Annotated in this window: 37 protein-coding genes (2 of these 37 cut by a window edge); 15 read left to right on the top strand and 22 right to left on the bottom strand. The window is 73.3% G+C overall.

The genetic code is table 11. From position 1 onward, the window contains the following. From KIK05_RS22765 to KIK05_RS22790, 6 genes are all read left to right on the top strand, one after another. On the top strand, positions 1–64 hold the end of the coding sequence (locus tag KIK05_RS22765) for a PadR family transcriptional regulator (RefSeq protein WP_250563268.1). It extends 545 nt beyond the left edge of the window; 64 of the gene's 609 nt are visible here — the last part of the coding sequence; its start codon lies beyond the left edge, outside the window; its stop codon occupies positions 62–64. Then, positions 61–1044, top strand: coding sequence for an ATP-binding cassette domain-containing protein (locus tag KIK05_RS22770; protein WP_214412822.1), 984 nt, complete (start codon positions 61–63; stop codon positions 1042–1044). Before KIK05_RS22765 ends, KIK05_RS22770 begins: the two co-directional genes overlap by 4 nt. 3 nt (positions 1045–1047) lie before the next feature. Further along, a complete protein-coding gene (locus KIK05_RS22775; RefSeq protein ID WP_214412823.1) occupies positions 1048–1920 on the top strand; it encodes an ABC transporter permease in 873 nt (290 codons plus the stop codon). Between the two features lie 68 nt (positions 1921–1988). Next, positions 1989–2393, top strand: a complete 405-nt coding sequence (locus KIK05_RS22780; RefSeq protein WP_214412824.1) for a YbaB/EbfC family nucleoid-associated protein — start codon at positions 1989–1991, stop codon at positions 2391–2393. 63 nt (positions 2394–2456) lie between these two features. Next, positions 2457–2795, top strand: coding sequence for a hypothetical protein (locus KIK05_RS22785; RefSeq protein ID WP_214412825.1), 339 nt, complete (start codon positions 2457–2459; stop codon positions 2793–2795). A 190-nt stretch (positions 2796–2985) separates the two neighbouring features. Then, positions 2986–7017 carry a T3SS effector HopA1 family protein gene (locus tag KIK05_RS22790; RefSeq protein ID WP_214412826.1) on the top strand — a complete coding sequence of 1344 codons (4032 nt, stop codon included), beginning with the start codon at positions 2986–2988 and terminating at the stop codon, positions 7015–7017. A 149-nt stretch (positions 7018–7166) separates the two neighbouring features. Here the strand turns inward: KIK05_RS22790 and KIK05_RS22795 are convergent, their stop codons facing one another. Beyond that, complete coding sequence (locus KIK05_RS22795; protein ID WP_214412827.1) at positions 7167–7757, bottom strand: hypothetical protein; 591 nt, start codon at positions 7755–7757, stop codon at positions 7167–7169. A 249-nt stretch (positions 7758–8006) separates the two neighbouring features. Continuing rightward, positions 8007–9386, bottom strand: a complete 1380-nt coding sequence (locus KIK05_RS22800; protein WP_214412828.1) for a hypothetical protein — start codon at positions 9384–9386, stop codon at positions 8007–8009. 204 nt (positions 9387–9590) lie between these two features. Between KIK05_RS22800 and KIK05_RS22805 the strand changes: the two genes are divergently transcribed. After that, complete coding sequence (locus tag KIK05_RS22805) at positions 9591–11801, top strand: thiamine pyrophosphate-dependent enzyme (RefSeq protein WP_214412829.1); 2211 nt, start codon at positions 9591–9593, stop codon at positions 11799–11801. 3 nt (positions 11802–11804) lie between these two features. Here KIK05_RS22805 and KIK05_RS22810 read toward each other — a convergent pair whose 3' ends face one another. The 4 genes from KIK05_RS22810 to KIK05_RS22825 form a co-directional block, all read right to left on the bottom strand. Then, complete coding sequence (locus KIK05_RS22810) at positions 11805–13223, bottom strand: glycosyltransferase family 39 protein (protein ID WP_214412830.1); 1419 nt, start codon at positions 13221–13223, stop codon at positions 11805–11807. A 198-nt stretch (positions 13224–13421) separates the two neighbouring features. After that, on the bottom strand, positions 13422–13991 hold the full coding sequence (locus KIK05_RS22815; RefSeq protein WP_214412831.1) for a TIGR03086 family metal-binding protein: 570 nt from the start codon (positions 13989–13991) through the stop codon (positions 13422–13424). A 44-nt stretch (positions 13992–14035) separates the two neighbouring features. Further along, complete coding sequence (locus tag KIK05_RS22820) at positions 14036–15184, bottom strand: magnesium and cobalt transport protein CorA (RefSeq protein WP_372455606.1); 1149 nt, start codon at positions 15182–15184, stop codon at positions 14036–14038. Between the two features lie 73 nt (positions 15185–15257). After that, positions 15258–15758 (bottom strand): nuclear transport factor 2 family protein, encoded by a 501-nt coding sequence (locus KIK05_RS22825; protein WP_308250065.1) that lies wholly within the window; start codon positions 15756–15758, stop codon positions 15258–15260. A 300-nt stretch (positions 15759–16058) separates the two neighbouring features. Between KIK05_RS22825 and KIK05_RS22830 the strand changes: the two genes are divergently transcribed. Both KIK05_RS22830 and KIK05_RS48240 read left to right on the top strand, forming a co-directional pair. Then, positions 16059–16748, top strand: coding sequence for a M50 family metallopeptidase (locus KIK05_RS22830; protein WP_214412833.1), 690 nt, complete (start codon positions 16059–16061; stop codon positions 16746–16748). Positions 16749–16819: 71 nt separating this feature from the next. Beyond that, positions 16820–18856, top strand: a complete 2037-nt coding sequence (locus KIK05_RS48240; RefSeq protein ID WP_214412834.1) for a serine/threonine-protein kinase — start codon at positions 16820–16822, stop codon at positions 18854–18856. 287 nt (positions 18857–19143) lie between these two features. On the opposite strand, the gene KIK05_RS22840 is transcribed toward KIK05_RS48240, so the two are convergent. The 6 genes from KIK05_RS22840 to KIK05_RS22865 form a co-directional block, all read right to left on the bottom strand. Beyond that, positions 19144–21417 (bottom strand): transglutaminase TgpA family protein, encoded by a 2274-nt coding sequence (locus tag KIK05_RS22840; protein ID WP_214412835.1) that lies wholly within the window; start codon positions 21415–21417, stop codon positions 19144–19146. Next, a complete protein-coding gene (locus KIK05_RS22845; protein WP_214412836.1) occupies positions 21414–22532 on the bottom strand; it encodes a DUF58 domain-containing protein in 1119 nt (372 codons plus the stop codon). Before KIK05_RS22845 ends, KIK05_RS22840 begins: the two co-directional genes overlap by 4 nt. A gap of 75 nt (positions 22533–22607) precedes the next feature. Then, entirely contained in the window at positions 22608–25178 is a 2571-nt protein-coding gene (locus tag KIK05_RS48955) for an AAA family ATPase (RefSeq protein WP_308250066.1), read from the bottom strand. A gap of 15 nt (positions 25179–25193) precedes the next feature. Next, positions 25194–27374, bottom strand: a complete 2181-nt coding sequence (locus KIK05_RS22855; RefSeq protein WP_214412837.1) for a fibronectin type III domain-containing protein — start codon at positions 27372–27374, stop codon at positions 25194–25196. Between the two features lie 130 nt (positions 27375–27504). After that, a complete protein-coding gene (locus KIK05_RS22860; RefSeq protein ID WP_214412838.1) occupies positions 27505–32148 on the bottom strand; it encodes an AAA family ATPase in 4644 nt (1547 codons plus the stop codon). 343 nt (positions 32149–32491) lie between these two features. Beyond that, positions 32492–33619 carry an exonuclease SbcCD subunit D gene (locus KIK05_RS22865; protein ID WP_214412839.1) on the bottom strand — a complete coding sequence of 376 codons (1128 nt, stop codon included), beginning with the start codon at positions 33617–33619 and terminating at the stop codon, positions 32492–32494. Between the two features lie 288 nt (positions 33620–33907). Between KIK05_RS22865 and KIK05_RS22870 the strand changes: the two genes are divergently transcribed. The 3 genes from KIK05_RS22870 to KIK05_RS22880 all read left to right on the top strand — a co-directional run bounded on the left by KIK05_RS22870 (position 33908) and on the right by KIK05_RS22880 (position 38866). Continuing rightward, on the top strand, positions 33908–35404 hold the full coding sequence (locus KIK05_RS22870) for an alpha/beta hydrolase family protein (RefSeq protein ID WP_308250067.1): 1497 nt from the start codon (positions 33908–33910) through the stop codon (positions 35402–35404). Between the two features lie 116 nt (positions 35405–35520). After that, positions 35521–36954 (top strand): LCP family protein, encoded by a 1434-nt coding sequence (locus KIK05_RS22875; protein ID WP_250563270.1) that lies wholly within the window; start codon positions 35521–35523, stop codon positions 36952–36954. 319 nt (positions 36955–37273) lie between these two features. Next, the gene (locus KIK05_RS22880) at positions 37274–38866 is read left to right on the top strand and encodes an FAD-binding oxidoreductase (protein WP_308250068.1); all 1593 of its coding nucleotides are present in this window, start codon (positions 37274–37276) and stop codon (positions 38864–38866) included. A gap of 7 nt (positions 38867–38873) precedes the next feature. Here the strand turns inward: KIK05_RS22880 and KIK05_RS22885 are convergent, their stop codons facing one another. The 8 genes from KIK05_RS22885 to KIK05_RS22920 form a co-directional block, all read right to left on the bottom strand. Next, complete coding sequence (locus KIK05_RS22885) at positions 38874–40655, bottom strand: serine/threonine-protein kinase (RefSeq protein ID WP_214412840.1); 1782 nt, start codon at positions 40653–40655, stop codon at positions 38874–38876. Positions 40656–40835: 180 nt separating this feature from the next. Then, the gene (locus tag KIK05_RS22890) at positions 40836–41927 is read right to left on the bottom strand and encodes an enolase C-terminal domain-like protein (protein ID WP_214412841.1); all 1092 of its coding nucleotides are present in this window, start codon (positions 41925–41927) and stop codon (positions 40836–40838) included. 114 nt (positions 41928–42041) lie between these two features. Then, a complete protein-coding gene (locus KIK05_RS22895; RefSeq protein ID WP_308250069.1) occupies positions 42042–43409 on the bottom strand; it encodes an MFS transporter in 1368 nt (455 codons plus the stop codon). A 119-nt stretch (positions 43410–43528) separates the two neighbouring features. Next, positions 43529–44707 (bottom strand): VWA domain-containing protein, encoded by a 1179-nt coding sequence (locus KIK05_RS22900; RefSeq protein ID WP_308250070.1) that lies wholly within the window; start codon positions 44705–44707, stop codon positions 43529–43531. Between the two features lie 153 nt (positions 44708–44860). After that, complete coding sequence (locus KIK05_RS22905; protein WP_214412843.1) at positions 44861–47224, bottom strand: DUF5682 family protein; 2364 nt, start codon at positions 47222–47224, stop codon at positions 44861–44863. Further along, on the bottom strand, positions 47214–48278 hold the full coding sequence (locus KIK05_RS22910) for an ATP-binding protein (RefSeq protein WP_214412844.1): 1065 nt from the start codon (positions 48276–48278) through the stop codon (positions 47214–47216). The genes KIK05_RS22905 and KIK05_RS22910 overlap by 11 nt, the downstream gene beginning before the upstream one ends. A gap of 140 nt (positions 48279–48418) precedes the next feature. After that, complete coding sequence (locus KIK05_RS22915) at positions 48419–49999, bottom strand: DUF5691 domain-containing protein (RefSeq protein ID WP_214412845.1); 1581 nt, start codon at positions 49997–49999, stop codon at positions 48419–48421. Between the two features lie 231 nt (positions 50000–50230). Then, positions 50231–51667, bottom strand: coding sequence for an SWIM zinc finger family protein (locus KIK05_RS22920; protein WP_214412846.1), 1437 nt, complete (start codon positions 51665–51667; stop codon positions 50231–50233). Positions 51668–51784: 117 nt separating this feature from the next. On the opposite strand from KIK05_RS22920, the gene KIK05_RS22925 reads away from it, so the two are divergent. Then, positions 51785–52144 carry a VOC family protein gene (locus KIK05_RS22925; protein WP_214412847.1) on the top strand — a complete coding sequence of 120 codons (360 nt, stop codon included), beginning with the start codon at positions 51785–51787 and terminating at the stop codon, positions 52142–52144. A 6-nt stretch (positions 52145–52150) separates the two neighbouring features. Here KIK05_RS22925 and uvrA read toward each other — a convergent pair whose 3' ends face one another. Together uvrA and KIK05_RS22935 are read right to left on the bottom strand one after the other, a co-directional pair. Beyond that, positions 52151–54718 carry an excinuclease ABC subunit UvrA gene (gene uvrA, locus KIK05_RS22930; protein ID WP_214412848.1) on the bottom strand — a complete coding sequence of 856 codons (2568 nt, stop codon included), beginning with the start codon at positions 54716–54718 and terminating at the stop codon, positions 52151–52153. Between the two features lie 85 nt (positions 54719–54803). Continuing rightward, complete coding sequence (locus KIK05_RS22935; RefSeq protein ID WP_214412849.1) at positions 54804–55634, bottom strand: site-specific integrase; 831 nt, start codon at positions 55632–55634, stop codon at positions 54804–54806. Between the two features lie 209 nt (positions 55635–55843). On the opposite strand from KIK05_RS22935, the gene KIK05_RS22940 reads away from it, so the two are divergent. Both KIK05_RS22940 and KIK05_RS22945 read left to right on the top strand, forming a co-directional pair. Then, the gene (locus KIK05_RS22940; RefSeq protein WP_214412850.1) at positions 55844–57190 is read left to right on the top strand and encodes an MFS transporter; all 1347 of its coding nucleotides are present in this window, start codon (positions 55844–55846) and stop codon (positions 57188–57190) included. Positions 57191–57209: 19 nt separating this feature from the next. Beyond that, positions 57210–57671: the 5' portion of a cupin domain-containing protein gene (locus tag KIK05_RS22945; RefSeq protein ID WP_214412947.1), read on the top strand. It continues 135 nt past the right edge of the window; 462 of the gene's 597 nt are visible here — the first part of the coding sequence; its start codon is at positions 57210–57212; its stop codon lies off the right edge, out of view.

The following is a 57671-nucleotide window of genomic DNA, read 5'->3' on the forward strand; positions in this document are numbered from 1 at the left end:
CACCAGAAGGTCGATCTTCGCGATCCTCGCCGACGACGCAGACGAGGAGGAAGAGGAACAGTGACGACAAGCGAGACGCCCGCCGTCTCCGTACGAGGGCTCAAGAAGAGCTACGGCGACGTCGAGGCCGTCAAGGGCATCGACTTCGAGGTGAGGCCCGGGGAGGTCTTCGGCTTCCTCGGCCCCAACGGCGCGGGCAAGACCACGACCATCAGCATGCTGTGCACCCTGGTCAACCCCACCGGGGGCAGCGCGACGGTCGCCGGCCACGACGTGGTGAGGCAGCGCGACCAGGTACGGCGCAACATCGGGCTGGTCTTCCAGGACCCCACCCTCGACGGCTACCTGTCCGCCGAGCAGAACCTCCGCTTCCACGCCGAGCTGTACGGCGTGCCGAAGGACGTCGTCGGCGAGCGCCTGCGGCAGGTCATGGAGATGGTGGCCCTCTGGGACCGCAAGGACGCCAAGGTCATGACGTTCTCCGGAGGCATGAAGCGCCGCCTGGAGATCGCCCGCGGCCTGCTGCACTCCCCCCGCGTGCTGTTCCTGGACGAGCCCACGGTGGGCCTGGACCCGCAGACCCGCTCCGCCATCTGGGGGTACATCAACAAGCTCCGTCACTCCGAGGACATCACGATCTTCATGACGACGCACTACATGGACGAGGCGGAGTACTGCGACCGGATCGCGATCATCGACCACGGTGAGATCGTGGTCATCGACTCCCCCGAGGCCCTGAAGGCCAGCGTCGGCAAGGACCGCGTGCAGATCCAGACGGCCGACGACGAGAAGGCCATCGCCGCGCTCAGGGAGCGCTTCGGCCTGGAGGCGGCCGTCCGGGAGGGCGTGGTGACCTTCGCCGTCGCCTCGGGCGAGGAGTTCGTACCGCTGCTGTTCGCCGACCTCGGGGTGCCGATCCGGTCGGTCAGCGTGTCCCGCCCGTCGCTCGACGACGTTTTCATGAACTACACCGGCTCCACCATCCGCGACGCCGAGGCCGAGAGCGGCGCGGCGGCGTGGATGCGGGCCAGGGCGAGGAGGTAGGCGATGGCGACAGAGCTGGGCTCGCCCGGGATCGTCGAGGTACGCGTGCCGGGGCGGAGCGTGCGCCACGACCTGCGGGCGATCAAGATCGTGCTGCACCGCGAGCTGCTGAGGTTCGTCAACGACCGCACCCGCATGGTCTCCACGCTGGTCCAGCCGGTGCTGTGGCTGTTCGTGATGGGCACCGGCCTCGGCACGCTGATCTCGCGGGGACCGGTGCAGGGCGTCGACTTCCGCACGTTCATGTACCCCGGCGTGATCGCCATGACCGTGATCACGACGGCGATGTTCTCGGCGGGTTCGATCGTGTGGGACCGGGAGTTCGGCTTCCTGCGCGAGATGCTCGTGGCCCCGGTCGGCCGGGCGTCGATCGTACTGGGCAAGTGCCTGGGCGGCGGCGTCGTGGCGACGGTGCAGGGCGTCATCATCCTGGCCCTGGCCGGGCTGGTCCACGTGCCCTACTCCCCGGCGCTGATCCTCACGCTGCTCGGCGAGATGTTCCTGGCGTCCTTCACGATCACCGCGTTCGGCGTGAGCCTGGCGGCCCGCATGAAGAACATGCAGAGCTTCTTCGGGGTCATGCAGATGGCCATCATGCCGATGATCTTCCTGTCCGGGGCGATGTTCCCCCTGGCGAACCTGCCGGCCTGGCTGGCGTTCCTCACGAAGATCAACCCGCTGACGTACGCCGTGGACCCGATGCGCCACGCGGTCTTCACCCACCTGTCGGTGAACCCGCGGATCGTCCAGACCCTCAACCCCGGGGTCCACTGGTTCGGCTGGCGCGTCCCCACCGGCGTGGAGCTCGGGATCGTCGCCCTGATGGGCCTCGCCCTGCTCGGCGTCGCCATCGCCCAGTTCCGCCGCGCGGATTAGCGCGCTCTCAGGTCGGTGCCGAGCGGATACCGTTCGATCATCTTGTGGCCTAGTGGACGGGAAGTCACATGGACATGAACGAGTCGTGGGCGATGCTCGAGCAGCTCGTCAAGAAGGTGAACGAGCAGACCGAGCGGCTCCGCCAGGCACACCAGGACATGCGGGAGCTGTCCGCGACGGCCCGTTCGAAGGGCGGCCTGGTCAGCGTGACGGTGGGGCCTCGCGGTGAGGTCCGGGCCATCGAGCTGGATCCCCGCGTCTATCGCAAGTTGTCGCCCTCGGAACTGGCCGCCTCGATCATGGAGCAGATCTCGGCCGCGACGCGGGAGGTGACCGGTGCCGTGCAGGAGGCGATGGAGCCCTTCCTCCCCGAGGGGGTCACATTGGAGGACCTGCTCGGGGAGGCACCCGGCGCGGAATCCCTTCTCCTCCAGGAGACGGCCGCGGACGTGGACGACCGGACGCGCCCGTGATCGTGACGGCCTCGTCCTCCTGTGTCTTCAAACCCGCCGCGCCACCGGGTAGGGTCCGCTCGCATGGGATACGAGGGACTCAGCTCCAGCGAGACCCGGTTGCGCGGCCTGGCCGGTGCGGTGTCCGGCGCGGCCGACCGGGTCTCCGAGGTGCAGGCGCGGTTCGGTGACTCCACCGCGGCGACGCGGCGGGCCGTCGGCGACGACGACTACGGCAGCGCCTACTGGCGGTCCCACAGCCCGCGCCTGAACGCGATCGACACCGGCCTCCGGATACTGGCGCGGGCGGTCGCCGACCACGCCCCGCTGCTCGGCAAGACGTCGATCAACTACCGCGCCGCCGAGGATGCCTCGACCGTCCATTATTCGGACACCGATCTATCAAAACCACAACCTGGGTGAAACACCGGCGAAACCGGCGCGGAATCGTCGCTCGAACAGATAACGTTCGATCATGTCGTGTCCAGGTGAACGGGAACCCACGTGGAGATGACGATCCGGCCGCCCGGTCGTCGACCGGGTCGGTGGCGAGGCGTCACCCGCGTCATGAGCGTGCCGCCCGGGGCGGGGATCCAAGGGTGAAGCGGAGCTGATGGGACTAGATCTCGGCTTCGTGCCCGATGTGGTGAAGCCTCTGGCGCCGTTCCTGGCCGGCGGGGCGTTTCCTGAGGGCGAGCCGGGCGAGATATGGGCCGAGGCGGACACCCAGGATCGACTGGCGGACTGGCTTTCCCAGATCAAGGCCGAAGACATCGAGGACGTCTTCCGCATGCTGGACGACCAGTTGTGGGAAGGCGAAGCCAAAGACACGTTCCAGAAGGTGTTCGCCCAGCTCGCCGATGACGGCAAAGGCACCGGCTCCGCTCGGCTCTCAGGACGGGCACTGCTCGATCGTCTGGAGACGGCGATCCGGGGCGAGGCGGCCCGCCTGCGCGAACACGGAACGCAGATGGAGCACACCCAGTGGATGATCTACGCTTCACTGGCGCTGCTCGGCCTCACGATCCTCCGGTTGATGGTGTGGATCTACTTCAACGGCCCGGCGGTCCTCGCCGCGATCCAGGCGCGGACCGTGCTGACGAAGATGTCGATCGACGCGCTCAAAAAACTGGTCCTGATGAACACGATGAAGTTCGCCGTGATCTCCGGCGGTCTGGACCTGGGCGTGCAGACGGCGCAACTCCTGTTCGGGCACCGTGAGAACTACGACGCGCTGTCGCTGCTGTTGTCGACCGTCAGCGGTGGCATCGGCGGCGCGGTCTTCTCGGTCGCGGGCTTCGGCGTCTCCCGCCTGGCCACGCAAGAGGTGCGGTACATCGGCTCCACCGCCGAGCTCGCCGTACGCGACAAGCTGGCGGCGTTCGGGCAGAGCCTCTACGGGCAGGCGCTGCTGGGCGGCGTCTCGGCCACCGCCGGCGCCGTTCCCGGGCTCGCGATCAGCGGCGACCTCGACCCCGAGCACCTGCTCACCGCCCTCATCTCAGGCGTCGTCGGCGGCATCGACGTCCCCGCGCATTCGCGCCCCTCCCATCAACCGGCCGCCCCCGACATGGGGGCCGGGACGCGCGGCCACACCACCGAGAGCGCCTCCGCACCCGGCGGCCCCCATCCCGGCCCGCGCACCTCCACCGGCGCCCACACCTCACCGTCCGCCAGACCCCACCCCGACGGGGCGGACGCCCCGGGCGCCAGGACGCACGACTACGCCGTCGACGACGGCTCGGCACTCGCCAGACCCCACCCCGACGCGGACACGGGTGCGAGTGGCGGCGAGCGGTTCGTCCCAGGGGCGGAGGCCCGGTCCAGGGCCGGTGACTTCCAGGCCGGCTCCGATCAGTCGCACACGACCCTCGCCGGGCACAGGAACACCGCCGTGATGTCGGAGCACGCCGGCCCGCAGGCACGCTCCCCCGAGCCGGCGTCCGGCGGGGGAACCGCAGCGGCGCACACGCCCGGCCCGGTACGCCTCGACGGCGCCGCCGTGGTCCACCCTGGGACGGCCCAACGGCCGAGCATCGACGCGCTGGTCAACCGGTCCGTCCCTGAACCCGGCGGCACTTCCCACGCGGCCGCGCCCGGCGCCGGCGCCCCGGCTCGGCCACATGTGGCCTCGGCGATCGGGGGAGACGCCGCCACGGGCGCGGCCGCCCCTGGCCACTCCTCTCCCCCGCCGCGTCCGGCCGCGGAACCCGCTCCGCAGACCACCGCACAAGCGCCTCCGCGGACCGTGCAGCACGATTCCGGGCCCCGTCTCGCGCAGACCGCCGACGCGCCCGTACCGGCTGCGCACCAGGCCCAATCGGCTGCGGCCCCGAAGGCCGGCGAACCCGGACAGACCTCACCCGTGGCCGATCCCCGCCCTCGGAACTTCGCCGAGGCGGCGGCCACCGTGCACCGCTGGACACCCGGAGCCGACCACGGCTCCCCTGGCGATCCGCGGTACCACAACGGACCCGGAGCCGATGGGTACCAGGCGCAGCCCCCCCGGCCGGCTCGTGGGGAGGTCCGGCCCGCCAGGGCCACGCTCACCGTCCACGGAAATTCCGCCGAAGTCCGTGTCGAGCCCGGCGGCAGCGTATGGATCGGCCGGAACCTGGGTTCGGCGATCGACTTGGCCAGCTTCCCAGACGTCTCACGTACCCACGCCACCATCGGCGCCCACGAGGACGGCGGCATGTGGATCCGCGACGAAGGGTCGACGTTCGGTACGCGGGTCAACGGCCGGGAACTGACTCCAGGGGAAGAGGTGCCGCTGCTCGACGGCGACATACTCCAGCTGGGCGACAGCTTCATCACACCAGTCACCATCGCCCCCCGCCATGAGACGCCGGCCTCGCCCCACCACCTCGACACCCCGGCCGCCGAACCCCGGCCCGAACCGGCTCAGGCCGGCCCGCGGGCGGAGGGCCCGGCAGCCGGCGCCGCACACCCGGACGCGTACCACCATGCCGATCCGGGAGCCCCCGAGGCCTCCCCGCACCACGCGGGCGACTCTCGGGAGGATGTCCAGAGGATGCTCGATGTCGTGGCGCGCAGCCTCCAAGGTGCCGAGCGGCAGGAGGTCGTCGACCTCGTCGTCCGGCACCCCGACCTGGTGGCCGAGCCCAGCACTCTCGCCGACGTCCGCAGGACTCTGGACAGGCTGGGCCGCGACGTCACCTTCGACCAGGCGGAGGCGATGCGGCGGCTGTCCCACGAACGGCGCGAGCTGAACGCCCCGCGCCTGGTCGACGGAAAGGACTTCGTCAAGTATCTCGAAGACTCGATCCGCGACGCATGGGATTCGACGCACGATCTGCCCGGATTCGACCGCGCGATGCGCGACATGTTCGGCAAGCATTCGCTGCACGTGATGTGGGACGCGACGAAGAGGGCCGTCGGCCTGCCCGACCACCCTGTGGAGGTGACGCCGGCGGCCCGGGCCGCCGAGCACGCGCCCCATCAGCCGGCTCCGGCGCGATCAGATGCCCACACCCCGGCGGCGCCCCGCCACTCCGGTGACACCCCGGCGGCGACACCCCATCACCATTCCGGTGACGCTCCGGTGCCGCCGCATCACCACTCCGGCGAGGCCGGGCCGGTGTCCCACCACTTCGGTGACGCCCCGCCGGACGTCCGGTACCTGGTCGACCTGATGCCGGAGCACGAACAGGCGGCCCTGCACGACCTCATCGACCGGCACCCGGACCTGATCGAGACTCCTCGGAAATTCATCGAGGTCGACCGGATGCTGCAGGACATGGGCCTGGACCCGTCGTTCGAGGAAGTGGAGACGTTGCGCCTGCTGTCGCACCACGAGAACGGCAGCCGGCCCCCAGCGCTGTCCCGCGAGAGCCTGGAAGCGTTCCTCAACGACATCTGGGACCAACGCGACGACATCAGGGACAGGATTCATCGGATCTACGGGATGTACGCGCTCTCGGCCGAACCGACGACTCGCACCATCTCCCCCGAGTCCTGGGTGAACATCATCAGGAGCGCCGTCCTCGGAAGGCCCGACGGAGCTCATACCATCGTTCAGAAGACGGAGCAGAACCTGGGCCGGCTCTTCCGCCGAGATGAAGTGCAGGTCGACGCCTTGGCCTTCCACTTCAGCGTCTTCTTCCGGGCCGGAGCGGATTCCTCCACCGTCACCCAACGCGTGTACATCAATGCCCACCCCGACGAGCTTCCGCTCCTGATGCGGGATCTGGTGCGGGAGGTGCTGGACGACCCGGCCCGGTTCCCCGGCGTCGGCCAGGCCAAGATGAGCGGCTTCGACGTGGCCGGCAGTCGTATGGACAACATCGTGATCTATGCGGACGACGCCGTCGCGGTGGGAAGGGTTCTCGACTGGCTGGCCGAGTACCGCATGGCCAACCCCGACGCCTTCCAGCGCGACGTCCTCCCCATGATCCAGCAGGTCATGCAAGGCGTCGGCATCGGCGCCGACCCGGTCGGATCCGGGCGGAGCTTCGGGGAAGTCCGTGCCGAGCTCATCGGCCGCGCCTTCGAGATAACCGATCTGCTCGGCGGCGACCGTGCCCAGTTCATACGGACGGTGCTCGAGTACTTCGAGCAGAACGGCATCGACCCTGAACGTCCCCACGAGAATCTGCCGGGGGCGACTTTTGACCCGGAGTGACGGATCCGGCGCGCGGGAGCGCCCGTCATCCGGTCCGGCCGCTCGCCCGCCGCTGACGCCACCGCACGGCCGTACCGGTGCTCACCGCCCCGGCACGGCCGTCGCATGCGAGCCCGCGGCCTAGAGGTCCGCCCGCGGGGTCCGCGTCATCACGCCGGGTGCGGCGCGGGAGCGGGCTGCTGCCCGGGGCCGGCCTGCGGGAGAGGCGGCTGCCCCGGTCCCTGCAGGATCGAACCGGGCCGACCCGGACCCTGCGGCGGCAGGCCGGACTGGCCCGGACCCTGCGGCGCGATCGCGGGCCGGCCCTCCGGCTCATTGTGGAACGGCCGGACCGGCGACCTGGGGACCGGCCTGGGGAGCGGGACCGGGTGGGTCCTGGGGGGCCAGTAGTGGCGAGGCCACCCGGGCCGGTAGTAGTACGGCCAGCCCGGCCCGTAGTACGGCCAGCCGGGGCCGTAGATCGGCGGCAGGACCACCGGCGGGGTGACGATCGGAATCGTCGGAGTGGTGCCGCCGATCGGGACGCACTCGTACTGCGGGCACGGTGCGGTGATGCACTGCTTCGGCGAGTAGACGCAGGTGTACCCGGCCGGGCACGCCACGCCTTCGCATTCGCCCACCTTGCAGGCGGACTGCGGTGACGCCTTCGTCGTCACCTGCCCGGCGTCGGCCCACGCGGCCGATCCGGAGAAGGAGAGCCCGGCGATGACCGCCGCGGCGAGGAACGTTTCACGGATCATGAATCCCCCCGAATTCGCTCGTGATCCAGCTGCCCGCAGCGGATCCTGCGGGGCGTCGGCCCACCCGCTGACGGTGTCGACCGAACACAGCCACCGAGGATCATCGCACTGGATCATGGCGTTCCCCGGGAGCCCACGGCATGACCACGGCCAGAAATCGGTAAGGACCACCGGACCACCCCGGCACGCGAACGGCCCGGGAGCGCGAGGCTCCCGGGCCGTCCCCGTCTCGCGGTGACTAGCGCCCGCTCACTTCTTCACGCGCACGTAGTCGCCGCGGCTCGCCGAGCCGTCCGCCTCGCCGTCGCCCTTGAAGCGGACCTGCCAGGAGCCGGAGTTCCAGGCCTTGACCTTGATCCAGAAGGATCCGGAACCGTTGGTCGTGGCCGTCTTGACGTACTCCCACTTGCTGTGGCCGGCGCGCTTGAAGTACAGCGCGACCTTCTGGTGGTCGTACGCGGTCCAGTGGTCGCCGTCCCAGATCTGCAGCTTGCCGATGTTCTTCACGTACCGGCCGTACTTCACCGGCTCGGGGTAGGCGTTGAACTTGACGATCCGGGTGTCGGCGGGCCGCTGCGGCTCCTCCACCGTCACGTGCACGGCGCGGCTGCCGCTGCCGCGGACGCCGCGGGATCCGTCGAACTCGGCACGGTACCAGCCGGACCGGCGCGCCTCGGTGTCGATGCGGAACCGGCCGTGGCGGTCGGTCCAGTCGGACCCGGCGAAGCGCCACGAACCCGACCCGTCGGCCTTGAACAGCAGGTCGACCTTCTGCCCGCGGTGGTCGTTCCAGTCGCCGGACCAGCCCGCCACCAACCGGCCGGTCGCGCTGAGCTCGTCGCCGAGCTCCGCCGGGTTCGGGTTGACGTCGAAGCCGAGGATCCGGCTGCCGGTGTCGTGGCGGCGGACGTCGACCTGGTCACTGTCGCTGACCGCCTTGTGCGCCACGTCGGAGCCGTCGTACTCGGCCCGCCACCAGCCGCTGCGCTCGGCCCTGACGCCGAGGGAGAACCGGCCGCTCTCGTCGGTGTGGTCGGAGGCGACCCGGTCGTACCCCGAGGAGCCCTCGGCGCGGAAGGCCACGTACACCTTCTGGCCCTGGTACGGCTTCCAGCCGCCGGTGCCGTTGATCAGCAGCCGGCCCCGGAGGTTCAGCCGGTCGCCCCGGTCGACGGGCTCGGGCGAGGCGCCGAACCCGGCGAGGTCGGTCTCCCAGACCTGCTTGACCTGGAAGTCCTTGCCCTCTTTACCGGTGCCGACGACGCTGGTCGCCTTGGCGCTGACGTTCCAGCCGCCGGGGGCGTCGGAGCGGGTGAAGGTGCGGGTGCCCTGCCACTTCTGCTTGCCGCCGGAGTCGCCGACCTTCTTGGCCTCGACGTCGACGGTCGAGCCGTCGGGCCGCTTCAGGGTGAAGCCGCCGGTGGTCGCGCCGTCGGTGACGAAGCTGAACGTGACCGGCGTGCCGTCCTTGTCCTGGACGACGACCGGGCTCGGGCTCACCTCCACCGAGGAGACGTCGGGGGCCGCCTTGACCACCACCGCCGTCGCCGAGGCGGGCGTGGCCACCAGGGCGAGAGCCCCGGCGCCCATCGCCAGCGCCACGACGGCGGCACGGATGCGTTGAAACACAGGGAAACCTTCCTTCCCGTAGCTTTAACGCGGCTTTGAGGGTGCCACGTTTTCCTAACAAGTAGACGGCTCGTTTGTGGCAATGGTTGTGCATCCTGACAAACCGTCATTAACTACTGTCAAATAGACCGCTCCACACGGACAGTCAGACTCTCTTGGCAAGCCTCGGGACGCCGGGCGGGTCATGGCGACATAATCGGCTTTGTGGCCCGCGACACAGTCGAGACGCACTTCACACAGTCGGTAGCCGCGTTGACACCCGGCCCCCGGCGCGATCCCTCCCTGCCCGTACGCCCGGGCACGACGCTCACCGGGGCGCGATGTCGCGAGCTCTTCGAGATCCAGCTCGCCAGCAGGCTGCTCGACATCGCCGCCCGCTGGCTGCGCGAGCAGGGCGAGGGCTTCTACACCATCGGCTCGGCCGGTCACGAGGGCAACGCCGCGGTGGCCGCCGCCGTCCGCGCCACCGACCCCGCGCTCCTGCACTACCGCTCCGGCGCGTTCTACCTGGCCCGCTCGGCCCGGGCCGGCCGGCTCGCCGAGGAGGGGCTGCGCGACGTGCTGCTCGGCCTGGCGGCGGCCGCCGAGGAGCCGATCGCGGGCGGCCGCCACAAGGTCTTCGGCCACCCCGATCTCGCGGTGATCCCCCAGACCTCCACGATCGCGAGCCACCTGCCGCGCGCCGTCGGCGTCGCCTTCGCCATCGAGCGCGCCCGCAAGCTCGGCGTCGCCGGCCCCTGGCCGGCCGGGTCGATCGCGGTGTGCAGCTTCGGCGACGCGTCGGTCAACCACGCCAGCGCCCTCACCGGGTTCAACACCGCCGCCTACTGCGCCTACCAGGGGCTGCCGCTGCCGATCCTGTTCGTGTGCGAGGACAACGGCATCGGCATCAGCGTGCGCACCCCACCCGGGTGGGTCGAGGCCGCCGGGCACCCCCTCATCCCGCGCTTCCGGGCCGACGGCTGCGATCTGGCGGAGGCCTACGACGTGGCGTGCCGGGCGGCCGAGCACGTCCGCACCCGCAGGTCACCGGCGTTCCTCCACCTGCGCACCGTCCGGCTGATGGGCCACGCCGGCTCCGACGTCGAGTCGGCCTACCGCACCCCCCGCGAGCTGGCCGCCGACCTCGACCGCGATCCGCTCCTGGCGACCGCCAGGCTGCTGGCCGAGGCCGGGCTCGCCGTGCCGGACGAGCTGCTCGGGCGCTACGAGACCATCCGCGAGCACGTGCTGAAGCTCGCCCTGGAGTCCACCCGCAGGCCGCGGCTGGGCTCGGCCCGCGAGGTCATGGAGCCGCTCGCGCCGCGGCGTCCGGCCCGGGTCGCGAGCCTGGCGGTGCGCCAGGCGGACGACCGCGCGCGGGCCTTCGGCGACACCCTTCCCGAACACGAGGGTGCCCTCACCCTGTCGCAGGCGATCAACCGCACGCTCGCCGACGTCATGGCGGCCAACCCGGAGGTGATCCTCTTCGGGGAGGACGTCGCGCGCAAGGGCGGCGTGTACGGCGTCACGCGCGGGCTGCTCAAGCGCTTCGGCGCCGGGCGGGTGTTCGACACGCTCCTCGACGAGCAGGCGCTGCTCGGCCTGGCGCTCGGCTCGGCGACCTCCGGCCTGCTGCCGATCCCCGAGATCCAGTACCTCGCCTACCTCCACAACGCCCTCGACCAGCTTCGCGGCGAGGCCGCGAGCCTGCGGTTCTTCTCCAAGGGCGCCTACAGCAACCCGATGGTGGTGCGGGTCCCCGGCTACGCCTACCAGAAGGGCTTCGGCGGCCACTTCCACAACGACAACTCCGTGGCCGCCCTCCGCGACATCCCCGGCCTCGTCGTGGCCTCCCCCGCCCGTCCCGACGACGCCGCCGCGATGCTGCGCACCTGCGTCGCCGCCGCCCGCTCCGACGGCGAGGTGTGCGTGTTCCTGGAGCCGATCGCGCTGTACAACACCCGCGACCTGGTCGACGAGGGCGACAACGGCTGGCTCACGCCGTACGTCCCGCCGGCCCGCTGGGCCGAGACCCACGTGCCGATCGGCCGGGGCCGCTCCTACGGCGACGGACGCGATCTCACCATCGTCACCTTCGGCAACGGCCTGCGCATGAGCCTGCGGGCCGCGATCAGGCTCACCGCCGAGGGGTACGGCTGCCGGGTGCTCGACCTGCGGTGGCTGTCGCCGCTCCCGGTGGAGGACCTCCTGCGGGCCGCCGACCTGACGGGCAAGGTGCTCGTCGCCGACGAGACGCGCGGCTCGGGAGGGGTGTCCGAGGGCGTGATCGCGGCGCTGGCCGACCACGGCTTCTCCGGCCGCGTCGCCCGGGTCGCCTCCCGCGACAGCTTCGTCCCGCTGGGCGACGCCGCCGCCCATGTGCTGCTGTCGGAGGCCGAGATCGAGGAGGCCGCCCGCAAGCTGCTCGCCTGAACGTCACACCCGGGTGAACAGCGTCAGGCGCACCCTGCCGAAGGCCTGGCTGGGAGCGTGGCGGAAACGCTTGTCGGCCAGCAGCGCCCGGCAGCGCTCGTCGTCGCGCCAGTGGGCTCCCTGTGGAGGCGAGACCATCCAGATCCGCTGGTAGCGGCCCGCGACCGCGCGCAACTGGGCGGCCGTCCGGGGCTCGAAGCGCCCCGGGGCGAAGGTCAGGTCCGCCAGCCGGTCGTACGGCGCGCCGTACACGCCGACGAACAGGCGGTACCGGCGCGGGACGAAGAGCACCGCGTCGCCCGGCCGTTCCTGCGCGGCGAGCGACGACGCCAGCGTGCGAAGGTCGTCGGGACGAGCGGCGGGCTGCCGCAGCCGTACCTGCGCGGGCACGACGAGGACCGCCAGCAGCGCCACCGCCAGGACCGGCGCGGTGTTCACGACCAGGGCCGCGGGCACGGGCGGGCGGGCCGCCTCGCCCGGGGCCGCCTTCGGCCGGACGGTGAAGACGGCGCCGGCGAGCAGGACGACCCCGGGGACGCAGAACAGCAGGTACCGCGGGTTGTAGATCGGGTGGACCTGCGAGATCGCGAACGACAGCGCCACCGGGAGCACGGCCCACGGCAGCGCCACCAGCGCGAGCGGCCGGGCCCGCCGCAGCGCCACCACGGTGCCGGCGGCGGCCAGGACGGCCAGCAGCGCCACCGCCCACCAGGTGCCCCCGGTCTGGTGCGCGAAGTTCAGCAGGTTCCCGACGGTGGGCCGCTTGAGCCAGGCGACCTGCTGCTCCTGCCCGGAGGCGACGAGCGCCAGCGGCAGCACCACCAGGCCGGCGGCCCCGGCGGCGGCCACCCAGCGCGGCAGCTCGCGGCGGCCCAGCAGCAGCACCGTGACCGCGTGGGCGGGCGCCAGCAGCAGCGCGAACAGGTGGAGGCAGCCGAGCAGGGCCAGCGAGGCCGCGTACCAGACGTAGTGCCGCCACCGCCTGCCGTCCAGCGCGTTCAGCAGGGTCAAGGTCGCCAGGACCGCGACCGCGCTGACGATGGCGTAGCTGCGGGCCTCCTGCGCGTACCGGCTGACGATCGGCAGCAGGGCGTACACCGCCCCGGCGACCAGCCCGGCCCGCTCGGAGGCCAGCCGCCCGCCGATCACCGCGATCCCGTACGCCGCGGCGGCCGTGGCGATCACCGAGGGCAGGCGGAGCACCAGCTCGCTCGTGCTCAGCGCCGCGAACGGACGCAGGAGAAGGTAGTAGAGCGCGTGGACGGCGTCGATCGCGCCGAGCAGCCGCCACAGGTCGGACAGGGACATCCCGGCCGCCATGGCGCTGACCGACTCGTCGCGCCAGAACGAGGGAACGGTGACACCCCACAGGCCCACGACGGCCGCGAGGGCGGGAGGGATCAGCCGGCTGCGCACACGCACGTTCCCGCAGCGTAGGGCGGAGCCGGTTAGCAGGGCGTTAATGTCTCACAACCGTCCGGCGGCGATGCGGGGACGGTTCATGATCGGCGCTCACGGCCGGCGGCCGGGCGGTTCGGCAGCGGGACGGTCACGGGTGGCGCTCAGGAGGTTCGGCGGGCTGGTCACGGGTGGTGGCCAGAGGTTTCGGCGGCGGGACGGTCACGGGCGGCGGCCGGTCAGGGCGAGCGTGCGGGTCTGCGGGTCGGCGTCGTCCGGCACCGGGACGGCCGGGGCGAAGATACCGCTCTGCTCCAGTTGCCCTGCCATCGGGGACAGGTAGTCGTAGGCCTCGGACATCAGATCCGGATCGATCCGGTCGTTGACGCCGAGCGCGCGGGCGAGGTCCCAGGCGTGGACGGCCAGGTCGCTCGTCATCTCCCTGCAGTACCGCCGCGCGCTGACCGTCCCGTAGGACAGGTGCACCTCGCGGTCCAGGGCGCCCGGCTCGGCGAAGGCCTGCTGGGCCGCGGCGGCGGCCTCCGTCCAGCGGGCCACGGGGTCGTCGCCGAGCGGGTCGCCCTCGAACCGGTCGCCGATCTCGGTCACGGTCTCCCCCGCGAGCAGCGGGGGCACCCACAGTTGCTCGGTCACGAGGTGGCCGACCAGGTCGCGGACGGTCCACTCCGAGCAGGGCGTCGGGGCGGACCACCGGTCGTCATTGATCATCGCCACCCGGAGACCGAACTCGTCCATCGCGATGGCGTGCAGTTCGAGCAGACGATCCTCCATACCGCCGGACCTACCCCGAATGCCGGATTAATCCCCCTTTATGGTCACAACCAGTCGCGCCGTTTGAAGACCAGATAGAGGGTGACGCAGACCGCCGCCATCAGGGCGACCGCGAACGGATAGCCGTACGTCCAGGCGAGCTCGGGCATGTGGGTGAAGTTCATGCCGTAGATCGTGCCGACGAGGGTGGGGGCGAAGAGGATGGCCGCCCAGGAGGAGATCCGCTTGACCTCCTCGCTCTGGGCGTAGCTGGCCTGGGTGAGGTTCTTCATCTCCTCGTTCTGCGCCTGGCTGACCAGGGTGGAGTTGACGATGAGGATGTCCTGGAGCATCTGCCGGAAGTTGTCGACCCGCTCCACCACCGTGATCGCGTGGTCGGCGACGTCGCGCAGGTAGCGCTGCAGCTCCCCGTCGACGCCGTACTTGGCGGACCCGGCGATCAGGCCGTTCAGCATGTCGAGCAGCGGGCGGGTCGCCCGCTGGAACTCGATCACCTCGCGCGAGAGGGCGTAGATGCGCCGGGGGGCCGCCGGGTCGCCGCCGAACACCTGCACCTCGATCTCGTCGATGTCCTTCTGCAGACCCGCGACCACTGGCGCGTACCCGTCGACGACCGCGTCCAGGATGGCGTACAGGACCGCCTGCGGCCCCTGGTGCAGCAGGTCGGGGTCGGTCTCCATCCGGCGGCGGACCTTGCTGAGGTCGGGCGCCTCGCTGTGGCGGACGGTCAGCACGAAGTCGGGGCCCACGAAGACGTGGAGCTCCCCGAACTCGACCTTCTCCGGCGAGTCGAGGTACTGCGCGGCCCTCAGGACCAGGAAGAGGGTGTCGCCGTACCGGTCGGCCTTCGGCCGCTGGTGGGCCACGATGGCGTCCTCGACGGCCAGCTCGTGCAGCCCGAACTCCTCGGCGACCTTGAGGATCTCGGCCTCCGCCGGCCGGTAGAGGCCGATCCACGCCATGCTGCCGGGCCGCGACCGCAGCGCCGTCACCGCCTCCGACAGGGACGGCGGCGTGGCGACGCGCCGGCCGTCGACGTAGATCGCGTTGTCGATCACGCTTCGCTGCGCCGGGATCTCCAGGGCCTCGGACGGGCGGGGGTCCATGGAATGCTCCGGGGCCACCTCGTGATCGGCCCCACGTATCGGCACTCGCATCAGGTCTTTCAGCCCGCGAACACGGCGCTCCGGCACGGCACACCTCCCTGCGTGGTCGGGACAACCTCGGACGGCCGGGACAACTGGCCCGTACCGCCCGGGTCAGACCCTAACCTGATATGGGCGAATTACCCCGCAGGTACTCCTCGAGTTGCCCACGCGCCCGGTCGCGCACCCGGCGGCGCAGCACCCCCATCGAACCGATCACCATGCCGCTGGGCACGCCGAACGCCATGGTGGACCAGCGGCGGAAGTCGAAGACGTCGCGGTGCCGGACGATCAGCCCGTCCTCGAACCGGAACTGCGCGTCCACCTCGTTCCGCACCCGCCTGCCGGTGGGCGGGAAGGTGTAACGCACCGTCCAATGAGCCGAGCCGGAGTGGTCACCGGCGTCGATGTCACGCGCCGACACCTCGAACTCGGAGGCGCGGCCGAGCAGCATGCGCCACATGCCCACGACACGCTCACGACCCTGCAACTCGGTGAACACGGGATCGCCGAAGCTGACATCAGGGTGGTAACAGCCCCTGAGGCCGTCGACGTCACCGCGGGCGAAGGCGTCATAGAACATCCGGATGACCTGCCGATGCTCGTCACTCCGTGACGCCACTGAACTGGAGTTTGGCACTGCCCCAGCTTAGAACCCCTCCTCCCGGATCCACACGCACCCTCACCCATAACCCCATCCCACTCCCCACCCCCTGTCCGAACCACCGAATCCCCATCCCAAGCAGCCCCCGGTTCTGGACGACCGGTGGGCGGGCTTCGGGAAGGGTGCGGGGGTGGGCCGGGGCGTGCGAGGCTATGTGCTCGACGCTCGCGCGCCCGGTGGCCGTACCAACGGAGGTGGACCCTGCAGTCGCTCAGCGGTCTTTGGGCACGGCTGACGGCCGTGCAGCCGGACCCGCCCATGTGGGTCACGATTCTGGCCGGTCTCGCCGCCCTGGGCGTGGTCCTCTACCCCACCTCCTGGCAGATCTCCAGAGGCCTCATCACGGTCGCCCACGAGGGCGGGCACGCGCTGGTCGCCCTGCTGACCAGGCGCAAGCTCCAGGGCATCCGCCTGCACTCCGACACCTCAGGCGTCACCCTCACCCGCGGCCGTCCCACCGGGCCCGGCATGATCTGCACGGCCGCCGCCGGGTACGTCGCGCCCTCGCTGCTCGGGCTCGGCGCGGCCTGGCTCTCCGCCGCCGGCCACATCACGATCCTCCTGTGGACGATCCTGCTGCTGCTCGCCTGCATGCTGCTGATGATCCGCAACGTGTTCGGCGTGGTCTCGCTGCTCACCATCGGCGGGGCGGTGTTCGCGCTGTCGTGGTACGCCCCGCCGGACATCCAGGCCATCGGCACCCAGCTGGCCGCGTGGTTCCTTCTCATCGGCGGCATACGCCCGATCCTGGAGCTGCGTGCGAAACGCCGCCGCGGCAGGGCACCCGACTCCGACGCCGACCAGCTCGCGCGGCTCACCCCGTTCCCCGGCGGGTTCTTCGTGTTCCTGTTCCTGCTGGTGGCGGCCGTGGCGCTGGTCGTCGGCGCCTATCTCCTCGCGCCGATCCACCTCCCGGCGATCCTGGACGGGCTCCCGGGCCGGGCCTGAGCCGGATCTCCCCCGCGCGACGCCCGGCCGCACTAGGATCACCGTAACGGGGACGTATGGGGAGATTCACGGTGCAAGCACTCGACGATGCTCCCGGTTACCGCATCCTTGGACAGGCGGGGCAGGGGGGCTTCGCCGTCGTCTACCGCGCCCGGCAGGAGCTTCTCGACCGGGTCGTGGCGCTCAAGGTGCTGTCGGTGGACCGGGTCGACCAGGGGACCATGCGCAGGTTCCAGCGGGAGCTCCGGCTCACCAGCCGCCTCACCGGCCATCCCAACGTCGTCACCGTCTTCGACACCGGATTCACCCGCTCCGGCCGGCCGTACATCGCGATGGATTTCTTCGAGGCCGGCTCCCTGCGCGAGCGGCTCGACCGCGAGGGGCCGCTGCCCGTCGCCGACGTGCTGCGCATCGGCGTCAAGATGGCCGGGGCGCTCGCCGCCGTGCACGCGGCCGGGGTCCTCCACGGCGACCTCAAGCCGCAGAACATCCTCGTCTCCCGGTACGGCGAGCCGGCCCTCGCCGACTTCGGCATCGCCCGGGTCGTGGACTCGGCCGAGGTGTCGGCGCTCGGGCAGGCCTTCACGCCGATGCACGCCGCACCCGAGATCCTCAACGGGAAGCCGCACAGCGCCGCGTCCGACATCTACTCCCTCGGTTCGACGCTGTACCACCTGCTCGCCGGGCTGCCCGCCTTCTACGACCCGGCGGATACGGCGGTCGCCCCGCTCATCCTCCGCGTTCTCAGTCACGACCCGCCGCCCGTCGCCCGCCCGAACGTTCCCGCCGCACTCACCCAGGCCATCGTCCAGGCCATGGCCAAGCGGCCGGAGGACCGGTACGCCAGCGCGGCCCATCTCGCCGCCCGCTTCCAGCACGTCCAGCGGGAACTCGGCCTCCCGGTGACGGACCTGGTCGGCGGCACCGCGTACTTCACCGGCGCCCAGCCCCAACCCGGCGAATCCAGCCACCCCACACCCCCGGAAGGCCCCACAAACGCCCCCGCCCACCCCACCGGCGCCCTGCCCCACCCGCCCGGCGACCAGGCGCAACCGTCCCACCCCACAAACGGCCCCGCCCAGCCGTCCCACTTCACGAACGGCCCCGCCCAACCACCTCACCCGTCCAGGGACCCAGCGCAACCGTCCCACCCCACAGGCGGCCCCGCCCAGCCGTCTCACCTGGCCGGGGACCTGGGGCAGCCGTCCCACCCCACAAGCGATCCCGTCCCACCGGCGGCTTCCACGAGTGCTCCCGCGCGCGGGTTACGCGGCACCGGCCCCATGGCGCCGCAGTCCGGGCCGGACGGCTCGCAGCCTCTGACCGCTCCTCCCTTCCCTCCCTTCCCGCACTCCGCGTCGTCCCCGGCCTCCGCGTCGCAGCCCGCGGGCGGCCCCACCCCTCACCCCGCGACCGCGCCCGTACAGCGACCGCCGTCCCCGGCTCCCGCCAACGCCCCCACGCCGGTCCCCGCTCCCGCCGCCCCGTCCGATCCCGCCGGCTCGAGTCAGGCCCCCGGGGGTTCGTCCAGGCAGGGGGCCTCGTTCCGGTCGGTCCGGCTCGTCACCGTCGCCGGACTGGCCGTCGCCGCGATCGTGGTGGCCGCCGTCGCGGGCGCGGCGTTCCTGTGGGACCGATCCGGTGCCCCCGCCCGCCCCACCGGTACGGTGCCCCAGGCGGGCGGCACCCCTTCCGGCCCGGTCAAGCCGTCCAGCCCCGGCGTCACCTCCCCCGGGAAGCCGACCCCGGACACCACCGCGGCCATCGACGACAGTGTGCTGGCGAGCCTGCGCCCCCGGCGCCTGTCGGTGGCCGACGACGCGGGCAAGCAGGTCACGCTGCGCTGGACGCTGCCCGGCCGCGCGAGGAGATACCCTCTGGTGCTCCAGCAGGAGCCCGTCGTCACCAACGCGCTGACCCCGCTGGAACGCGCCGCCACCTCCACCCGGGTGTTCGACCTGGACCCCGAGCAGGGGTACTGCTTCCGCGTCGGCGTCGCGCTCAGCATCGGGTCCTCCTCGAAGGTGGCGTGGTCGGCGCCCCTGTGCATCAGGGACGCGGTCGCCACCGCCCAGGGCGGCGCCCCCAGCGCCACGGCCGGCCCCTGAATCCCGCCTCCCCGGCAGGGCAAAGGCGACCGACGAGCTCACCGCAGGGCGGCGCCCCCAGCGCCACGGCCGGCCCCTGAATCCCGCCTCCCCGGCAGGGCAAGGGTGACCGACGAGCTCACCGGCGGAGGCCCGACCAGCGCGGTGGCAGCGGCCCCGCCGACCGGCCCACCTTCGCCGCGTCCCCCATACGCCTGATGCGGTGCTCTCGACCGGCGCCGCGTCGGCGGGACGACGTACGGCGAATCCGGCGCCGCAGTACGTCGGGCACCTCGGCGAGCATCGCCTCAGCGCCCGGAGGTCGACCTTCGCGGAGGGCGTGCGGGGCGCAGCGAGCGGGGATGGAGGCGGCCGGCCACGCGGGCGAGGAGTGGAGTCGTGCGCCATACCCGCCGGGCGACGGCGTCGGCGCGGCGCCAGGCCTCGTCGGCGGCATCCGATCCGACGCTCCGCCCGGCGAACTCGACGTAGTTCGACAGCTCCGCCAGCGCCCCGATATCTGCTGATATTTCGGGCCCCACCCGCTCCACGGCGCGCTGCGAGACCTCCGAGGCCGTCAACGACACCTCGCCGTCCAGGCCGAGGTCCTCGCACACCTGCCGCCAGGCGCCAAGAACCCGCTCGCCCACCTCACCACGCCGGCGACGACGGCGGCGCAGCACGGGCGCGATCACCACGGCCAGCACGTACGCGAGCACCGCACCGGCCGCCCCTCCCGCGGCGAGGACCGCGACCGGCGGGCCGGACGGCCGCGCCGCGTCGTCCCCGGTCTCCGGGGTGGGCGTGGGGGAAGGCCTGGGCTGCTTGGCCGTGCCGCCGATCTGCTGGGCGAGCTGCTCGCGCTCCTTGACCGCCGTGCTCACGACGTCCTGCCTCGCCTGTGAGCCGCTCCGCTCCGGGGTGGGGTCGAACGCCACCCACCCGAGGTCCTTGAACTCGATCTCCGGCCAGGCGAGCACGTCGCCCGAGAGCACCTGGAAGACGCCGTCCCGCGGCGTCCCCGGCCGGAAGCCGACCACCACCCGGCTGCGCAGCCCGAGCGTGCGGGCGAGCAGCGCGAACGAGGAGGCGAACTGCTCGGAGGTGCCCCGGTGAGTGGTGCGGAGGAAGTACTCCAGCGCGGCCAGCGAATGCCCCGGCGGCGAGGTGACGTCGTACTTCTCCCGCGTCCGCAGGTAGTGCTCCAGCAGCGTCGCCTGCTGGTAGGGCGAGCGCGCGTTCCGCGTCATCCGCTCGGCGAGCGATCGGAACACCGCGATGTCCGGTGGCAGAGGCGGCGCCGGCCCCACCGCCACGGCCTCGCGGCGCTGCGCCGTGGACGGCCGCGGCACCCACGAGGTGACGTCGTACGTGGCGCCGGTCGCCCCCCGGGCGGTGGCGATCAGCGCGCCCGACCGGTCGACGGCGACGCCCATGCCGGACACGGCCACCGGCCGGTCGGCCGCCGGCAGCCACGTCCCCGGCAACCCCTGCAGCGTCACCGTCTGGTCCAACACCTCGTACGCCCCTCGGTACGGCCCGGACGGCACCCGCCCGCCGGTCGTCTGGAAGCGCGACGAGGACGACCAGCGCACCCCGTCGTAGGTGTCGAGCACCGCCAGCCGCCAGTACTCCGGCCGCGCCGCCTTGACGGTGAACAGCGGCGTCGTGGGCATCTGGAGCCAGGCCGACACCCGGTCGAGCGGGCTGACGCTGTCGAACCGCGCCACCTGTGGCTGCTCGACGAGCGACCGAGGGTCGTACGGCTCCCGCGCGACGGGCAGCAGCGGCGCCACGAGCAGGGCGGCCAGGCCGAGGACGACCGCGACGGGGACGCCGGCGAGCATCCGCACGACTCCGCCACGGTCGCCGCCCACGACCATGAGCGCCGCGACGAGCCCCAGGAGGACCGCGGCCACCGCCATGTCCGACCCCGGGCCGTCCACGCCGAGCGGCACCGCGAGCGCGAAGACCACCAGGGCGGGCAGGGCGGGCAGCACGCGGGCCCGTCGCCGCGAACGGAGGACCAGCTCGGCGCCGGCCAGCGCCGCGAACCACACCAGGAAGTGCACGAACACCAACAGCCGGGGCTCCGCCGGGGCCGGGAGGATCGTGGTCAGCAGCGCCCGCCACGAGTCGAGCAGGCCACCGGTGATGCCCGCGAGGGTCCGCGCCGACGGCAGGAACCCCGCCACCGCGTCCGCGCGGAACAGGGTCGCCGACACGGTGAGCGGCCACACGACCAGCTGGACGAGCAGGGACAGCCACAACGGCCGGCGCCTGGTCAGCACGGCGAGCAGCACCGGCGCGACCGCCGCGACGGCGACGACCGGGAGCAGGTCCCCGAGGGCGAACACCCGCTGGAACCCGCAGCCCGCCACCCCCGCCGACGCCGCGACCAGCGCCGACGCCACACCGTCGGCGATCCCGCGCCTCCCGGGGCCCGGCGTCGCCCCTCGGCCGTCACGCGTCCCGCTCATGCGCTCCTCGTCGTCGGCGGGCGGTCGCGTGCCCGGAGGCGGCGTCGCGCCGGGGTCCTCGCGCTGCTCGCCGCCCTGCGCGCCGGTGGTGGCGAGGCTCATCGGGACGCCGCCGGCCAGGCCGCGGCCAGGGATTCCAGGTCGGGCACGTCGACGACCGTGACCCCGGGCGCGGACACCGGACCGCCGGAGGGGGCGATCCGCAGGCAGACCGTACGGTCGTGGCGGCGGCGCGCGGCGGCCACCCTGTCCAGCCCGCCGGGCTCCCCTGTCACGACGACCAGCGCCCCTCCCGGCCGTACCGCGCGCACGGGGTCGGCGGCGGGATCGGCGCACGGCCGCACCACGGCGAGCTTGTCGAGCACGGCCTCGACGTCGGCGCCGCCGCCCTTGAGGTCGGCCACCACCTGCTCGCCCGTCACCACCCTCACCGGGAACCCGGCCCGGGCCGCGCCCGCGGCCACCGACGCCGCCGCCTCCACCGCCAGTTCGAAATCGGATGAGACGTACGACACGGCACGCGTGTCCAGCGCCACCGTGGTCGTGGGCAGGCTCGCGTCGACGAGCCTGCGGACCATGAGCGTGCCCGTCCGGGCGCTGGAGCGCCAGTGGACGTGCCGGAGGTCGTCGCCCACGACGTACTCACGCAGCGTGTGGAAGGTCGCGGTACCGCTGGGCGCGCGGTCGCCGCTCGGCCCCTCCAGGTGGTGGGCCCGGCCGGACGGCAGCACCCCGAGCGGCACCGTACGCGGGCGGACCAGCAGGGACGCGGCCTCGCCGTACTCCGCGACATTGCGGGTCAGGCCGAGCGGGTCCTCGCGGACGACCGCGAGCGGGCCGACGCCGATCTCACCGCGAGTGTCCGTGGGCAGGGCGTAGGACACCGCCCGCGCCGCGCCGCCGCGCAGGCGCGGCAGCTCGACGACGTGGTCGGCCGCCCCTACGCGGTCGCGGGCCCGCAGCCCGGCCAGCGTCCACCGCCCGTGGTTCTCGACGTGCAGGACGGCGACCGCGGCCTCCCCTCTCGACACCTTCACCGGCGTCAGCTCCCGCCGGACCGACAGCCTCGCCTGCGGCAGCGTCCACACCAGCGCGGCGATCAGGGCGATGACCCCACCGGACGCGAGCACCACCAGCTCGGGATATCCGAGGACGAAGGCCAACGCGTAGAGAAGAAGCGCGCCGATCAGGACACCGCGCCCCGGACCCGTCAACACCGCCCAGCCCACCTCACCGCCGTCGCCCCGCCCCTCACCGTCTCAGCCCTTTCGCCCCCTTGTGCGGCCATGGCATCAGACGCCGGCGAGGGCCTGCGGGCCGGGCGTGTTCACCATCGTCTCGGCGACGACCGCCTCGGCCGTGCGGTCGCGCAGCTCGGCCTCGGGGGTGAGGATGAGCCGGTGGGCGAGCACGGGCGCGGCCAGCGCCTTGACGTCCTCGGGGATCACGAAGTGCCGCCCGGCCGCCGCCGCCTTCACCTTGCACGCGCGCAGCAGCGCCAGGCTGGCCCGGGGACTCGCGCCCAGCCGGATTTCCGCAGACCGCCGCGTGGCGCCGACGACGGCCACGATGTAGTCGTAGATCGAGTCGGCGACATGGATCCGGGTCGCGAAGTCGATCATCCCCGCGATGTCGCTCGCGCGGACGATCAGCGGAAGCTGCTCCACCCGGGGGCCCGTGGGCATGCCCTTGAGCACCTCCACCTCCGAGGCGTGGTCGGGATATCCCACCGACACGCACATGAGGAAGCGGTCGAGCTGCGCCTCCGGCAGGGGGTAGGTGCCGTCCATGTCGACGGGGTTCTGGGTGGCGAGAACCATGAACGGCCGGGGCACCGGATGGGGCTCGGCGTCCACCGTCACCCGCCGCTCCTCCATGACCTCGAGCAACGCGGCCTGCGTCTTGGGCGAGGCACGGTTGATCTCGTCGGCCAGTACGAGGTTGGCGAACACCGGTCCTTTGTGGAACTCGAAGCTCTGGTTGGCCTGGTTGAAGATGGACACGCCGGTGATGTCGGACGGCAGCAGGTCGGGGGTGAACTGGATCCGGCGCAGCTCGGCCTCGATGCTGGCCGCGAGGCTCCTGGCCAGCGTGGTCTTCCCCGTGCCCGGCACGTCCTCGATCAGGAGGTGCCCTTCGGAGAACAGGCAGATCAGGGCCAGCTCGACGGTCTCGCGCTTGCCCCGGATGACCTGCTCGATGTTTCCGGCCAGGGCCTGGAAGCGCTGCTGGAACTGCGGGACCAGCGCCGCCAGGTCACCGTGCTCCTCGCCGCCGGAAAGCGCGGGCAGGCCGGCCGCCCCACCACCGGCCTCCACCCCGCCGTACGGCGACGCGCCACCGTACGGCGCTCCCGCTCTGCCGCCCGAATCGACGCCACCGTACGGGGACGCCGCTCTGCCGCCCGAATCGACGCCACCGTACGGAGACGCCGCTCTGCCGTCCGCATCGGCCGCACCGTACGGGGACCCGGCACCGTACGGCGAAACCGCCCTGCCGTCCGCATCGGCCGCACCGTACGGCGAAATGGCCCTGCCGTCCGCATCAGCGGCACCGTACGAGGACCCCGCGGCGTACGGCGAGGCCGCCCTGCCGTCCGCATCCGCGCCGACGTACGGCGACCCGGCACCGTACGGCATCGCCGCGCCGGGCGGGGCGCCGTAGGGAGACTCCGGCCCCGTGCCGTACCGGGAACCGGTCTCCGGCGCGTCACCGTACCGAGAAGCTACCTGCGCTCCCGAACCGTAAGCCGCCCCACTCCCCATGCCCGCGTCGTACGAACCCCCGCCCTGCCCCGCGTTGTAAGCCGAACCGCTGCCCTGCCCCGCGTTGTAGGCCGAACCGCTGCCTGAAGCAGCCTCGTACGGACGGGCCGGGTCGTACCCCGGACCGCTCCCCAGGCCCGCACCGTACGAACCGGCGCTCCCCTGACCCGCGTCGTACGGCGAGCCCGCCCCCTGGCTCTGGCCGTAGGGGGCCTTGGCGGCCGGCCCCGGACCGAACGAGGAACCGGCCCCGAGGACGGTGCCGTAGGAGCCGGTTGCGCCGGACGAGAGGCCGTAATCGGAACCCGCGCCGGACCCCTGCCCGGAGGGATACCCGGCGCCTCTGTGGACCGTGACGGTCACCTCCGCGGCGGTCGGCGCCGGGAACGGCTGAGACTGTCCGCCCCCGATGGAAGCACCGCCGTACCCCGGAACGGCCGCCCCCGGAACGGGCGCGCCGGAGCCGGCGGAAGCACCCTCGTACCCGACAAGAGCCGTCCCTGGGACGGGCGCGCCGGAGCCGGCGTACGACACCCCGGCGCCGTACGAGCCGCCCTCCCGGGCACCGGCACCGTAGGCCGGAACACCGCCAAGGCCGTACCCCGTGCCGCCCGGACCGTACGAGTTCCCCCCGGCGCCCGGCGTGCCGCCAGCGCCCTGCGTGCCCTCGCCGCCCTGCGTGCCCTCGCCGCTCTGGGCGCCGCCGCTCTGGGCGCCGCCGCTCTGGGCGCCGCCGCTCTGCAGGCCTCCGGTGCTCCGCAGGCCACCGGCGCTCAGCGTGCCGCCGTCGTACCCCGGCTGCGCCGTGGCGGCCGAGCCGTACGCGGCCCCCTGGGCGGCGCCGTACGGCTGGTCGCCGCGGCGCGAATCGTCGTACGGCTGGACGGCCTGCCGCTGCCCTCCATCGGCGCCGGCATATCCGTCCGCGGCGTACCCCTCGGCGGTGTACACCCCGCCGTGGCGGCCGCCGCCCTGGCGGGCATGGCCGCCCTGCTGGTCCGCCGGTTGCTGGTCGAGCCGCGGGTACCCGGAAGGGTCGTTCCGACCGTACTGCTGGTCACCGGGCTGCGGATCGCTGTTCTGCGGGCTCTGCTCCACGACGTGCCCCCCTGATCAGTCGTCGCACTGGAACAACGGCGCGGCGGGGAAGCCGCCCCGGGGTGTCTTCATCAGCGTGTCGCTCAGGTAGCCGACCCCGCCCTTCCACTCGATCCGGTTCCAGATGTCGCTGGTCTCCTTGGTCTCGTCCTCCGTGACCGTGTCCCCCTTGAGCTGGCAGATCACCGTGATCGAGGTGTACTGCCCCTTCGGGATCCGCCCGATCTCCCCCGATTTGCTCGTGCCGGGACGGATGATGGTGTCGGTCTGGTTGTTGTTGGCGTTCTGGTACGACTGACGGGGATAGGTGAGGTCGGCCGTGGCGGACGCCGTGCTCTGCCCCTCGCCCGCGGCGTTCTTCGCCTTCAACACGAAGTCGTACTTCTGGTTGTTCTTCAGGCCGTCCACGCTGAACGAGGTGCCCTCGATGTCGTCCTTGGTGGCGGCGCCGGACAGCGTGTAGGTGACCGCGGAGCCCGGGACGTTCTCCGGGGGCGACCACGACAGGTCGGCGCCGTGGTTCTTCGCCTTGGCCTGGAAGCCGGACGGGACTCCGGGGGCGACGCACGGCCTGGCGGCGCCGCTCGGCTCGGAGGGGACCTCCCCGCCCTTCCAGTGCGCCACCACGGTGAAGGTGTACTCCTTGGTGCAGTCACCTCCGGTGAACTCGAACCGGAAGGGGCCCGAGCCGCTCACCTGCGCCGGGCTGACCTGCCCGGCCTGCGGGGAGGCCTGCAGCGTGTAGTGGTCGACGGTGCCTCCCGCCGAGGGCGTGAAGGTGACGTCGATCCTGCCGGGGCCCGACTGGACGCTCACCGCGCCCGGCGCGCCCGGCGCGGCCGTGGCGGACGGCGTGGGAGTCGCGGTACGCGTCCTGCTCGGCGTCGGTGTGGGTGTCGGCGTGTCCTCGGGCGGCACGGCGTCACGAGTCCTGGTCGGGTGACCACTCGGTTTGCCGGTGGGGTCCGGCCGGTCGGGTCCGGTGCTGGTGTCGTCCGTCGGTGTCGTGGTCGGGTCGAGGGTGGGCGGCACGCTCGGGGACGGCTCCGGTTTGGGCGTGCGGGTGGGGCCCGGCACGTTCGGGTCGTCCTTCTGGACGTCGTGCCGGCGTCCCTCAGGGTCGATGACCACCGCGCCGTCACCGTTCTCGTCGTTGGCCCACAGCAGGCCGTCCCTGATGAAGACGTCGATGGAACCGGGACGACGGGCGACGCTGATGGGCTTGTCGAAGCTCTTGGCCGCCGAGTCCCAGACGATGAGCCGGCCGGAGCGCGTGTCGGGGACGTACGCGCGGGTGCCGAGCACCTGCGGGATGCCGAGCCGCGAAGGGTCGGGGACGACCTGCGAGAGCTTGGTCTGGGAGATCTGCCCGGAGGAGGTGTCGAGGAGGAGGAGCAGCCCGTCCCGTCCCGGCACGAGGAGCGGCACGGTGGGGCCGTCGGTGTGGGCCGGCGACAGCACGCCGCCCTTCCCGGCCGCGCCGACCTCCTTCGGCAGGACGAACCGCGACGAGGTGCCGTCCGCGCCGACCGTGACGGCGGTGGAGGAGGCCGTGTCGACGATCAGCGGCACACCGCCGGCGACGGTGAGGGCGAGCGGGTCACCGGCCGCGCCGACCTCGACGTCGGTTCCCCGCACTCCCTGCAGCACGGGCACGGCACGGCCGCGCGCCGGAACGGGGACCCACAGCCGGCCGCCCCCGTCGACCGCCGAGCGGCCGAGCGGCCTCGGCAGGGCGATCGGCGCGCCGACGGCGTTCAGCGTGACCGGGTCGATCCGCTGGACGGTGCCCTCGGGGTCGACGGCGTAGGCGGAGTTCCCCTCGACGACGAGCTGCAGATGAGCGGCCTGGAAGTCACGGGTCTGCACGACGGTGAGCCGGCTCGGCTCGATGCGGCTGACCACCCCGGTCTTCTGGTCGACCAGCAGGACCGTCGTGCCGTCCTGCACCACCTTCAGACGGCTGCCCGGGTCGGCGACGTTGTCGATGCGCCCGTCCACCTTGCCGGACAACCCGTTGGCGTGCACGACCGCGCCGTTGCGGGAATTCCACAGCCAGGCGCCCACGTCGGCGAGCTTGGGGCCGGCGCTGGACGTGCCCACCCCCACCACGGCCGCGGTCACGCCGAGCACGGCGACGGCGGCCGCCGCTATCACGGCCGTCAGACGGTCACCCCGCGGCATCGGGATCTTCACCCCGTAACTCCCCTTTGCCCCTGTATCCGGTTGATCACCCTGGCCCGCCGTACGCTCGCGGCGTGCCTGGTCGGTTGAGCTCTTCCGCACCAACCGTCCCACGTCTGCTCAAGGTTCCCGCATCTGGTAACTATCCGGGAACCGTTACAAAAAGGCTTGAACCGTGCCGCTGTTTGACGACCTTCAACTGGGCCGGGACCCGGGCGCGCAGTTCGCCGACATGGCTGACGATGCCGACGGCACGCCCACCGTCGCGAAGCTCGTCGAGGATGTCGAGGACGCCGTCGAGCGTCTCGTCGTCGAGAGTGCCGAAGCCTTCGTCGATGAACAGCGTGCCGAGCTCCACCCCGCCGGCCTCGGCCGTCACCACGTCGGCCAGCGCCAGCGCGAGCGCGAGCGACGTCATGAACGCCTCACCACCGGACAGGGTCGCCGGATCGCGGTCGGCCCCGGTCCAGCCGTCGAGGACGCGCAGCCCGAGGCCGCCACCGGACCGCTTGCGGTCGGCGGCGGACTTGCGCATGTCGTACAGCAGGAGGTAGCGACCGCCGGACATGTGGTCGAGCCGCTGGTTGGCGGCGTCCACGACCTGCCGCAACCGCTCACCGAGGACGTACGACGACAGCCGCATGTCGAAGGTGTTGTCGGACGAGGTGCCGACCGCCAGCTCGGCGAGCCGCTTGGCGAGGTGGTGGCGCTCCTCGGCCGGACGCCACTCGGCGTACGCGCCCTCCAGGGCCTCGGCGAGGCCGGCCAGCTGGTCGCGCCGGCCTGCCGCCTGGTCGTGCGCGGACGACCGCGTGCCGTGCTCCCGCTCGGCCTCCTCGAGTGCCTCCGTCAGCCCGGCGAGATCGGGTGCCGGAACGGCGGCCGCCGCCAGCAGCTCCGGGTCCTCGAGCAGCTTGGTCACGGCGGCACGCTCGGCGTCCAGCGCCCGCAGGCGCTCGCTCATGGACTCCCGTGCCGACCCTGGACGGACGGCGGCGCGGGCGTCGGCCACGCCCGGGAACCCGGCGTCGCCGGCGGCGCGCTCCGCCCCGGCGATCGCCTCGTCGCGTTCTGCACAGGCCGAGCGGGCCAGACGCCCGGCCTCGGCGGCGTCGCGCAGCAGCTCCGCCTCCTCGGCGAGCCGCTCCAGACGGGCGGCGAGCGTGATGTCCTCGCCTCTGGCGATGTCGAGCCGCGCGGCCAGCCGCTCGGCGTCGCCGGCGAGGCCCTTCTCCCGCTCGCGCTCGGTGGCGATCTCGAGGCCGACACGCGTGGTGTGCTCGGTCAGCTCGGCGAGCTCGGCCTCGATGCGGGCGACGGCCTCCGCCGACGCCGCCTCACCTCCCGCGAGCTCCCGCAACCCCGCCAAAGCGACCTCAGCCTCTGCCAGCCCCCGCTCAGCCTCCTCGACCCCCAAGTCACCCCCATCGCTGACGAGGCCGGCGATCTCACCACCACCGGCGCCCCCCAGACCGCCTTCCCCCGAGAGCGCCCCCCCGACCTCACAATCGACAGCCGCCCCCAGACCGCCCTCAACCGGCAACGACCGCCCCACCTCACGACCGGCGGCCGAGCTCGGAGCGTTCTCGTTCGAGAGCGGGTGCCTGGTGTCGCGGCGGGCGGCGGCTCTGGCCTCCTCGTAGGCGGCCGCGGCCTCGCTCGCGTGGTCGGCCGCCTGGATGCCGGCGAGCAGCAGGCCGGCCTCCTCGGTGACGCGGTCGCGCCGCGCCGTCACGCTGTCGTCGTCGCCTCGGGCGGCGTCGAGGACGGCCGCGAGATGGTCGAGCTCCCCGCGCAGCCCCGCCTGGGAGGCGCGGTGCTCGGCCACCAGCAGGCCGAGGTCCTGGGCCCTGCTCCTGGCCGACTCCAGCGCCTCCCGCAGGCGCCGCGCCTCGACCGCGAGGCCGGGCTCCCGTCCGGCGACCTCGCGCAGGCGCGCCACTTCGGCCTCCGCCTCGTCGCGCCTGGCCAAGGCCGTCGTCACGGAGAGCTCTCCGGCGCGGGCGACCGCCTCCTCGAGCTGCGCCGACAGGACGGCGACCCTGCCCTCGGCCGCTTGGCGGCGCTCCTGGGCCGCGTCGAACAGCGCCTGGGCCTCCCGCTCGTCGTCGACCGTGGGCGCGGACCGCGCGGGGGACGCCGGTGCCGGATGGTCGGCGGAGCCGCACACGGCGCACGGCTCGCCCGGTTTCAGGCCTGCGGCGAGCTCGGCGGCCATGCCGTCGATGCGGGCCTGCCTCGTCGACTGCAGCCGGTCGCGCAGTTCCTGGGCCTTGTCGACGGCCGGCCGCCGCTCGGCCTCAGCGGCCTCGAGCTCGGCGGTCAGCAGGTCACGGCGCTGCGCCTGCTCCAGCAGGGCGTCCGCCGCGTCGCGAGCCGCCTCGGCGGCCGGGACGCGCACCGCCTCCGCCCGCACGGCCGCCAGCCGCGCCTCCACCTCATCGGCCAGGGCGGGCAGCTCCGCCTGCGTGCCGGCGAGGGCGGCCTCGCGCTCGGCGAGTTCGGCGAGCCGCTCGTCCAGCTCCGTCAGCTTGGCGCGGGTCTCGGCGAACCGCTCCTCGTCGGCACGGCGATGCTCCAGCACCGCCAGCTCGTCGCGATGGGCCCGCTCCAGCACGGCCAGCCGGTCGCGCAACCGCCGTACGGCGTCCTTCACCTCGGCCCAGGGCCCACCGGGGCCCATGCCGCCCCTCACGGGCCGGCCGGGCACCGTGAGGCCCGCAGAACCCACCTGGACCGGCAGACCGGGCACACCGAGGTCCGCAGGACCCGCCTGGACCGGAAGGCCAGGCGCACTGAGGGCCGCCTTCGACCCGCGGGGCGCCGTGAGGGGCGTGGAGTGTGCCAGGGCCGTGGAGAGCACGGCGAAGGCGTCGGCGACCGGCTCGGCGTCGGCCAGGGCGGTCATCAGCGGCTCGGGGAGGGCCGTGAGGGTGTGGAGAAGGTCGCGGACGGTGGCGGTGAGCTCCTCGGCGAGGGCCTCCCTGCGGCGTACGGCGTCGAGGTCGCGGGCGGCGTTCGCGACCGCCGCCCGGGCGGAGGGCAGCCCGGAGGCGGCCAGCCGCGCCTCGGCGAGCCGCTCGCCGGCCTCCCTGCGCCGCTCGGGCAGCACGGCCAGCCGCGCGGAGGCCTCCGTATCCTGGTCGAGGAGCTCCCTCAGGCGTCGCCGGCACTGAACGAGCTCGTCGCGGACGCGTTCGAGCCGGGACTCCTCGGGCAGCAGCTGCTCCAGCCGGGCCACCTCGTCACGGCGCTCGCGCTCCAGCTCCGCCAGTCGCTCGGGCCCCCACCGCTCGGACCCCCATCGCTCCGGCTCCGGCCCCTCCACGGCCGGCCCATCGCTGGGGACGCCCCGGTGGCCACCGGTGCCCGCCGGCCCATCGCGGGTGGCATCCCGACCGCCGCCGGTGGCATCCCCATGGCCACCGGCATCCGCCGGCCCATCGCTGGTGGCATCGCCATGGCCACCGGCATCCGCCACGGTGTCAGCCCCTCCCGCGAAGGCGGCGCCGCCGTCGCGGTTCGGCGCGGACGGCCCCGCGCCGACGGCGCCCGTCGTGCCGGGCCGTCCGGCGCCGAGGGCGGCCGTCAGGACGGGCAGGGCTCGCGCCATGGCGTCGGCGGCCAGTTGCTCGGCCTTCGCGGCGACCTCGGAGCGCTGCTCGGCCTGCTGGATCAGCGGCAGCACACGGTCGGCGCGGGCGGCCTCGGCCAGGATGGTCTCCAGGTCGGAGCGCTCGTCGGCGCCGCGGTCGAGCTCGTCGCGCCGCGTCACCGCTTCGGCGTGGCGGCGTTGCCGCCGCGCGAGCTCGTGGGCCCCCTCGAGTTGGAGGCGGATCGACTTCAGCCTCGCCTCACTGGCCTCCCGGGCCCGCGCCTGCTCGGCCAGCGCCTCCTCGGCCACGGACAGGAGCGCCCCGGCCCAGCCGAGCGGCTCGACCTGAGGGTCCGGTACGGCCGCGGAGCCCATCTCGGCCGGGAGGAGGGTATCGGCCCCCGGCGCGGAACCCATCTCGGCCGAGAGAAGGCTGTCGGCCCCCGGCGCGGAACCCATCTCGGCCGGGAGGGTGTCGGCCCGCGGCGCGGAGCCCGTGGCCAGCCGGTCGAGGAGGGACGGGCCCGCGGCGCCGCGCATGTGGTCGACGACCGAGTCGACGCGCTGGCGGAGCTCCTGGCGTTCCTGCCCGGTGCGGGTGCGGTGCTCGGCCAGCCAGTGCTCGACGTCGCTGAAGATCTTGACGGAGAAGAGCTTCTCCAGGAGCTTGCGCCGCTCGTCGCCCTCGGCCCGCAGGAAGCGGGCGAAGTCGCCCTGGGGCAGCATCGCGACCTGGCAGAACTGGTCGGCGTTCATGCCGAGCAGCCCGCCGACCAGCTCCCCGGTCTCGTCGGCGCGGTTGGACAGCAGGCGCCACTCGCCGGAGGGAAGCAGCTCCTCCAGCAGGACCTTGGCCTTCTCTTCGATGAGGCCCTCGCCTCTCAGCTTGGGCCGGTGCCACACCGGCGAGCGGGTCAGGCGCAGCCGCCTGCCCCGCAGGCCCACCTCCAGCAGGACCTTCGGCCCGCGCCCCGCCGGCGCGTGGTCGCAGCGCAGGCGACGCGCGCTGTTGCGCTGGCCCGGCACCTGGCCGTACAGGGCGTAGCACACCGCGTCGAGCACGGTGGTCTTGCCGGCGCCCGTCGGACCGTGGATCAGGAACAGCCCCGCCTCGCCGAGCGCGTCGAAGTCGACCTCCTCGTCTCCGGGGAAGGACCCGAAGGCGGTCAGCCGCAGCCGGTGCAACCTCATCGGCCCCGCCCTCCGCTCACGGACGCGGTGAACGCACCGGGCCCGCCCGTGAAAGCCGCGGACGCGCCCTCCGCAATCGGATGCGGGTCGAGCCCGCTCGCGGACGCCGCCGAGGAGCCCGCCGCCTTCAGACGCGGGTCGGGACCGCTCGGGGACGCCGCCGAGCTGCCCGCCGGCGTCGGAGGCCCACCGGTACCCGGACGTGGGCCCGGCCCGCTCGCGGACACGCCCGCCGCCATCGGACGCCCGCCGGCGCCCGGACGCAGGCCCGGCCCGTCCGCCGCCACCGGATGCCTTTCGTCGCCCCGGCGGGGCGCGGCCCCGTCCCCCTCGTGCCGTCTCATCAGACCAGGGCCTCCTTCGCCCGGCAGGCCTCGACGGCTTCCTGCAGGAGTCTCTTCTCGTCGTCGTCGGCGGGCTCGCCGCGCACCTCGCGCACGAAGTCGAGCGCGACCTCGATCTCGGGGCGGCCGGCGAGCCGGGGGGCACGGGCCGGGGCGAGGGTGGCGCCCTCCGGCTCGAAGGCGAGGTTGAGCGTGTGGGGGAACCGCTGCCGCAGCCGCTCCATGGCCCCCTTGGGCCGCTCGGGATCGGTGAGCGTGACCTGCAGCCAGTGGCCCTCGAACCGGGACCACTCGGAACCGTCCAGCAGGTCGGCCAGGCGGCCGCGGACGCGGGCGATGGGACGCGGCACGGGCGCGGGCACGAACTCGGCCCCCTCGAACCCACCCGGGCCGATGTCGACCAGCCATGATCCCTTCAGGTGGCCGGCCTCGGAGAAGGAGTACGCGATGGGGGAGCCGGAGTAGCGCACCGACTCGCTCATCCGCTGCCGGCCGTGCAGGTGGCCGAGCGCGATGTAGTCGGCCCCGGCGAACGCGGCGGCCGGCACGTGGGCGACGCCGCCCACGCTGATGTCGCGCTCGCTGTCGCTGCTCGCGCCGCCGGTGACGAAGGCGTGGGCCAGCACCACCGACCTGGTGGCGCGGCCGGCGAGGTCGGCGCGGATGAGGGCCATGGCGTGCTCGATCGCCGCGGTGTGGCTGCGCTCGGCCAGCTCCCACGGCCCGCGCACCACCTCGGGCTCGAGGTAGGGGATGCCGTAGAACGCGACGCCGTCGACCAGGACGGGCTCGGCGACGCGCGCGGGGTCGGTGCGCAGGTGGACGCCCGCGGCGTCGATCAGGTCGGCGCCGAAGCCGAGCCTTCGCGGGGAGTCGTGGTTGCCGCTGATCAGGATGGTGCGGACCCTCTCGGCGACCAGGCGCCGCAGCGCCTCGTTGCACAGCGCGACCGCGTCGACCGAGGGCAGCGCCCGGTCGTAGACGTCGCCCGCGACGACGACCACGTCGACGCGCTCCGAACGGATCGTCTCCACCAGGTGGTCGACGAACGCGGCCTGGGCGTCGAGCAGGCTCTCCCGGTGGAAGGCCCGGCCCAGATGCCAGTCGGAGGTGTGCAGCACACGCATGTCGCAGGAAGCTAACAGGTCCCACTGACAAAAGTGGCCCCTGCCGCCCCATCGTTCTTCGGGTGTGACAGACATCTTGCCGCGAGTCCGACGAGATCGCCGGCCGAACGGGAAGATCTCGGAGGTGAGAAGGGTAATCGCCGCCCCTTCAGGTCAAGGGGCGGGTCAATTAACCTGATGATCGAAGGTCGTGATTCAAGGGCCGAAAAGCCTGTATAGCGGCAGCGTTCACCCGGGGGCGCACGTCATGCGACGGTCCCGCGACGAGCCGCCCGACGAGGAGGTGGCGTGAGCGACCGGGGCCGCTTGAGCGTGGCGATCGCCGGCGTGCTGGCGATGCTCGCCACGGTGGGTCATCTGCTGTCCCCGCCCTCCTTCGATCCGCCGAGGTTGAGCGAGGGCGACAACTTCCTCTCCCTCCCGCCGCAGCCGGCCGCCGAATCCCGGCCGGTCCCCCATGACGGCGCCATCTCGGTGGAGGACATCACGGTCCCGGCGCAGGGTACGACGCTCGGCGCGACCATCCGCTCGCCCCGCACCCCCGGCCGTCACCCCGCGCTGGTCTTCGTCCAGGGATCGGGGCCGGGCGAGCGCGGAGAGTTCACGACCCAGGCGACGTGGCTGGCGCGGGCCGGGGTGGTGACCCTGACCTACGACAAGCGCAGCGTCGGCTACGACTTCCGCCACCGTGACTTCGCGCTCCTGGCCGACGACGCGCTCCGCATGATCGAGGTGCTGCGGGGGCGCGCCGACGTCGACCCGGCGCGCGCGGGCCTGTGGGGGGTGAGCGAGGGAAGCTGGGTGGTGCCGATCGCGGCGGCGAGGAGCGCGGACGTCGGCTTCAACGTGCTGGTCTCCGCACCGAACGTCACTCCTCTCCGTCAGGTGGCCTGGGCGCTGAACGAGCAGCTCCAGCGCCTGTACGCGCCCAGCGGGGTGCGCGAGCTGCTGACCAAGGCGATGGGCGGCGTCGGCTTCGACTTCCTGCGCTACGACAGCGTGCCCGCGATGAAGCGGATGAAGCAGCCGGTTCTCGCCCTGTACGGGACGATGGACCCGTCGATCCCGTTCGTGGAGAGCACCCAGGCGCTCACCTCGTCCCTGGCGGCCGGAGGGAACTCCGACTACACCATCCGTTTCCTGGCCGGCGCCGACCACGCGATGCGGGTCAACGGCGGCCCGTTCGCCCACGGCTACCTCGAGACGCTGGCGAACTGGGTCCTCGGGCTGCCCGGCACGGCCGTCCCGCCGGAGGGGGCGCGCATCGCGGGGGCCACTCCGGTGCAGCGGTTCGAGGCCGCCGACGTGCCGAAGGCCCCGTGGTACGCCCGCACGGCGATCCTCGGCCTCGCGCTGACCCTGACCGCCGTCGGGTACGTCGCGGCCCCGGTCACCGAGATGGTCGTACGGCTGCGGGGGCGCGAGGTGATCCCCCCGGCGCGGTGCGAGCTGTGGCCGGGCGTCCGCCGGCGCCTGCGCCGGATGGCCTGGACGGGGGTCGGGCTGCTGGCCTCGGTGCTGGCGTTCATCACGCTGATCGTCCTGTTCTCGGTGAACCAGGCGGGGGCGTGGCCCGCCGTGCTGTCCGGATGGCTGGTCGTCCGCGTGCTGGCGATCCTCATGCTCGTGCAGGAGGTCACTGCGGTGGCGGCGGTCGTCTCGGCGGTACGCGACGGATGGCAGCCGGGCCGCTGGCAGCGGTTCGCGGTCGCGGCCGTGCTCGGCGGCACCGCGCTGCTCATGGTGACCGCCGCGTATTACGGGCTGTTCGGCATTCCCTGGTAGCGGCCTCCCCCGTGCGGGACGTATCCCGATAAATCCTGATCCGTTAGCGACGAGTTCACGTACCGGTCGGCCACCGCCAATACAGTTCCGCCCTGGTCGACCGGAATGGGACAGCGTTGCCTGACACACGCAAGCCGCAAGGAACCGCCTCCGTCGTCGGCTGGACCGCCCTGTCCGCCCTGCTCCCGGGCGCGGCGCACCTGCGCGCGGGCCACCGGCGCACGGGCGCGATCCTGCTCGCGTCGTACGCCCTGGTCGTCGCGGCACTCGGCGTGGTGGTCCTCACCGCGGGCGCCGGCCTGGCCGGACGCCTGCTCGACCCGGCGTGGCTGCGCGCCGTCACGGCCGTGGCGGCGCTCGCGGCCCTGGCGTGGTTCACCCTGCTCGTCCGCTCGTACGTCGTCCTGCGCCCCGCCCGGCTCCCGGCGGCGGGGCAGGTGGTCTCGGGCGTGCTGGCCGGGACGCTCGCGGTCACGGTCGCCGTCCCGTTCGTCGTGGTCGCGCAGTACGCGATGGTGTCCCAGGACACTCTCGACGCCGTCTTCGACGCTCCGGTGCCGGCGGTGGCGCGGGCCGCCCCCACCGGGTCGTCCGAGCCCGCCGACCCGTGGGAGGGCAGGACGCGCGTGAACATCCTGCTGCTCGGCGGCGACTGGCAGCCCGATCGCGTCGGCATACGGACCGACAGCGTCAACCTCGCCAGCGTGGACGTCCGGACCGGCGACACGGTGCTGCTGAGCCTGCCCCGCAACCTGGAGAACGTCCGTTTCCCGCCGGGCACCCCGATGCGGCGGCGGTTCCCCGACGGGTTCCGGCTGCCGCCGGATCCGAACGGCGCCCGGGAGGACCTGCTCTTCTCGGTGTGGGAGTACGCCGAGAACCACCCGGAGCTGTTCGGCGGGCGCAAGGGCATGGGCCCGGAGACGCTCAAGGAGACGATCGGCTACACCCTCGGCCTCCAGGTCGACTGGTACGCGCTGGTCAACATCTGGGGTCTGGCGAGGATCATCGACGCCCTGGGCGGCCTCGTCCTGACCGTCCCGGCCGACATCGTCTTCGGCAAGTACAACGAGGGGCTGGTCAAGGCGGGCACCCGCAGGCTGCGGGGCGCGGACGCGATGTGGTACGCCCGCTCGCGCACCTTCAGCGACGACTACACCCGGATGGGCCGCCAGCGGTGCGTCCTCGACGCGCTCCTCCACCAGGCCGACCCGGCGACCGTACTGCTGCGTTTCAACGAGCTGGCCAGGGCCTCCAAGGGCATGTTCCGCACCGACATCCCCCGGCCGATGCTGGAGCACCTGGTGCCGCTCGCGCTCAAGGTCAGGGACGCCCGCGTGACCGGCGTGCAGTTCGTGCCGCCCCTGATCAGGACCGGTGCGCCGGACTGGGCGCTGATCCGCAGGCTGACCGCCAGGGCGATCCACGACTCCGCGCGCGGGGCGGCGAGCCCGTCCGCGCCGCCTTCGCCTACGCTCTCGCGCGCCGCCTCGGCCACGCCCGCGCCGGGGCGGCCCGCCAAGCGCGCGGGGGCCATCTGCGCGAGCTGAGCGGCACGACCTACGAGATCACGGTTGGGTAACGGTGACACCGCGATTACATCTCGTAGTCGCCGCGCTACGGTAAGTCTTTCTCGTGTGTCTGCCCCCCGTGACGCGGCCGTCCTGAGAGCCTCCGGTGACGATGCCTTCCGCCCGCTTCCTTCTCCGCGCTCCGGGTGGCCTGTTCCGAGCGTTGTTCCGGCGACCGCCGGGGCCGGTCGAGACCGCCGAGACCCGGGCGCGCCCGCCCGGGCCGTCCGTCCCCGCCGCCCGGCCCCCCGAGGGGGCGCCCACCGGCGACGCCGACAATCCCGACAAGGAGAGCGCAGTGTCGAACGCGGAAGCCAGTTCGGGCATCACCGTCACGGGAATCGACGACAGGTACGCGGCGCTGTGCCAGGGGTTCAACCAGCGCTGGACCGCCCGCCCCGACTACGTCAAGGTCGTACGGTCCACCGCCGAGGTCGTGGGCGCGTTGGACGAGGCCCTCAACAGCGGCCGGACACGCGTCACCGTCCGCTCGGGCGGCCACTGCTACGAGAACTTCGTGGCCGACCACGAAGTGCAAGTGATCATCGACATGGGCCAGATGGACCGCGTCCACTACGACCCCGCGATGAAGGCGTACTGCGTGGAGGCGGGAGCGACCAACTGGCACAGCTACACCCGGCTGTACCGCGAGAGCGGGCTCACGCTGCCGGCCGGGTCGTGCTATTCGGTGGGCGCGGGCGGCCACATCTGCGGCGGCGGGTACGGCCTGCTCTCCCGGCAGCACGGGCTGACCGTCGACTATCTGTACGCCGTGGAGGTGGTGGTCGTGCGACGGGAGCCGCGGGGCGACTACCAGGCCAAGCCGGTCGTGGCCCGGCGCGACGACGACGGCGAGCTGCGCGACCTGTGGTGGGCGCACACCGGGGGCGGCGGCGGCAACTTCGGGGTCATCACGCGCTACTGGTTCAAAGACCTGCCCCGGCCGCCGATCAACGTCTGGCTCAGCGCCGTCGCCTGGGACTGGGACGGGCTGACGTACGACGCCTTCGCCCGGCTCGTCGGGAACTTCGGCCGGTTCTGCGCCGAGAACAGCGCCCCGGGCGGCGAGTACGCCGGGTTGTTCTCGATTCTGAAGCTCGCCCACAGGAAGGCGGGCAAGATCGCGCTCATCACGCAGGTCGACGCCACCAACCCGGCCGCCGGACGCGACCGGCTCGACGCCTTCCTGTCCCAGATCGAGGACGGCCTCGACCTGCCGCGCAGCGAGTACGACCTGGACCTCGGCGAGCACCCTCAGATCCTCGGCGCGCACGAGGATCCGCGCCTGATGCCATGGATCCAGGCCACGCAGACCCTGAACCCCTCGGGCGACAACCGGCGCGGCAAGTACAAGTCGGCCTACATGCGAAAACCGTTCCCGGACGACCAGATCGAGGTCATGTGGAACTTCCTGTCCGGCACGCGCGACGAGAGCGATCCCGGCAGCGACTACGACAACACCCGGTACGCCAACGCCGAGGCGCTGATCCAGGTGGACACCTACGGCTGCAGGATCAACGCCGTGGGCTCGCACGAGACGGCCGTCCCGCAGCGCGACTCGATCATGAAGCTGCAGTACCAGACCTACTGGACCGACCCGGACGAAGACCACGTCCACGAACGCTGGCTCCGCGAGCTGTACCGGCGGGTCTACCTGTCCTCAGGCGGAGTCCCGGTGCCCGCGGCGGCCGACGGCGCGGTCGACCCGGCGGCCGTGACCGACGGCTGCTACATCAACTACCCCGACCGCGACCTCGGCAGCCCCGAGTGGAACACCTCGGGCGTGCCCTGGTACCGGCTGTACTACGGCGACAACTACGAGCGCCTGCTGCGGGTCAAACGCGCCTGGGACCCGCACGACGTCTTCCGGCACGACCAGTCGATCAGATGACCGATGGCTACCACACGGTCCAGGGGCTCTGGGCGCCCCCGCTGAAAGCCTGGGTGCCCGATCTCCTCCACCTCTCCCGCACGTTGTGCTTCTCCCCCGTGCGCGGGGCCGTGACCTTGAACGGGCCGCAGGTGGCGCCGTCCTTCGTGGCGGAGACACCCGGGCAGATGAACGGCTGGGAGACGTTGGCGCCGGCGTCGCTGTTGTAGAGCTGGACGTGGACGTCGGAGCGGACGGGACCGGAGCCTCTGATCCGCCCCAGCAGGTAGAAGACGTCGCCCACCACGGCCATGCACGGCGACATCTCCACGCCCGTGCCCGTACCGGCGGAGACCCACGCGCGGCACCGCCACTTCGGCGCCGAGTCCTCGGGGGCCGCGTCCTCGGGCATCGGAGCGACCGTCCGTCTCTCCTCCGGCTTCGGCGACGTGGGCGCCGGCCGATGCGGCGAGGGCGTACGGGTGGGCTCGGCCGCCGGAGCGGTGGACTTCGGCTTCCGGCCCGATTCGGAGGCGGCCACCGTGGGGGTAAGGCGTGGCTTCGCGCTGCTCTTCGGTGAGACCGCGGGGGAGCCTCCCCCGGCGCGTGGTGACGTCGGGACGGCATCGCCGGCCGGTCTCGTCGCCAGGACGACGGACTTTCCCGCGGCCTGGGCGTCGGTCGCCCGCCATGGCGCCGTGACGGCCAGCGCCACCGCGCCGGAGAGCACCACGACCGTCCCCGCGGCCGCGGCGACCGTCAGCCGCCGGGAACGCCGACGCGGCGCCTCGGCCACCCCGGAGGCGGGCGAGGCCGTCTCGGCGGCGGGTATGGCGGCCCCGGCGGCGCGTGAGGCCGTCCCTGGGGCCGGCGAGGCCGTCCCGGGGGCGGCCGGTTCGGTGTTCGCGGAGAAGGGCGCGGAGGGAAGGGGCTCGGCGGTGACGGACGGCGCGTCCGCCCTGGTCACCCGAGGCAGAGCGGGCGTCCCGGCCAGCGAGGGCGCGGCTTCGCGCAGCGCCGCCGCCACCTGGGCGGCGGGAGGACGCTCGGCCGGGTCCTTGGCTGCACACGCCGAGATGACCGACCACAAGGAGTCCGGCATCCCGGGCAGCCGCCGGGGCGCCGCCGTCGCGTGCTGCCGCAGCAGGACCATCGGGTGGTCGCCGACGAACGGCGGACGCCCGGCGAGCAGCTCGTAGAGGATCAGGCCGACGGCGTAGACGTCCACCGCCGGGCCGGGAGGGCGGCCGTCGGCCACCTCGGGAGACAGGTACGTGGGCGTGCCGATGATCGACGTGGTCTGGGTGAGCCCCGGGCCGTGGACGATACGGGCCACGCCGAAGTCCGTCAGCCGCACCTGCCCGGTGGCCCCGTCGATCAGCACGTTCCCCGGCTTGACGTCACGGTGCACCACGCCCCCGGCGTGGGCGGCGGCCAGCGCGTCGGCGACCTGCGCCATCAGCCGGGCGGCCTGTTCCGGCGGCAGCGTCCCGTGCTGCCGGAGCAGGATGCGGAGATCCCCACCCTCGACGAGGTCCATCACGAGGGCCAGGCGCTCACCCTCGATCACGAAATCGCGCACCGTGACGATGTTGGGGTGACGGAGACTCCGCATCACGCTGCGTTCCTGCACGAAGCGGAACACCAGATCCTCGTCTCCGGTGAGGCCGTCGCGCAGCAGCTTCACCGCCACGATCTCCCCGGTGTCGCGGTGGCCGGCCCGCCAGACGGTCCCCATTCCGCCGGCGCCGATCTCCTCCAGGAGCACATATCCGCTGCCCAGAGACGCCCCGGCCCCGCCCGTAGCCATCGCCCGCCTTCCCCTCGAACAGATCGGGATCACAATAGTCGGGAAGATCCACATCGAGAAAGCCGGTCACCGGGACCCGATCGGCCCTCCCGGGCAGGGGGCCCGCGGCATCGAGGGGCCCCTCGGCGGACCTGCGGGCAGGAGTTCGCCGTCTTGAGGGACCCCCGGCGGGCCGGCGGGTCAGAGGCGGAACGACTCGCTCGCGAGCCTGCGGACGCGGTCCTCGTCGACGAGGTGACCGAGGCCCGGCTGGGTCAGCGGCACCGCGACCACGCCGCCGGACGCCCCGACCGGCGGCGTCACGATCTGCGCGCTGCGCGGCGGCTCGGTCACGTCGCTCGGCAGGGTGCAACCCGGCAGGCTCGCGACGGCGACGGTGGCCGCGCGGGCGAGGCCGGTGCCGTTGCCGCCCGCCGCGGTGATGTCCCACCCGGCCCCGACGGCGACGTCGTGCGCCTGCCGCACCGCGCGCAGCGCCCCGAACCGCGACGGGCGGAGCAGGAGCGCGCTGCCGGCGCGCGCCGAGACGGCCTCCTGGAGGGCGGCCACCGAGTGGACCTCGATCGCGACCAGGGCGGTCACCCGCTCCTGCAGCGCGGCGTGGAGGTCGAGGTGGGCGGCGGCGTCGTACGGCGCGAAGGGCCGCTCGATCGCGGTGACGTCATAGGCGGCGATCGCCTCGAGGGCGGTGGTGTCGGTGTAGGCGCCGCGCCCGTCGACGGCCAGGGCGAGCGCCGGATAGGCCTGGCGGACGGCCCGCACGGGCTCGACGTCCCACCCGGGATGCACGTCGAGCGTCACGTGGGCGTACCCGGCGCAGACATGCCGGTTCACCCTGGCGATCATGGCGTCGAGCGACCGCTCGGCGGCCAGTCTCACGGTCGCCATGAGAGAGGTGCGGCTGCCGCCGAGAGCGTGGGCGAGCGGCACTCCCTGCATGCGGCACCACAGGTCCCAGCAGGCCAGGTCGACGGCGGTGCCGCCGGGCACGGTGCCCAGCTCGTCCGGGTGCTCCCAGTCGACACCGAGCAGGGCCGGGCCGAGCGCCTCCTCCAGGGTGGACCAGGTCTTGGCGAGCACGTGGTCGCGGTCGTGACCTTCGTCGCCGCCCGTGCCCCGGGGCTCGCGGGCTGGGCGCGCCTCGGCGGGCTGCACGACCTCGCCCCATCCGGTCATACCGCCGTAGTCCGTGAGCTTGACCAGGATGCTCTCCGGTCGCCTGCCGTACGGCAGCACGAGCCGGAACACCTCGAGCTCACGGACACGTGGCATGGAACCCCCTCGTCGAACACCCTGCCCTTCCATGGTGCCGCCTGAGCGGATCTGTTCCAAACGGGGCCGGTCAGCGCAGGATCCGTCGTCCAGGGATGATCTTCGGGGGACGGGTCAGTGGCGGGCGCGGCCGGCGGTCAGGGTGCCGAGGCCGGCCTGGGCGACGAGCAGGCCGAAGCACACGACGTACACCCACCACGTGGTCTCGAAGCCGGCGAAGACGGCGCCGGTGACCGCGATGGCGACCACCGAGAACACCGACTCGCCGATCTGCAGCGAGGAGGTGTTCTTGCCCTGCTCACCGGGCTCGGACAGCTCCAGGGTGAGCACCGACAGCACCGGGTACACCAGGCCGATGCCGAACCCCGCGCAGAGCCACGCCACGAGACCCACCAGGATGGGCACCCCGTCGAAGACCAGCAGCGCCACCCCGGCGATGCCGCCCGCCAGCATGGCGGTGCCGATCCGGAGGAGCAGCTTGCGGTCGTACTGCCTGCGCCCCTGGATCCAGGAGGCCAGCGACCAGCTCAGCGCGGACCCGGTCAGGAACAGCCCCGCCTGGGTCGGGGACAGGCCGCGCTCCCCGGTCAGCATCAGGGGCACGAAGACGTCGGCGGTGAAGGACGCCCCCGCCGCGAGGCCGCGCAGCAGCACCACGGTGGGGAACCCGCGCGCGGCGCGCATCGTGCCGCGAGGCAGCAGCTTCGGCAGGGCGAAGGCGAGGATCACCAGTCCCCCGACGAGGAGGACGAGGCCGCGCGCGCCGAGCCCGCTGCCGTACTGCAGCAGGGCCGCGCCGACGGCCACCACGCCTCCCCACGCCAGCCTGGCTCCGAACCCGGCCCCGGAGGGAGTGGCCTGCGCGCCGTCGTCCTCCCTGGGGACGGCCGTGCCTCTTCCGGCGAGACCGCGCCACAGCACCGCGGCGGCGGGCGCGACCAGCACCGGGATGCCGAGGAAGATCCACCGCCAGCCGACGTGCTCGACCACCGCGCCGGTGATCGCCGGGCCCACCACGGACGGAAGCACCCACGCCGCCGCCAGCAGGGAGAACACCTTGGGATGCATCGCCGCGGGGTACACCTGGGCGACGAGCACGTAGAGCGCGACCGAGAAGAGGCCTCCGCCGATCCCCTGCACGAACCGGCCGATGATCAGCACGTGCATCGAAGGCGCGAGCCCCGCGATCAGCAGGCCCACCGTGAACCCGGCCACTCCCACCCACAGGGGCGCCACCGGCCCGCGCACGTCGCTCCAGCGGCCACCCGCCACCGTGGCGATCACACTGGCGGCCATCGACCCGCTGAAGGCGAGCCCGTACAGGGGAAGCCCGTCGAGCGCCCGGGCCACCACGGGCATGGCCGTCGCCACAGCCAGGTACTCGAACGCGACGAGAAGGACGATGACCACCATCCCCGTGCTGATCGCACGGTAGGGGCGGCTCATCACGCCGGGAGGCGTCTGCACGGGGGTTTCGATCACAGCTGAAGACACCTCCTCAACCTACGAGGAGCCCCCGACAATTCACATCGGCCCTTCTCTGCGACTTTGGACCTAGGACAGATGCCGCAAAAGCATCAAGTCAACACGCCCGCACGCCCTCATGTCGCCCGGACGTTGAGGGCGCGCTCGGCCCACTGGGCGATGTCGCGGCGTTCGATCGCGGCGGCCATCAGGTCGGGGAACGCGTCGGGCGTGCAGGCGAAGGCCGGGACGCCGATCGCGGCCAGCGCCTCGGCGTTGTCGCGGTCGTAGTGGGGCTGCCCCTCGTCCGACAGCGCGAGCAGCACGATGACCTGCACCCCGGCCGCCGTCATCGCCGCGACCCTGCGCAGCATCTCCTCGCGCACCCCGCCCTCGTACAGGTCGCTGATCAGGATGAAGATGGAATCGGCCGGACGGGTGATCAGGCCCTGGCAGTAGGCGATGGCCCGGTTGATGTCGGTGCCGCCGCCGAGCTGGGTGCCGAACAGCAGCTCGACGGGGTCGTGCAGCTGGTCGGTGAGGTCGACCACGCTGGTGTCGAAGACCACCAGCGAGGTGCGCAGCGCGCGCATCGACGCCAGGACCGCCCCGAACACGCTGGAGTAGACGACGGACGCCGCCATCGAGCCGCTCTGGTCGATGCACAGGGTGACCTCGCGGACGACGGCCCGCTGCCTGCGGGCGTACCCCACCAGCCGGGACGGCACGACGGTGTTCTTCTCCGGCAGGTAGTTCGCGAGGTTGGCGCGGATGGTGCGGTCCCAGTCGATGTCGGCGGTCCGGCGCGGCCGATGGGTGCGGGCCGAGCGGTCGAGCGCGCCGCTGACGGCCGTCCTCGTGCGCTGCCCGAGCCTGCGCTCCAGGTCGTCCACCACCCTGCGGACCACCGCGCGCGCGGACGCGCGGGCCGTCTCGGGCATCACGCGGTTGAGCGAGAGCAGTGTGCCCACCAGGTGGACGTCGGGCTCCACGGCCTCCAGCATCTCGGGTTCCAGCAGCAGCCGGGTCAGGTTGAGCCGCTCGATGGCGTCCTTCTGCATGACCTGGACGACCGTGGAGGGGAAGTAGGACCGGATGTCCCCCAGCCACCTCGCCACCCTGGGCGCCGACGCGCCGAGCCCCGCCCCGCGGCCGGGGTCGCCGCTCCCGCCGGAGCCCGTCCCCGTGCCGCGGCCGCTGTTGTAGAGCGCGGCGAGCGCCGCGTCCATCTGGGCGTCGTCTCCGCTCAACGCGCACCCTGTGCCGTCGGCCTCGCCCCCCAGCACCAGCCGCCACCGCCGCAACCGCTCATCCACCGGACGCTCCCCTCCACAGCCCCGCGACCCGGGCCGGCCATGACCCCGCCGCCCCGCGAATCCGCTGACCGGCCACGGCCTCACGGGAAATCCCGCGAGGGCCTCTGGCCGGCCCATGCCCGTGCGACCGCTCCGAGTCGACATGGCGGCCCATCAGGCGCCGCCCAGGATCGTGAGGACGGTCCGGACGGCCGGTGCCGCGCGTTCCTCGTCCACCTCGAGCACGGTCGCCTTCCGCGACTCCCCTGAGGAGACCCGCGAGCCGATGGCGCGCCGCTCGGGCGGGGCGAACGCGCCGAACGTACGGCGCAGCAGCGGTAGCACGTCGACGAACGCCTCCGGGCGCAGCCCGGTCAGCCAGGTGTCGACCAGGCCGAGCAGAACCGCGTCGTGGACGAGCAGCAGCCCGCTGCCCGAGAGGAACCCCTCGATCCACGCGGCCGCCTGGGCGGGCGGCGTCCCCGCCGACATGGCCCGGGACATGCGCGTGGCGACCTCCTCGACAGGGATCGTGCCGGCGTCGAGCAGGATGCGGGTCAGGCGGCCGCCGATCAGCCCGTGGAGGTCGCGCCGCTCGGCGACCGCCCGCAGCGCGGCCAGCCATCCCTCCCGGCGGGACTCCAGCAGGCCGACGGAGGAGTGCACGGCGTCGACGTGGCCGAGCAGGTCTCTGGCCGCGTCGTCGTCGAGCCCGGTCACCGCCGCCGGCAGGCCGGCGCAGATGCGGCTGAGCAACGACTCGACGATGGCGGAGAGCCCCTCCGCCGGCGTGCCCCGGACGTCGCCGTACCGCTGGGCGCGCACCAGCGCCGGAAGGGCCGCCATCAGGTGGGTGACGTCGCTGTCGAGCGCCGCCCTGGTCGAGATGGACGACAGGACGTCGGAGAGCACCTCCGGCAGGTCGGCCAGCAGGCACCGCTCCGCCACCCCGGTCAGCTCCGCCAACGTCGCCGCCACGGCCGTGCCAGGGCCGCGTGTCGCGGAAGAAGGGGGCGCGCCGGTGCCGGGTGTCACGGAAGGGGCCGTGCCGGTGACGCCCGGGACGGACGGCACGGCGCGGGGGGTGGGCGGTGCGGCCGTGCCCGCCAGGGAAGGCCGGCCGACGATCTCTCGTACCCGGGCGACCGCCGCCGCGGGCACGGTGGTGCCGTAGGCGCTCGCCTCGATCAGGTCGATGTCGAATTCCGGGCGCCACGCCAGCCTCCACGACTCGCGGAAGGTGCCCTTGCCGCGCGCCTCACGCGTCACCCCCCAGGCCACGCCCAGGAGCCCGAGGCGGTGCAGCAACCGGCTGCGGTCGAGGTCGAGCGGCTTGCGGAGATCGAGATCAAGGTCGCGTTCGAGCGCCTCGGGCCGGAGCTTCAGACGCCGCTGCCGGTCGCGGAGATCGCGCTGCAGCGGCACCATGGGCGTGGTCGCGGGGACGCCGCCCAGCCGCTCCCCCACCACCATGCGCCGCTGGATCAGCTCGACCGGCAGTTCGTCGCCCTCGCACAGCACCGCCCGGACGGCCTCGGTCACCTCGCTCAACCCCGCGAGGGGTCGCCCCCGCACGACCGCCAGGCTCCCCGCCAGGCGTACGGCCTCGATGACATGGGCCGAGGAGACCGGCAGGTCCTCCTCGCGCAGCACCGCGGCCGCCGCGGCGAGCCACCGCTCGATCGGACGGTCGGGAGCGGTGAACAGGTGGTCGTACCAGCCGGGCGAGGTGACGCCCGCGCCGTAGCCACTGCGGGAGGCGAGCCGCCCGTACGTCCACGGCACCCAGGTGATCTCGATCTTGGCCTTGGGGAGACCCCTGAGCAGGCGGTCGTCGGGCGCGGCCGGGCCGAGCTCCAGCAGCGCGGGCACGTGCCAGGCGCCGCACACGACCGCGACGCGGCGGTGCCCCTCCTTGACGGCCGAGCGCATGGTCCTGCGCATGTACGCCTCACGCCGGGCCTCGTGCTCGTGAGGGACGTAGCCTTCCCGGACCGCCGTCATGGCCTCGGCGATCACCTCGAACGGCGTGTCGCCCCGGTGCTCGACGGCGTCCTCCCACCAGCGCTCCGGATCGTCGTACCCCGCCGCCCGCGCGAGGGCCCCGATCGGATCACCGAGCGCCATCGCCGGAGCCGCCCCGGCCCGCTCCCCCGGCACGGCGTCACCGTCCTGTCCGTCCTCCGGAGCCTCGCCGGCGGCGTCCTCCGCGAGGCTGTGTGCGGCCGGCAGGTCGCAGAAACGGACGGGAACACCCCGGCCGAGCGCGTACCTGATGGCCTGCCACTCCGGAGAGAAGACGGCGAACGGCCAGAAGGCGGCCCTGGCGGGCCGGCCGGGCACGTGGGCCAGCAGCGCGACCGGAGGCTCCATGTCCGGGTCGGCCGCGAGCGCGACCAGGGCGTCGGCCTCGGGCGGGCCCTCGATGAGCACGATGTCGGGCCCGAACCGCTCGAGCTCGGCCGCCACGGCCCGCGCCGACCCCGGCCCGTGGTGCCGCACCCCGAGCACGTCGAACACGGCGGCGTCAGGAGACATCGCGGCAGGCCCGGTAGAAGTCGCGCCAGTCGAGGCGTTCACGGACGACCGTCTCGAGGTACTCGTGCCAGACCACGCGGTCGGACACCGGGTCCTGGATCACCGCCCCGACGATGCCGGCGGCCACGTCGCCCGCCCGCAGCACTCCGTCGCCGAAGTGAGCGGCGAGCGCGATGCCGTTGGTGACCACCGAGATCGCCTCGGCGGTGCTGAGCGTGCCACTGGGGGACTTGACGGTCGTACGGCCGTCGGCGGTCGTCCCCGAGCGAAGCTCACGGAAGATGGTGACCACGCGCCTGATCTCGTCGAGGCCGGTCGCCGCCACCGGCAGCTCCAGCGAACGCCCGAGCTGCGCGACGCGCCGCGCCACGATGTCGATCTCCTCCTCGGCGCTGGCCGGAACGGGCAGGACGACGGTGTTGAACCGGCGCCGCAGCGCGCTGGACAGCTCGTTGACGCCGCGGTCGCGGTCGTTGGCCGTGGCGATGACGTTGAAGCCCCGCGCGGCCTGCACCTCCTCGTTCAGCTCGGGGATCGGCAGCGTCTTCTCCGACAGGACGGTGATCAGGGCGTCCTGCACGTCGGACGGCATGCGCGTGAGCTCCTCGACGCGGGCGAGGCGGCCCTCCGCCATGGCCCGCATCACCGGGCTCGGGGTCAGCGCGTCGCGCGAGGGGCCCTCGGCGAGCAGCCGGGCGTAGTTCCAGCCGTACCGGATCGCCTCCTCGGCCGTGCCCGCCGTGCCTTGGACGAGGAGCGTGGAGTCGCCGCTGATCGCCGCGGCCAGATGCTCCGACAGCCAGGTCTTGGCCGTGCCCGGCACGCCGAGAAGCAGCAGGGCCCGGTCGGTGGCGAGCGTGGCCACGGCCACCTCGACGATGCGGCGAGGCCCGATGTACTTGGGGGTGATCTGGTCGCCGTCGCCGAGAAGGTAGGTGGTCACGGCCCATGGCGACAGCTTCCAGCCGGGCGGCCTCGGCCTGTCGTCGGACTTGGCGAGCATCTCCAGCTCGTCGGCGTACTGGTCTTCCGCGTGGGGCCGCAGAACGGTCATTTCGGCTTCAGCTCGCTCTCGCGTGGTGGGCCACTTGGACGGCATGCCCCGCTCCCGGCGCGCCTCCGCGGGCGGGGATACGGGGACTGACGGAAAACCAGGCCGGGGTTCGGGCAGGAGGGCCGGGTCTTCGAGCGGGGTCATGAGTCTTCACCCTCCAGCTCGGCCAGCATCTCGAAGCGGAAGCGCAAGGTGGCGGCCACCTCCTGGATGGGCGGCTCGGCGGACAACCGGGCCGCGATCTCGTGCGCCGAAGGGTCGATCCGCTCGCTCGCCAGGCGCACCAGCTCCCCCAGGTTCCACGGCTGGCGGGCCACCGTGTCGAGGATCTTCTCCAGGACGGCCTTCGCCAGGGCCCTCCCCCATGGGCCGGGAAGGCCGCCGAGCATCATGATGAGCTGGCCGTCGACCGGCTGGTCGTACACCAGCTCGGCCGCCTTGTCGGCGCGCTCCTCCGGCGGCAGGACGGCCAGCAGGTCGCTCAAGGGCTCCACGGCGAACAGCGCTCGCGCCCAGGTCGAGTCGTTCTGCAGGACCGCGGCCCGCTCCCAGCCGAGCCTGATCTCGCGCTTCCACTCGCCGGCGTTCAGCGCGACGATCTGCTTGGCCGTGCGCCCGAAGTGGTCGGTCCAGAAGGCGAGCGGGGTGTGGGAGACGACCTGCTGGAGCCACCAGCTGCGCTGGCCGGTGCCGGCGGGTGCGCGCACCCGGATGCCGTCGCGTTCCATGTCACTGTCGCAGGCGTCGGGAGGGACGGCGACCAGCCGGTCGCCGTCGAGCCTCAGGCAGCGGGCGGCCCGCTCGGTCATCCTGCGGCCGAGCCGTGAATCGGGCAGGCGGGTGAGCAGGTCGGCGGCCTGGCTCCTGACCTCTCGCCGTCGGTCGTCGAGCGCGGCCTCGAGGAACGGCTCGTCGGCCATGGAGAGCCCCTCGGCCATGGCATGGACGAACGCGGCGCGGTCTTCCGGCGTCTCCCTCTCCCAGCCGGACCGCAGCAGCGCCCGCGCCTTGGCGGGGTCGTCGGCCCGCAGGCGCCGCAGGTAGGACAGGCGGTCGCCCCTGGTGCCGAACTCCCAGACGGGATGCGCCTCCACCTGCTCACCCGGCCCGGCGGGACGCTCCGCTCCCCCGCCCCCGGCCGCGGGAGAGCCCTCCTCGAAGGAACCCGGCACCCCCGCCGATGCCCCACCGGACGGCCCGGAGGCCGCCGGCGCATCCCCCTCACCCGTACCGGAGGCCGCCGGCGTGTCTCCCCCATCCGGTCCGCACGCAGCCGGAGGGGCGAGTGTGTGTGCGGTCGCCTCCTCGAGGAGGTAAGCCCAGGCGGGGTTCAGCCGCGCCAGCCAGCGCCCTCTGGCCCCCGCCAGGACGCCGATGGCGGCGCGCAGCGACCGGTCTCGCGCGCCGTGGTCGAGCACGCGCGGGATCAGCTTGGACGGCAGGTGGTATCCACGAGCGGCCGCGGCCTCCAGCCACTCGGGCAGCAGCCGCGGCTGCTCGCCGTCGAGAATGCGGCCGGCACGCTCACCGGCGGCGTACGGCACCGGCCGCTGCCGCTCGGGAGGCGCGACGGGCAGCGGCTCGCCCCTGTGAAGCCGCTGCCCGGCCCGCGCCCCGACCGTGTGGGCCGCCGCCTGCCCCAGAAGATCGGGCTCAGGACGCCGATCGATGCCGACCAGCGCCGCCGACACCAGCCGCTCCCACTCGTCAACCGTGGCCACGACTCCACCCCCTCTCGCACCGGCGCCCACGACGCCCTCGACCAAGCCATCGCTCCTGCTCGCGGCACGCCCGACCAAGCCACCGCCCCTGCTCGCGGCACGCCCGGTCGGGCGATCGCCCCTGTGATCGACACGCCCCGTCCAGCGGCGGCCTGCGTGACCGGCGCCCCCGATCCGGCGACCGCCTCCGACCGAGCCACCGCCCCCGCTCGCACCCCCGTCGCGGCGCCGTCACAGGACCACCACCCGGTCCTCTTCGTCCCAGGTGGTGAGCGGACGGAGCCCCTGGGGGCTCCATTCGGCGGACACGGTCACGGGGTGACCTCCCGACACGGCGAGGAGCCGCCACGGCACCCCCACGGCGGGATGCAGGGGAACCCCTTCGACCGCGGACGGCTCCGGATCCCCGGTGCGCACGGTGGCCGGGGAGGCGTCGGCGAGGAGCCAGCGGTCGCCGTCTCGCACGGGCACGACGGGACCGAGGACCACGGGCCAGGACTCCAGCCAGGGGTCGCCTTCGAGCGCCGCCGCGACCTGGGCCAGGGCCGCCGGCACACCGTCGGCCGGCGGAGGCCCGGCGGGCGAGCCGCCGTGCCGGACGGCCACCAGGGCGCGCAGCGGCGCGGTGCCGGGATAGAAGGCCAGCTCGGCGTCGATCGTGGTGCCGGTCACCAGGGAGGCGTCGAGGGCCTGCCCCACCGGGGCGAACGACAGCACCAGGGCGAACCTGCCGGCGGCACGCCCTCGGAGCCACACCCGGCGCGACACCAGCCGGTCCTGCTCCTCGTCGCGCTGCCCCAGCACCTGCCAGTGGTCGCGAAGCGCGGGCCCGGCGAGGACGTCGTCGCGAGAGGTCAGGAACCCGACCCGTGACCGGATCGTCTCGCGCAGCGGCACGGGAAGCGCCCCGGCCCGGCGGTAGCCGACGGCGAGCAGGTTGAGCAGGGCGTACTCGCCGAGCAACCGAGAGGGCCAGTCTTCCTCGGCCAGCACCCGGTGCAGCCGCGAGACGGCCGAGGCCACTCCGGGGGCCTGCGCGTCGACCAGCCGCCTGGCGAGCTCCTCCCACTGGGCCGGGGCGCTCTGCCGTGCCCCGGCGATGCCCTGGCCGATCTGGTCGGCCAGCCACCGCTCGAGCTCGGCCAGCCCGCCCGCGACCCGCTCCTCGCGCTGGGCCGCCCGCCGATCGTCCGCCGGCCGCCGCGCCCCGGCGCCGTCCTCCGCGCCCCCGCCGGAGCGGCCGGTGGACATGCCCTCGTCCAGGTCGTCCGGCCCTCCGGAGGGGGCTCCGGCGTCAGGAGAGGACTCCGCGGCGCGGCCGGCGGCCTTGGCGGCACGGACGCGCCGCTGGTCCAGCCAGTCGGTGACCCACGCGGGGGCTCCCTCGGCGGACGGCACGGCGTCGGCCGCCCAGAGCAGGAGCAGCCCGAGGGCGTGCTTGCAGGGGAACTTCCGGCTCGGGCAGTCGCACCGGTAGGCGGGCTCGCTCAGGTCGACGCAGGCGTGGTACGGCGAGGCGCCGCTGCCCTTGCACTCTCCCCAGAGCACATCGGGCATGACCCCCATCACCGGCCACTTCGCGGGGGTGCTCACGCCCTGCGCACCCTTCTGGGAGGAGGCGTCGGGAGCGAGCGCGAGCACCTGATCGCGGCTCCAACGTTCGATCACGACCGGCACATTAGCGAGGCCCTCCGACAAAATCGGGCCCGCTTCACAGCCCGCCGACGGAGCGGATCCACGGCGGGGCGCGGGCATGCGCGGCGGAGGGTGGGTAGCGTCAGGACCATGACTCTGATCTGGGAACAAGTAGTGGTCGACGCCGCCGATCCCGCCGAACTCGGCGCGTGGTGGGCCAAGGCGCTCGGCTGGGTGGTCGTCAACGACGCCGAGGACGAGTACGAGATCCGGCTGGCGCCCGACACTCTGCCCGGGCTCATCTTCGTCCCTGTGGGCGAGGCGAAGAAGGTCAAGAACCGGCTGCATCTCGACTTCCGTCCGGAGGACCAGAAGGCCGAGGTGGACCGGCTCCTCGCGCTCGGCGCCCGGCCCGCCGACGTGGGCCAGGGCGACGAGCCGTGGGTGGTGCTCGCCGACCCCGAGGGCAACGAGTTCTGCGTCCTCGCCCCGCACGGGAACGACGCCTGACCGCCGCTATTCCGTCAGGAAGGCGCCGGTGAGGGAACGGCCCACCCGCGCGACCTCCTTCGGCGTGCCCTCCGCCATGATCTCGCCGCCCGCCGCCCCGCCGGCCGGGCCGAGGTCGATCACCCAGTCGGCCGCCCGGATGACGTCCAGATTGTGCTCGATGGTGACGACGGTGTTGCCGGTGTCCACGAGCCGCTGGAGGACGCCGAGCAGCCGCGCCGTGTCGGCGGCGTGCAGGCCGGTGGTGGGCTCGTCGAGGAGGTACAGGGTGCGCCCGCTCACGCGCTGGCCGAGCTCCTTGGCGAGCTTGACGCGCTGCGCCTCGCCGCCGGACAGGGTGGATGTGGGCTGGCCCAGTGGCAGGTAGCCGAGCCCGATGTCGGCCATCAGCCGCAGCCGGGCCGCGACGGCCGCCACGCCGTCGAAGACGGTCAGGGCCTCCTCGACCGTCATGTCGAGCACCTGCGCGATGTCGTGGCCGCGGTACCGCACGGCGAGCACCTCCGGCCTGAAGCGGCGTCCCCGGCAGGCGGGGCAGCGTACCTGCACGTCGGGCAGGAAGTGCATCTGGACGTCGAGCGTTCCGGCGCCCTGGCAGCGTTCGCAGCGGCCGCCGGGCCGGTTGAAGGAGAAGTGGCCGGCGGTGAGGCCGCGCTCGCGCGCGTCCGTCGTGGCGGCGAACGCCTCGCGGACCGGGGTGAACGCCTCGGAGTACGTCGCCGCGTTGGAGCGCGGCATGCGCCGCACCGCCTGCTGGTCGATCGTCACGAGCCTGTCGACGTGATCCCAGCCGTCGATGCCGTCGTGCGCGCCGGGGGCCTCGGCGGCGCCGTGGAACCGTCGCCGGGCGGCCCGGTCGAGGATGTCGAACAGCAGCGACGACTTGCCCGAGCCCGAGGGGCCGGTGACGGCGACCAGGAGCCCGAGCGGGATCCGTACGGTGATGTCCTTGAGGTTGTGCGCCCGGGCCCCGCGGATGACCAGCGCCCGGTCGTCGCCCGTCCGCCGCGCCGGCGGCGGCGCCTCCAGGCGGCCCGCCAGGTGGTCGCCGGTGACGGAGCCGCTGACCGCGGCGACCTCGTCCGGCGTGCCCTGGGCCACGACACGCCCGCCGTGGCGGCCCGCGCCCGGCCCGATGTCGACGATGTGGTCCGCGGCGCGCAGCACGTCGAGGTCGTGCTCGATGACGAGCACCGTGTTGCCCAGGTCGCGCAGGCGCCGCAGCACCTCGATCAGACGCGCGGTGTCGGCGGGGTGCAGTCCGATGGTGGGCTCGTCGAGGACGTACAGCACGCCGGTGAGCCCGGAGCCGAGCAGCGCGGCCAGCCGCAGCCGCTGGGCCTCGCCCGCCGAGAGGCTCGGGGTGGCCTGCTCCAGCGTCAGGTATCCGACGCCGACGTCGACCAGGCGGCGTACGCGTTCGCGCAGGTCGGCGACGACGGGCTCGGTGACGGGCCATTCCTCCGGCGTGACCAGCCCCTCGAGGGAGTCGATCCAGGCGGCGAGTTCGCCGAGGGGCAGGCGTGAGGCGTCGACGATCGTCAGGCCCGCGACGGTGACGCGGCGGCTCTCGGGACGCAGGCGTGTGCCCTGGCAGTCGGGGCAGGTCTCGTTGACCAGGGTCCGCTCGGCGCGTTCCCGGTAGTCGGCGTCGGCGATGCGGTCGGCGTACCGGCGCAGCATGGTCGTGACCACGCCCTCGAACCGGCCCCTCGTGACGGTCGCGGGCGGCTCGGCTCCGGGGAAGTGCCTGCGGAACTCCCGGCTCTCCACACCGTGCAGGAGCAGGTCGCGCTGGACCTCCCCGAGGGCTTTCACGGGCAGGCCGGCGTCGAAGGCGAAACCGTAGTGCGCGGCGGCGGCGCGCATTATCTTGAGATTGTGTTCGATGGCCGCGGGGGGCCAGCCGAGCACGGCGCCGCCGGCGACGCTCCGTTCGTGGTCGACCAGCCGGTGCGCGTCGGCCCTGATCACCACGCCGAGACCGGTGCAGGCCGGGCACGCGCCGGCGGGCTTGTTGAAGGAGAAGTCCGCCATCGCCGTCTCGGGCACGGCGGTCCCGCAGTGCGGGCACGGGACGGACCGCCGGTCTCCGGGCACCCCGTCGGGTTCGCCGCCGGACGGCTCGTCGTCCCAGTCCTCCTGGCCGCCCACCTGGTGGGCGGGCGGGACGGCGCGCCCGCATCCGGGGCAGGGACGGTGGCCGATGCGGGCCCACAGGACGCGCAGGTAGGCGAAGACCTCGGTGACCGTGCCGACGGTGGAGCGCGGGCTGCGGTTGGTGAGGTGCTGGTCGACGCTGATCGACGGGGACAGCCCGGTGATCGAGTCGACGGCCGGCTTGCCGACCTGCCCGGTGACGATGCCCAGCGATTCCAGATACTGCCGCTGGCCTTCCTTGTTCAGCGTGTCGAAGGCGAGCGTGGACTTCCCCGAACCTGAAAGGCCGGTCACGACGACCAGCCTGTTCTTCGGAATGGCGAGGGTGATGTTCTTCAGGTTGTGCAGGCGCGCGCCCTTGACGTGGATCGACCCGTCGTTCAGGCGAGCCGGTGTCCCTGGTCCGGAATTCATACCTTCGAGTGTTCCATTGAAGTCCCCATTGAGACTTTGCTTCGCCTTTCCAGCGGAAATGGGCAAAAAACCCTCGAAGCGGGGGTCACCGTCCGACCGTCTGCTCCCGGTGGGCGAGGCCGGCGGCGCGCAGGCGCCGGAGGGTCCAGCCGTGCCCCTGGGGGTCGAGGGAGACCGTGGCGGCGGTGAACAGCTCGGCCGCGCGCCGGTACGACAGCCGCCCCCGCCCCGTCACCGGGCACCGGTCGTGCGGAGCCGTCCCCGAGGGAGCGCGGCGGGAGGTCAGGAAGACCGGGCCGCCGGCGCGTCCGAGCAGCAGCAGCGACAGCAGCCGCGCCGTGTCGGCGTGCCAGCGGACGGCGGGGAGGCCGCGGATCCGCCTGCGAGCGAGATCGAGGTCGTCGACGTTCAGGGCGAGGACGCGCTCGATCGGTGCGGCCGTCTCGTACAGCAGCCGCCAGCAGGCCTGCTCGCGCAGGCCGGCGGGCAGATCGAAGATCATGCGCACCTGTTCGCGGTTCAGCGGCGAGGCCGTCCCCGGCGGCGCCGAGGGCGATCGGAGTCCCTTGAGCGGGTCCGCGCTGATCCAGCCGCGCGTGCGCCACCACGCGATCGCGCCGCGCAGGATCGACAGCTCCCTGCCGACGGTGCGCGCGTCGGCGGCGGCGGCGCGTTCGGCGAGGGCCTCCCGCAGCCGGCCCGTGGCGCCGGGGGCGTCCAGCAGGGCCAGCGGCACGATCGGCGGTACGGCCCCGCGCCTGGCCCGCCCGGCGGGCGGCGTCCTGCCGACCAGCGGCCAGGCCCAGGTGGCGAGGGCGATGCGGTAGACGCGCCGCGACGCCTCGCCCAGCCGGAGGGTGGCCAGGTACCGGTCGATCGCCACGGCGTACTCGACGGGCGCGGGGGATGACGTCATGCCGCCTCACTCGGAACTCACCGCAGTAAAAATCGGTGCGTCACCTCGTCTGCCGCAGTAAACGACCCGCGAGCCCGCACCGTCCTGCCGAGTGTAACCACAGGAAACAGGGCGGACTCCCCCGACAGACGCTCCTGCAGTAAAGGGACTCAACTTTCCTCAGCGGTGCCATTGAACATCGGCCGGGCCGGCGCGCAGAGTTGGCGTCCATGGTTGGGAAGTGGATCCGCCGGCGGGCCGCCGCCCTGTCCGATCGCAATCTGAGACTGTTCTTCGCCGGCGAGGCGACCTCGATGCTCGGTTCGTCGATGTCGTCGCTGGCGCTGACGTTCGCGGTGCTCGACAGCGGCGGCGGTCAGGCCGGCCTGGGGTACGTGATGGCGGCGCGCATCGTCCCCATGGTGGTGTTCATGCTCGCCGCCGGTGTCGTGGCCGACCGGATCGGCCCCCGCAGGGTCATGGTCGCCTCCGACGCGCTGCGCTGCCTCAGCCAGTCGGCGCTCGCCGCGCTGCTCCTGTCCGGACGGCCGTCGATGTGGGCGTTCGTGGCGCTGGTCGCCCTCTGGGGCACCGGAGAGGCGTTCTACATGCCCGCGCGCGGCGCCCTGATCCCCCGTCTGGCGGCGGGCGGCGGGTCGTACGAGGGCAGGCTGCGGGACGCCAACGCGCTGTCGGGGCTGGCGCAGTCGACGGCGTCGGTGGCGGGCCCCGCGCTCGCGGGACTGGCGGTCGCCGCGGTGGGGTCGGGGGCCGTCGTCGCGCTGGACGCGGTCACCTACGCCGCGAGCGCCGTCGCGCTGGTCATGCTGCGTCTGCGCGGCCACGCCGGGGGCGGGCGGGCCCCGGGCCGGGCGGAAGGAGCCGAGGGCCGGCGGGGACAGGGGTGGCGGGCGCTGGGCGAGGGATGGCGGGAGTTCCGCTCCAGGACCTGGCTGTGGGTCACCACCTTGCAGTTCACGCTGTTCAACATGCTCGTGTGGGCGCCGTTCCTCGTGCTCGGCCCGGTGGCCGCCCACGAACGCCTCGGAGGGGCCCGCGACTGGGGCGTGATCATGGCGTTCTACGGGGCCGGCGCGGTGGCGGGCGGCGTCGCGATGGTGGGCGGCCGGGTGCCGCGCCGCCCTCTCGTGGTGGCGACGGTCGCCACGTTCGGCTGGGCGCCGCCGTCGGCCGCCGTTGCCGCGGGCCTGCCCACCGCCGTGATCGCGGCGGCCGCCCTCGTGGCCGGGGCCGGCTCGGCGGTGTGCCAGGCGCTGTACGCGAGCACCAACCAGCGGCACCTGCCGGCGGAGGTGCTCGCGCGGATCACCTCGCTCACGGCGGTCGGGGCGTTCGCCCTCGGCCCCCTCGGCCTCGCCGCCGCCGGCCCCGTGGCGTCGGCCGTCGGCCTGTCCACCGTGCTGGCCTTCGGGGCGGTCTGGCAGGTGGCCGCGAGCGTGGCCGTCCTCGCCGTACCGGCGGTACGCGGCCTCACCGCGCGGCCGGAACCGGACCCGGCGGACGACCCCGGCGGGCCGGCCTGGTCTCCCCCGGTCCGGGACGCCGGGACCGCATAGGATCGGCGGCGTGCTCCTGATGACCTTCGATTCCTACCCTGACGGTCCATCGGTGACGGCCGAGGGGGACGCCCAGGCGCTGGCGGTCGCGGCCGAGACCTTCACCGGGCCCGAACCCGTGGTCGCCGTCGACGGCGGGCGCGTCCGGTTCCTCCGCCGCGACGTGACCGGCGCGTTCGTCGCGCTTCAGGAGCGTCCGCCGGTCGCCGAGGCGCTCGGCCTCCTGCCCCACCCCGAAGGCGGGTGGTACCGCGAGACGTGGCGCACGTCCGTCGGCTTCGAACCGCCCGGCTACGGAGGCCCGCGCCGCAGCGCGACGGGCATCTATTTCCTGCTGCAGCCCGGCGAGGAGTCGGTGTGGCACGTGGTCCGCTCCGACGAGGTGTGGTTCTGGCACCGGGGCGGCCCGCTCACCCTCGTCCTGGGCGGTACGGGCGAACGGCCCGGCGCCGAGCGGTCGGTCACGCTCGGGCCGGGCGTC

Origin of the sequence: Sphaerisporangium fuscum (assembly GCF_018531465.1) — a bacterium.
Taxonomy (GTDB): Bacteria; Actinomycetota; Actinomycetes; order Streptosporangiales; family Streptosporangiaceae; genus Sphaerisporangium; species Sphaerisporangium fuscum.

Excerpts from the sequence above, each read along its gene's own strand:
- KIK05_RS22775 (WP_214412823.1), top strand. The coding sequence starts at position 1,048 with ATGGCGACAGAGCTGGGCTCGCCCGGGATCGTCGAGGTACGCGTGCCG.
- KIK05_RS22780 (WP_214412824.1), top strand. The coding sequence starts at position 1,989 with ATGGACATGAACGAGTCGTGGGCGATGCTCGAGCAGCTCGTCAAGAAG.
- KIK05_RS22785 (WP_214412825.1), top strand. The coding sequence starts at position 2,457 with ATGGGATACGAGGGACTCAGCTCCAGCGAGACCCGGTTGCGCGGCCTG.
- KIK05_RS22790 (WP_214412826.1), top strand. The coding sequence starts at position 2,986 with ATGGGACTAGATCTCGGCTTCGTGCCCGATGTGGTGAAGCCTCTGGCG.
- KIK05_RS22795 (WP_214412827.1), bottom strand. The coding sequence starts at position 7,757 with ATGATCCGTGAAACGTTCCTCGCCGCGGCGGTCATCGCCGGGCTCTCC.
- KIK05_RS22815 (WP_214412831.1), bottom strand. The coding sequence starts at position 13,991 with ATGGAGGATCGTCTGCTCGAACTGCACGCCATCGCGATGGACGAGTTC.
- KIK05_RS22830 (WP_214412833.1), top strand. The coding sequence starts at position 16,059 with ATGTGGGTCACGATTCTGGCCGGTCTCGCCGCCCTGGGCGTGGTCCTC.
- KIK05_RS22840 (WP_214412835.1), bottom strand. The coding sequence starts at position 21,417 with ATGAGCCTCGCCACCACCGGCGCGCAGGGCGGCGAGCAGCGCGAGGAC.
- KIK05_RS22860 (WP_214412838.1), bottom strand. The coding sequence starts at position 32,148 with ATGAGGTTGCACCGGCTGCGGCTGACCGCCTTCGGGTCCTTCCCCGGA.
- KIK05_RS22865 (WP_214412839.1), bottom strand. The coding sequence starts at position 33,619 with ATGCGTGTGCTGCACACCTCCGACTGGCATCTGGGCCGGGCCTTCCAC.
- KIK05_RS22885 (WP_214412840.1), bottom strand. The coding sequence starts at position 40,655 with ATGGCTACGGGCGGGGCCGGGGCGTCTCTGGGCAGCGGATATGTGCTC.
- KIK05_RS22890 (WP_214412841.1), bottom strand. The coding sequence starts at position 41,927 with ATGCCACGTGTCCGTGAGCTCGAGGTGTTCCGGCTCGTGCTGCCGTAC.
- KIK05_RS22905 (WP_214412843.1), bottom strand. The coding sequence starts at position 47,224 with ATGTCTCCTGACGCCGCCGTGTTCGACGTGCTCGGGGTGCGGCACCAC.
- KIK05_RS22910 (WP_214412844.1), bottom strand. The coding sequence starts at position 48,278 with ATGACCGTTCTGCGGCCCCACGCGGAAGACCAGTACGCCGACGAGCTG.
- KIK05_RS22925 (WP_214412847.1), top strand. The coding sequence starts at position 51,785 with ATGACTCTGATCTGGGAACAAGTAGTGGTCGACGCCGCCGATCCCGCC.
- uvrA (WP_214412848.1), bottom strand. The coding sequence starts at position 54,718 with ATGAATTCCGGACCAGGGACACCGGCTCGCCTGAACGACGGGTCGATC.
- KIK05_RS22935 (WP_214412849.1), bottom strand. The coding sequence starts at position 55,634 with ATGACGTCATCCCCCGCGCCCGTCGAGTACGCCGTGGCGATCGACCGG.
- KIK05_RS22940 (WP_214412850.1), top strand. The coding sequence starts at position 55,844 with ATGGTTGGGAAGTGGATCCGCCGGCGGGCCGCCGCCCTGTCCGATCGC.